The following is a 57671-nucleotide window of genomic DNA, read 5'->3' as shown; positions in this document are numbered from 1 at the left end:
GCCCATTCTGGTGATCGGACTACTAGCTAACAATGGCACTTTACTCAGAAGTGGAACACTCGCCATCCGGGGATACATTAATACTGTTAATAATGACATCCTGGAATTTACTGCTGCCGGAGCCAACCTAGAAGTAGCATTCAACCGCGCAGTCGGCAATATTGCCCTCCAGCAGCAAGTAGGGGCGGCAATGGAAAGATGCCGCTCAATCCCTGGTAACACGCAAGATTCAATCACCTGCTTGCAACAAGCAGAAGCAGAACTTAAAACCTCTGCGCCCGATCTATTTAAAGGAGAAGCCCCCGATAGCGGTAGTTGGGAATTTAACCCACTTCAGGCTTTATCTGATGCTAAAGACGCGCTCGAAAATCTCTCCCCTGGTCAAATCGCCGAAAAGATTGGTAATACTATCACCAGTACAATCGGTTCGATGATTACCGGATTTGTCGCAGTCATCCTCCTCGCCCTCAATAACGCTTACCAGTGGGGTATCGAATTTACGATGCTTTTAACTGCCCTACTTGGCCCGTTGGCAATAGGGGGTTCGCTACTCCCCTTTGGCGCAAAACCTATTTTCGCTTGGCTAACTGGATATTTCACCGTTGGAATGGCGAAACTCTGCTTCAACATGATTATTGGTTTATGCGGACAACTTATCGCTAATTCCGAACAAAATCAACCGATGATATTTCTGCTTTTTGTTGGGTTAGTTTCTCCTATCCTGGCATCTGCATTAGCCGCAGGTGGTGGAATAGCTGTTTGGACAGGATTAGGTAAAACAGTAGCATTTGGCTCTGAAATTGCAGCAGGAATCGCTACAGGTGGAGCAAGTACAACTGCTACGGTTGCTGTCAATGCCACCAAATTTGTTAGTTCCAAAATCAAAGTTAAAAAGTAATTAACAAATAAATATGCTTAAACCTAAGTCTAAATCTCAACCGGCTCGGCTTCTCAGTTATGGTCAATCTACCTCCACACCTATTGCAATGGCGATCGCGGTTACAGCAGGAGGAACTATCTTATCTACCCTATTGCAAATCATAAATATTGGCATGACTGCTAGTACAAATCATCATGTCAAAGGCATGACGATTGTTCAACTCCAAGATGGGTCTATTTCACCTGGTAAATTTGCCGCTCCTAATGAACGCGAAGCCGAAACTATCAAACGCTTTATCTCAGATAGCATGATTAAAATGTTCGGTTGGAACGGAATAATCGAAGCAACAGAGAATGGCGAAAATGTCACTAAACCTGATAGGGGAATAGATATTCAAACAACAAAAAATAGTAGAAAAAAAATTCCGACTAGAGCCTGGGAAGCTGCATTTGCACTATCTGAAAATCAAGATTTCCGGGCAAACTTTCTCAAGAAATTAGCAGAAATCGTTCCAAGTGGTGTATTTAACGGTGAAGTTCAAGTTTCGCTCGTCACCCGCCATATCTCTGAACCCAGAAAAATTAAGGATGGACAGTGGGAAGTTGATTATATCGCTACGCTCGTAAGCTTTAATAGAAACGAAAACCAAGGCAGAGGAATTGCATTTAACAAAACAATCACTGTCGAAGCTATTGATACTCCCAAATTACCAAATAAGCCAACTGAACTCGATAAGAAAATTTATTTAGTAAGAGAACCAGGTTTAGAAATTACTCAAATTATTGATTATAACCTCGGCAAGAAATAAAAATAATTAATCAAGCATAGAACTATGTTACAGCTAGAAAATGAGGCTTCCAATAAACACATATCTTCTGTAAATAGTCTTTTACCAATCGATAGTACAGAAGAAGATGAAGTTGAAAATTCACAATTTGAGGTGGTTGAAGAAGATGAAACTGAAGTAGAAGACCCCGCGTTAATCCAAACTAAACACGACTTTGTTACATCTCCCTGGTCAAGATTAGGAATTATTGGTGGTGCATTTGGTGCTGGGTTTCTAGTTATATTTGTTGTCCTCAACGGCATGATGAATGGGAGTGGTAAAAACGCAAAAAAACCAGAATTAACTACTACTCCAACTCCCACGGTTGCCGCATCTGAGAAAAAAGAAGGCGATGTTTATGCCAAGCTTGCTCTCGCCAAGCAACAGGAAGAACTGGATGCCCTAAATGGTAAAGCTAACACGGAAGACAAAGAGGAGAAAAAAGAAGCTACTGAAGAAGAACAAGCCAAAAACCAAGAGAAAACCCGTTCTATTCGACAACGAAGGGTAGTTGCTCAAGAAACTCCCCCTACTTCCAGAAGACGTGTATACCGGGAAGCAACATCCGAACCTGTTAGACCAACACGTAGAGTAGTCGCCTCACAGCCAATACCACCTCTGCGTCCTAGCGCTCCTCTGCCAAAATTTGCTAAACAATTAGTTGCTAGCAACCAGAGTGTCGCCAAAGACCCAATAGCTGAACTCGAACGCCTGCGTAACCTGGGTTCGGTTGGTCGAGTTGAGTATATGCTAGCCAGTACTACTGTCAGTGAACCTACAAACACAACAGTAGCAGAAGTTACAGCTAAAACTGAAGAAACATTACGCCCAGCAGAACAAAATAGCGATCGCTCCCGTCGTCGTCGTAGCCGACGCAGCGAGAATACCGAAACAGTTACCAATACTCCTAATCAAGTTGAAGAACTGCGCCCGCGTTGGCAACCTATAACCACAAATGATAGTACTCCTGAGTATGGCAATACTAGTGACAAAGATAACAATCAAGCCATGCCAGTGATTTATAGTTTCTCGGTGAAACAGCCACAAATTAGCTTAGAACTTGACAAAAAAAAGACCGTAGAATCCAGTTTTGCTAGTAATAAAGAAAACAACTCTACTCTGCAAGTTGAGCAAGTTGCAAATAACTACCTGCCAGAAGAAGCGCAGATACTCCAAGAAACACAACCGCAGTATCTAGTTGTCGGTTCGTTTGCAAGTGCAACCCTAGTAACTCCACTCGTTATGCCCCAAACCAGTAATAACAGTCGTTCCCAGGAGCAGACAAATACATTACGGTTTGTCGCCCGGTTGGACGAGCCGCTTTATAGCAATACTGGGGAAATAGCCATTCCCGCCGGAACACAGGTAACTATCGCTATGATTTCGGTTGATAGCACATCAGGTGTGCGTGCCGAAGTCGCGGCCATCCTCAAAGACGGCACAGAATATCCTCTATCACCTGGAACGATATCAGTTTTGGGAGAGGCGGGTTCACCCCTAATCGCCAGACCTTACGACGACAAGGGATCTGAAATTGCCAAATATGATGCCACATTAGGGACAATAGCTGGTCTTGCCAAGGTAGGGGAAATTATTAACCAGCCGGATGAAGAAGTCACAGAAGATTTGCCTTTAGGTGGGACAAGAACTCGCAGCCGCAATAACAACCGCAACTTGGGAGCTGCTTTCCTTGAAGGTGCTTTTGGCAAACTTGGCGAAACAATCAGCAAGCGTACAGAACGTGCTACTGACGAAATCAACCGCCGTCCCAATGTTTGGTATGTGCCTAAAGACACCAAAATCACAATCAAAGTCGATAGGTCAATCAAGCTGTGAAACTAAGAGATATAGCCGATTTTAGTTTAAGGATGCCAGAGGCGATCGCCTCTGGCACTGCGCTCCGCGCAATCGCCTTTGGTGGATGCCTCACCATCGCCACCATGCTTGCACCAAACCAACTTGTACTAGCAAATACTATCCGTCAAGTTGCAGCGTCCCAGGTGTCAGGGGAAAATGCCCAATTGCAGACAGTAAAGGTCTGGCCTGGACATGGGGTATCAATATCGTTCTACAACACCAGAGAAATCATCAAGAAAATCTGGCTGGATGACCCATCTAGGTTTGTTTTTGATGTAGACGGATGTCTTGAGGGCTTAGGTAAGTGTTCTGGAAGCAGTACGGGTGCAGGACTAATTCACATTCGCCGCATCGAGACAGTCAAAATCCCCGGTTTACCACCAGCTCCTTACGGGGCGCACATGACGGTGATTACCGAATCTGGCTCAACAAGGAAAAGCTATCACTTCCGAATTGTAGCGGGCAGTGGCACACCAGAGTACAGCCAAATTGAAATTATTGGCGATACTCCCAGCAAACCTGAAGAAGTAAAACCAAAGGTCAGTTACACCGCATTATCTGATAGCAGACATATCGCCAAAGGGATGCAAGTTGCTCTAAAAAACCAGTGGGTTACTACAGACAGCAAGCTCTGGAAGCGTCTGAACCAACTTGTGGAGTTGCGATCGCAAGGAGAAGAACTTGTCGTCGCCGCCAGCACTGCCGGAGTATCAATGCAATTGGTTGAAAAACTCATGCTACTGGGTGGAAAGCGCTTGTTAGAAATACCACCACAGCGTAATAACCCTTTCACAACAAATCCAGGTAAATCAAGTTTTAAATAAATAGTGATGTATACCGAAAATCTGGCCGCTAACAACCAAATTTTAGATACTACACCAGAGGTCACTGCGATTGTACCAGTGAGAGCTGCAAGCCAGGAAACTACTCACAACAAAACCAACCGAGGGCTTGAGTATCGGATGGAAAAATTTAATAAATTACGCTACCTAATGGTTGCAGGACTTATTGCTGGGCTTGCCCTACACGGATTAATCCGATATGGAGGTAGCTATAATATCGGCAGTCTCTTATTCGGCGAAAAAGCGGTAGCTCAAACAGTTCCATCGAAGTATTCAAATTTGAACACTTCGATAGATAAGACAAAACAAACCAAACAGCCACAGCCCGTTGCAACAAAATACGTCAATGGCGCACCTACTCCCGATTGGAGCAGTATCACGTTTAGAAACATGAAATTTGGCGGTGCTGGCAGCGTTGAATTCCCTAATATCAAAAACCCTGGTATGAAGGAAACACGCACCTGGAGTGCCGGACAAAGCCTTGCTGAAGTCATGGAACTGGGCGATTTTGAAGCAACCGAGTTCAAGATTGAAGATTTCACGCTTGGAGATATCGCTGACATCACGGGCGTTCAACTTAAAAATCTCAAACTGTCAGATTTTGAAACACTCAATTGGCAAACACTTGAAGACCTCGCCGAAGCAATTCCTAATTTAGAAGATTCAGAAGTCGGAGCCATCCCCCCGATTCAAGAACTAGTGACCAAAGTAACAGGCAGCACCGCAAGCTACCAAACTGTTAGTGAGGTGCTGGACAATTATCCCCAACTCGGAGAAGTGGAACTTGGTGAGTATGTCAAACTTGATAAATATAAACTCACCAGCATCCCTGGTATTGAGGATGCACAGCTAAAAGACTTTACTAACTGGCAAAACACAACAATTGGTAAGGTTCCGGGATTAGCTGATGTACCGTTCGATCGGTTCCCCAGTGTTCCCATCCCCGATGTTAGCTTTATCGGCAAAGTAGACCTACCCCTCGGTTCGCTTGAAAGCGGACGTTGGAAGTCAATAAGCGGTAGCTATCAAGCTGGGTTTAATGTCCCGTGCGAGAAAACCTGTGGTCACATCGAAGTTTCGGGAAGCGATATTGTGACTGGCGCACAATGGATGTCCGGCAAAGACCAAAACGTTAAAGGCGGATTCGGCATCTTGGGCAGTCTCAACGGTGGCAAAGAACCCACAGGTCGCCATCCTTTTGGGAAATCATTTAAACAAGTCATCTGGGACATTAACGAAGCGGACGGCAGTATCACCACCGCGATGTTCTTCCGTATCTGCAAACGGGGATGGGTTGACTTGGGTTGCTCGCCCTACTTCATTGGCCCAGTTCCCTTCTTCACCTACCGCGAGATAGACCCAATTATCCTTGGTACGCCCCTCACCGTACCTAAAAATTAACAAGTAAAAAGGCAATCATAAAAGAATTTATCCTCTTTAACTTTTGACTTGGAGAGGACACACCAGATAACTAATGAAGAAATATGCAACTTCACTTCACCGCATATTTCTTCGATTTCCTCATGCAATTAATACAGATTAATATGAATAATTATCTATTTGCAACTGCTAAAACTAAGACAGTTAGAGAAGTAAAAGCTGCTCATAAAAATAGCAATACTGACTTTAGTAAGTATACAGATAAGTTCATGTCAACTCAAGGTTTGGCACTGGCCGGGGGAATTGGCTTATTATTGCTTTTACAGCTTTTTAGTAATGGTAAAAAAGGCAAGCTTGCTACTAGCTATTGGGGTGGAGCAAAGGAAACCGCTCAAGCTAAGAAAAAAGCCCTCAAGCAAATCGTCGCTCCTAAGTGCGATAGTGCCAGTTTATATATTGGAGTACACAAATACAAGGGTCAAAAATTACCCAAGGGGGGTGGCGGAGTTCCAGTTTATGTACCCGATGTCCAACGCGGAACTGCTGTAATTGGCGCACCCGGTAGCGGTAAATCATTCTCGGCTATCAACCCGATGATTTACTCAGCAATTGACCAAGGCTTTGGTATAGTATTATACGATTTTAAGTATGCCAGTCAAGCCAAAATCGCCAGTTATGCCAAATCCAAGGGGTATGACGTACATATATTTGCACCGGGATTTCCCGAATCAGAGGTATGTAACCCAATCGATTTCTTGCGCGACAGTAGCGATGCTGAAACCGCACGGCAGTTAGCTACGGTAATTAACAAAAACTTCCGCCTGTTAGGTAATGCGTCTGAGGATGCTTTCTTTGGCCCCGCCGGCGACCAGTTGACCCAGGCTATTTTAATGCTAACTAAAGAGTTTGGCGATGCCTCCGGCGGGCATAGCCATCGCGCTGATATTATGACGGCTGCGGCAATACTTTCTAGCGAGAAGATGGTCGAACGCTTGATGGCAGCCGAACTAAACCCTTGGATTAGGATAGCTTTTGGTCAATTATTTAGCTCGGCTGGCTCAGAGAAAACTGTAGCGGGTATTGCTGGTAGTGCTTCATTGATGTTCACCCGGTTCATGGCAAGGGGTACATTGGGATGCTTTGTTGGTAAAACAACCTTGCCCCTGGAGGTAAAACGCAAACAGATGATTATCTTCGGGTTAGACCGCGAACGCCGCGATGCTGTCAGCCCCCTGATGACTAGTATTCTTCACATGGTAGTTTCCCGCAGTATTGCCAAAAAACGTAAGGAAGATGGCCCATTAGTAGTGTGTCTTGACGAGTTGCCAAGTATCTTTCTTCCAGATTTATTTAGATGGCTTAACGAATCTCGTTCCGAAGGATTCTGCGGTATCCTGGGTTGGCAAAATATGGGTCAGCTTGAAAAGATTTATGGTAAAGAAATCTCTAAAGCTATCCTTGGCGCGTGCGGTACAAAATTTGTTTTTAATCCTGGTGAAGAAGAATCAGCACGATTATTTTCTGCATATTTAGGTGAAGAGGAAATTAAATATAAACAAAAATCTCGCTCAACGGGAGGGGGTAAATCCAGCACATCTATCAGCGAACAAGAACGGACTCGCAAGCTATTCGAGCCAGCCCAATTCCTCAAATTACCACCTGGGAAATGTCTATTTATCAACCCGGCTTATAGTAATAAAAATGAGGGTTCAGTACCACTATTAAAAAATATCAAAATCCCTAAATATATCATTGGATTAGAACAAGAAAATGACGCTCGCTGGGATAAACTCATCAAAGAGCTTGCTAGAAAAAGTACCCAGAAAAAACCGACACAGGAAGATTTAGATTTACGAGTCAAGGAAGTAGATCGGAAGTTCCCTATACCACAAGCACCCGTACAAGCGGGCAATGCACCGTTACCTGTTGATGCGTACAAGAGCTTTTTCTAAAAACTTTAAGTTTGATGACCAACTGGTTATTATAAAGCACAGTCAGACTGTTTGAATTTATAGATTATTTCCACCATATTTAATATATGTTTGATCCTAGACACACTCAAATTAATGAATCATATTTAGGTACAGCCGATACTGCAATTCAAACAAGTCGAGAATTAAGTAAAAGCCTAATTAATGCACTTATTAAGATAACTAAAGTAATTCTCGAAAAACTCAAAGAAGCTCAAGAAGCAAGTAAAATTGCCGTTGAAGTTGGCAAAGATATCTACAATCTTGTACCTGATGAATCTACCCCTGGTGCATATAAATGGGAAAAGGTAGATTTAACCAGTCAAAGTATAAAAAGCAATCAAGAAACTAATATTGTGTTAATGCCCGATGTATTAGTAGAAGGTCAATACACAATAGAAACTGAACCTTTTACTGACTATCAAGCACAAATAATTGCTGCAAGATTAGTAGAAAATGTACCCAATTTAAATAATAATTATCAGCAAACAAGTGATAATACTCTGAAAATTACAGCTTATCTAGAGTCAGATGGTTCAGAAAAACAAATCGTTATCTACGAACAAAATAGCGAAGGTAAATGTACAACTAATCTCGTCACTGAAATACTTACTCCAGATGAAATAATAGATGTGGCAAGTGAACCATTAATTAAGCTGCTACCACCATCTGCTGACATTATTAACAATTATAAAGATACAAAAGATGATAATGAAAATTTAACTGCTATAGAAGACAATTCATCGTTAGATGATAGTCAATTTTCGACCAATAAGTTAATACAAGATGAAAACAGTTCGCCCATAAATCAAGAAATAAACTCATCTGTTGAAATAGAGGTAGATAACAGTCTTGAAGATGATGTGGTCAATAATCTTCAAGAAGAAATCGCACAGTCCGAAGAAACTATTCAAATTCGACGGATAGTTACTAGTAACCATCAATCTCAAAATCCAGCTGAAGAGGAGGTAAATAAAAATGTAACTCCCAATCAGTTTTTTATACAAGAGCCAGAGGAGCAAGCAACTAATAATCGAAAAAAATATGCACCTGAATTTACCTATCAAGAAGTAGCTAATTCTCAAGATGTAGAGCCAGCAGCGCAACAGTGGGCGCGTCAGGTTGAAGTACCTATTTATCAAATTAATAATAAACAAGCGCAGGAAGAACGTTACAACGGGGAAAATAAAGACATTGCTGAAACTGCGATCGCAATGTTAAAAAAATACGGCACTCTTGAACAAGATGGTTCACGTATTTACCGTAGCGATACATTTGTGATTCGCCAACAGGGAGACACCGTTAGCATTCATCGCCGCAGTGATGAATTATTTGGGTGGGAGAACTCTTTGATGGATTTTAAACTCAACAAAAAAGAAGAACCCAAAATCATGAAAAAGCCTACAGAGATGTTACCTGTTGAACGTCAGGAGTTTCTCATGGTGGCAGAATATTTAGGCGACAATGGCAAGCTACCTGACCTCAACAATGCCGATATCCGTGATGTAGCAAACAGCTTGGGAAGTCTTGCACCTGCCGGCACAATTAAAACGCTGGAAGTATTTAAACAAAATGAGATGTTACACACCCTGAATAATGTCCTCATCCAGGCTGATAAGGAAGAACTTACAGTAGGTGAATTTACCATCAAGCGATCGCGCAACCCCGAAAAAAATCGAGCCAGCTTGCAATTATTTAAAACTACCGAAGAAAAAGGTACTCATGAACTTGTCCGGTTTGACCTAACTAAAACCGAAGCCGGCATTACCAAAGAAGTCAGCAAGATGAATATCTCTGAGTACGATATCAACCAAATTAAGTTTATTGCCCAAAACGCCAGCAAACTCAACTTGGAACAAATCTTTGGTAACGAACAATCTACTCCCACCGCCGCATCTGCACCCAAAAAACAAGTAATACAAGCAGTTGGCGATTTGCCTGTCACAGTTCACCCCTACATCGCCAAGGAATGGGCAAATATGGTCAAGCATGGTGGCCCTGACTGGGGAGGGGCAATGAATCAAGGCAATGAAGAAATTCTACAACGGATAAATGAGAACAACGGCAAGTTACCAATTGCCGACCAGCGAGAGATGTACTTCAAGATTATGACCTATAAGGCAACTGAGGCACAAAAGCAGGGAGAAACAGTCGTCGATTTTGTTCCGCTTAAAGATATTATGAATGACTTACAAGCATGGCGAGGAGAAGAAATTCGGCAGCAATATACCCCTACTGAACACATACCCTCCCCTCAAAAGCAAACTGTCGCTGCTGCACCTAAAACCAAGTCAAGAGAAGTTGAACTTTGACATCCTCTCTCCGCTAACTCGCGGGTGTAGCGGGAGATTCCAAAGATTACTCTTTGGGTTTCCTCTTTCTGCGACTCGACTTACTTGGAGGGATTTCTCCACCCACGCAGAGGTCGATATCTCCAGAGGCTATTAACGTTCCCGTGTGCCCCACGGTACGGAGTCCTATCTCAAGTATGTTTCTTGCAGCATTATGGTCACGGTCTTGAATATGTCCACAGTGATGACAAACATGAGTTCTGGTGCTGAGAGATTTTTTCACCACCTCACCACAATTAGAACAATTTTGGCTAGTTCTATGAGGTGGCACAGCAACAGTGACCACACCAAACACTTTGCCAAAATACTCAACCCACTGCCTAAACTGAGTCCACGCTGCGTCACTAATCGATTTGGCAAGATGTCTGTTCCTTACCATATTTCGCACCTGCAAATCCTCATAGGCTACCAAGTCGCTAGACTGGACTACGCACCTTGCCAATTTCACGGCAAAGTCTTTACGCTGCCTACTTACTTTGAGGTGCTTTCTACTCAAGCGATTTCTCGCCTTAACTCTGTTCTTGGAACCCTTCTTGGTCTTAGACAATCTGCGTTGCAGGCGTTTCAAAGACTTCTCGCTTTTACGCAGGTGTCTAGGATTTTCAACCTGATTACCTTCACTATCAGTGTAGAAGTGATTAAGTCCCACATCCAAACCAATAGTTTTACCAGTTGGCTCTCGCTTTTCGATTCGTTCTTGGTCAATGCAAAACTGCGCGTAGTACCCATCGGCACGACGCACAACCCGCACCCGTTTGAACTGTTTCAACTGGTAGAAATGCAGGTCACGAGTTCCCCAAAGTTTGAAAGTTCCTGCATTAAAACCATCGCTAAAAGTGATGTATCTCCGGTCATCAGAGAGCTTCCACCCACAGGTTTTGTACTCAACAGAACCATGAGTCTGTTCTTTCTTAAAACGTGGATAACCTTTCTTCCCTGGTTTAGATTTCTTGCAATTGTCAAAAAATCGAACAATTGCAGACCACGCTCTTTCCGCACTGGCTTGTCTTGCCATAGAGTTGAGCTTGGCAACCCAAGGAAAGTTTACTTCGGCAGCAAGGACAGCACAGAATTTATTGAGGTCGTAACGCCCAATATCCTTATTGTCCATCCAGTATCTCAGGCAAGCATTACGAACAAAACGAGCAGTTCTAATCGCTTCGTCGAGCGATTGATACTGCTCGTTCAGTCCCTCAAGTTTTGCCTCAAATACCAGCATTTATGTTGCATATTCCAACATAAACAAATATACCATTTTGTCAAAAACTCAACTACCCTCTTCCTTGATTTCGCTTACGCTCTATTTTGGTCAGAAGGTGTCTCGTTTTTGATCCACAATTCATCTCACCGCCACAGTCGCAGGCTTGGCGGTGAGATGAATTGTGGAGTTTAGATAAATTACCCGTCACCAAGTTTGCAAAGTTGCATTGGCAATATAAAAACTTGGGTTTAGAAGTTCCGCAAATTGACATCAGTTGCAAATTTCAAATTCAACAAGCTTTTCATTTATTTAAATGATTAGTTCATTGTTTTAAATTACACAATTCAAGGAGAAATTACTACGTAAAGCTCACGCAGATACTCAATGTAGTATTTCAAGCGAAAAATCAAAAAGTGAGCTTAACCTCTGAATTAAAAAACAGAAATTCACCTATCAGGAGATGGTTTGACTCTAGACTAAACCAGACACTTATTAAAATGATTACTAACCATAACCAACTATTAGAAAATCAAGAAATTATCAGGCCAGTTGATGGTGTAGATTTTCCATTAGTAGGAAATGCGATCGCCAAAGCACTTGCTAAGTATCTAGGAAGCATCTATGAAGATAAAACATGGTTTACTAATTGTCTTGCTCAGGTTGGAGCCAAAGCCCTCAAAATAGAATATGCTTTTGATTACTGTATTACAAATTCAACTTCCCTTGAAGAAGAAGCTCTAAAGTGTATGCTGTTGGGTGCGTTAGAAAATTATGCACGCAGCCGTAACATACATGAGATTATTCAACCCTTTCTACAAGGAGAAAAAACCCTTCAACTTGAACCAGAATATTTCAAAAAATGGCTTCCTAGTATTCAAGATACATCTCAAATTATCGGTATTGTACCCCGTACTTGGCAAACTGTAGCTAATCAAGTAAGTGGGAATATTACCTGCAATGCTTCATACCCTTTAAGTCAATATCTTGGAGGTGCTGATTGCCAGATAATTGCTGGAAATACTCTCATCGATGTACGAACAACTGCCAAAAAGCGTCCCTTCTCTCTAGAAAATTTTTACCAACAAATTAGTTACGTCCTGCTTGATAGCAATGATACCTATAGTATCAATCAAATGGTCTGGTTTTACAGCCGTCAACAGTCGGTATTCTTCTATCCCACTAACAAAATATTCCGCGACTTGCGAGCAACAAGAGAAGAATTTAAGAAAATGATTCTTGATAACTATCACACAAATAGGCTAGCAGAACAAAATAAGTGTTTATATCTTCCCCAGTAAGGATAACAATATGATTCAAGACTTTCAACTTAATCCTAGCTTCAATATTTACTTTGATGGTATGGAGTATCATAGTTTTCTACAACGCACCTATAATGATAAAATACAGAAAACTAATAAATAAGTATTGGGAGGTGATAAATTTTGGCAGCAAAAACACCTAGTTTTATAACTGAAATTCCATTAAAAACAACCTCTAAAGACATGGCTATACTTGCTGCCAGATTAGAAGCAGGAAGACAGTTGTATAACGCTGTATTGTCTGAAGGTTTAACTAGATTAGAATTAGTTCGTAATTCTAATCTATATAATCAAGCTAAACTAGTTTCAAAAACTAACAAGAAAGAACGTGCTACAGCATTTCAAAAAGCGCGTGAAGCTTATAGATTTAGCGATTATTATTTACAATCTTTTGCCAATACAACAGCTATAGCTAGTGTTTGGATTAAATTAAATCTTGACGCTCAAACTATTCAAAAAATAGCAACCAGAGCGTTTAAAACTTTAGAAAGATTAATTTATGGAAAGGCTAAGAAAGCTAGATTTAAACAAAAAGGACAGTTTGCGTCTTTAGAAGGTAAAACTAACAAGCAAGGTATTCGCTGGACTGGTTATAGTGTTGAATGGTTAGGGTTAAAACTTTCGGGAATTATTGATAGTAATGACCCTGTATTATTACATGGTTTAAATTCTAGGATTAAATATGTTCGCTTAGTGCGTCGTATTATCAACCAAAAAACTTACTGGTACGCTCAGTTAGTTTGTGAAGGATTAGCTTATCAAAAGCCAAAAAATGTTATTGGTGATGGTATTGTTGGTGTTGATTTAGGTGTTTCAACTGTTGCAATAGTTGGAGATAATCAAACTATTTGGCAACCATTCGCTGAAGAATTAACTTCTAAGCAAAAGAAAATTAGAAGATTACAGCGAAAGATGGACAGACAAAGACGCGCCAACAATCCTGATAATTTTAATCCCAATGGCACTGTAAAAAAAGGTGTAAAACGCTGGCATACATCAAAACGATATCAAAAGACTGCTAACAAAAAACGTGAAATTGACCGCAAACAAGCAGGACACCGTAAGTCTTTGCACGGTCAATTAGTAAATCAAACATTAGCTTTAGGTAAAACAGTTAAAACTGAGAAAATTAATGTTAAGGCTTGGCAGCAAATTTACGGTAAGTCAATAGGTTTTAAAGCACCATCAAGTTTTCAATCAGAACTAGTACGCAAGGCTGAAAGTGCTGGCGGTACAGTTCTAAAGTTCTCTACTCGAAAAACTGCACTGTCTCAAACTTGTTTGTGTGGTAATAGGCAGAAAAAATCATTATCTCAACGTGTCCATGATTGCTCAGAATGTGGATTACGTATGCAACGAGATATTTTCTCTGCTTATTTGAGTAGGTACGTTGATCCAAAAACAGAAACTCTGTCAATCCCATCAGCTAGAAATGGTTGGTTAGGGATGGAACAATCCTTGCTAGACGGTTGGCGGAGCGGGTCAAATCAATCAGCGAGAACTGCGACTAGTTCAAAGTCACCTATCAATAATGGGTCAGAGTTGATGTCTAGTAATCCAATAGCGCGTGAGGAGTCGGAGCCAGTGAGGGCAAACGAAACTTGCGTAGCAAGTTGGAACCTCATGTCTTTAGGCATGGGGTAGTTCAGTATGGGAAGAATCGCCCACAACCTCAATCTGGTGATCAACAACTTGCTTGGATAAAGAAGGAACTGGAGCAAGAAAAACAGCTTGTTTTAAATATTTAACCCAGCAGTAATAACACCAAAATAATTTATGGAGACTACAAAGCGAGTAATTAATATAAGTGGAAAATTCGGTAGTTGGACTGTAATAGAAAAACAAGGAAAGCAAGTATTATGTAAGTGTGATTGTGGAACTCAAAAACTTGTCTACAGTCACACTCTCACCAATGGTCGCTCAACTAACTGCGGTTGTAAGAAAAGAAAAGAATCTATCCCAGTTGGGGTAAATTTTGGGAGACTAACAGTGATATCTGATATAGAAGTTAAGGGGAAAAGGGGTGAACTACTCCTCCTTACCTTATGCAGATGCGGAACCCAAAAATATGTTAGTAAAAATAGTTTAAAAAGAGGGCTAACGCAAAGTTGCGGATGTTTGCAACGGGACAGCCTCAAAACCGATAAAACTATCCACGGTCACTGCAAAAGCCACGAGTATAACTCCTGGTTACACATCAAGCGCATCTGCTATAACAAGAACCACCATCAGTACAAATATCATGGTGGGTGCGGAATTGAAGTTGATGCATCCTGGCGTGATAACTTTGCCCAATTTCTAAAAGATATGGGATTAGCACCCGAAGGAACAGTTATATCTCGTATCGATCAAGAGAGCGATTTTGCCCCCGGAAATTGTCTATGGATACCCAGAAAAGAACATTATCGTCAAATACATGTATTAAGAAGAAAAGAATTCTTTATTTCTCAAACTTTACCCAAACCAGTCGTTACCAATAGTGAGATTAATGTTTCACCAAACATTGTTCGAGCAATCATCAAAGATCATGCAAATGGTGAAGCCAACATGAATAAACTTGCTATACAATATAAAATTAGCACTCAAGACGCAATAAATATTATCCTTCACCACGTTTAACTATCAATTTATTTTTAATAAAAGTGCGCCATCAATTAAAAAAGCGCACTTTTTATTTTATAGCAAGTATTTAGTTTTAAAACAGACATCAAATTAGTAGATTAATTACCACAATTGTTACACACATCAGCAAGAGAAACATTGATTATAAGTGATTTAGGAAATAATCACTTATATCTAAAGTGTTGTACATGAATATAAAGTTTACTGCAATGAATAATATTTGCTATTTGAAACCAAGTATTCCTACAAATACGAAATCATTGTTCAGTAAACAAAGTACCTAAACTTTCTACCACAGACGAAGTTATCAATTAGCTGGACAAGCAAAGCCTCAAGTCAAAATTATAAAACTTGTACATGATAATACACAACGGCTCTTATATCTGGTTTCATGCAGGACAAACTGCTAGATGGGGAACTATAAATGCAATTAAAGCATTGCCATACCTAATGATTGCATACCAAATCGACGGACAATGGTACAGTGACCCATATTTTTCACAATCTAAAAACTTAGAATATAAACCAGTAATCCCTATAAGTTCAGCAATTATTCATGTACCAAAAATAACAGTTGAGTTACAACCAATTGTTCAATTATGTGCTGGATTTAGGAACAAAAGAATTCATAGTCTTTGGGTGGTTAATGCTCCCGAACAGGTATTGAAACATATATTAGAGTGCAGCCAATGGGACAGTATATCACTCAAGCAACTACTAGCAACTTTGCACGAATTAATTCTTTATGGCTATGAAGTCAAAATACTTCCCGCCAAAAAGGAAACCATATCCGCTATCGAATGGATGGAATAATAATGAATAATAGCAACCAACAACTCACACTTTACTATCCTTGTGCAATTCAGATTTTAGATCAGTTTGTACAGACAATATCAGTTGAGTTTTGGATACAGAATCCAATAAACGAAAAATGGAATTTGTTACCATGTAAAAATGGTGATAGCAGCATATCAGGTTACACATATGCGATAGCACCACGGATAATGGTTTATCCCAATGAAGAATATCCGTCAATAGAAGCATTTTTACAAGCGAAACAAGAGGAAGGTGTAGACTATCCCATTCGACATAAAAGAACTTATCTTACAGTTAAGGGTGCTGCATCTCACAAACTATTCTGGGCATGGACAAATCCTCAGACTAATAAAATTGAACGCATCCATTGGCATCCTTTAGCTATAAAAGTAAAGGCAAGTGAAGATGACCAAACTGACTACTCAAATATAACTCCAGTCAAGATTGTAAATGGAAAATTAATCACACTTGAAAAGGACAATTTACCATCAAATAGAGCAGCTTTTTCGGAGTTTATTGCAGACAGAGAAGAAAACCTCCGCCTTGCACTTGAAGCCCTAAAATCACCCAATCCTGATGCCGCACTCGAACTACTGGCCATCATGGAAGAAATATCCAAAGACTGCTTCTACGCCAGTTGGATTATGGGCAATGGATACAATTTAGAATCAATTCTTAAATCATGGGATGGCACTAGTAACGTCAGCTACGGTAGTGGGGAAATCACACATCAACAATTAGCACTAATGCGCGTTCTTTGTGAATTATCTCAAGGTTGGTGGTTTTGGGATGAAGATAACGATACTGGCGTAATTTTCCAAAGTTAAACTTACAGGGGAATCGCCTAATTATTTAGGCTGGGAGTCTTGCGATCGCTGTACACGATCGGGAATGCGCTTGCGATTAACAGTAGCGCATTTTTATACTCAATATACAGAAGAAGGCCGCCCTAGAAATGCCTGTTCGCTCTTTGCGCGTGGTTAGGTCTTTGGGGTGGACGATGGAAGTCTGTCCACTTCCATAGCTTGAATCAAGCCGTGTTCAAGGGTGAATCGATGACCCACGTGCTCATCGGCAAGAACAGCTCCAGCCAAGTCACGCACGACCTGATGTACATCGACCAAAATGTGCCCGCCCTCCTCCAAGTAAAAGGAAACCGGCTCAACGTGCGGATCGATCTCGCTCCATTGCTCCGTCCAGTAAGCGCGAACTTCTTCAGGCCCACGGACAAAACCGCCTTTGAACGCTCTCGGCCAAACCACGTCCGGAGTCATGAGGGCAAGGGCAGCGTCAATGTCTCGCGCGTTGAAGGCTGCATACGCTGCACGGAGCAGCTCGATTTCTGGTGCTCTTTGATCTGACATAAGCGGTATGGTGAAGCAGATGCAGTAAGGACTAATAATTTATTGTACAGAGTTCATCTGAAGCTTTTTTTATCGACATTATCATGCCTGATGTCAGGTTTATTTCGAGGATTTCCCGTTTTTAATTCTTCTATTGTAAGGAAGGTTGTTTTATACTCACATGCCGCACTTCAAAATGTATTATCTATATTTTCAATAAAAATTCCTAATAATGTTCAGGTTATACTTACAACTCCATATCGCAATTCCGAGTTGGAGAAAATTGATATTGCCTTTGTCTTGCAGACGCTATTTCAAAAGAGGTATCAAATTCCGTAACCTTTGTTCCAAGTTTTAATTCCTCGTATAAAGGCACACCATCACCGTCATTATCACTAAGAAGAATCTTGGTCATAATATGAGCCGGGACAACTTGCGCGAGGCGATTTAATACATTAGCAACAAACTCGTTAGATGCTTCGCAGCCATTAAGGAATCTAATCAAAGCATCAGCAGTAGCCTCAGTCATCTTAGCTGGATTTTTTACCCCCGCTTCCAGAATAAAGTCATCGTAAATAGCTTTCTCGCTATCAGTAAAATTTTCCTTGCAAGCTTGTTGGATAATTAATTCAGCCTGCTGTTGTTGATTTAAAATTGTCATAGTGGTTTTTAGATATTGTTAAAAGAGTAACAGATATGACACATTATGTTTGCGATTTATATGGCAATACAAACTGGAATCTTCCAATAGAAGAAGTCACTGCTAGAACATTCAATACAGAACAAGAAGCCGAACAATGGTTCAAAGATAAGTGTTCTGGTAACAGTATTGAATTTAGTGGCTTCCATGACACTGAACGCTACGTCACAAACTGGGTTTCCTGCGACGGTAAAGAAGTTGGTGAAATCACTAAACGTCCTAGTTCCAATGAATTCTAATTAGGAATTCAGAAGATTGTTTGTACCAGACAATTTTTTCGATCAAATTTAACTCCATATTAAATGACACTCATAGACGGACAATTAATACGAGAACACGTAAAGCAAGAATGTCAAAAATACAAATCCATTTTTCAAGCATCTCAAAAAGAAGTAGCAATCATCAGATTTGAGGCTTCAGAAAATGCCAGCAACGGACTAAGAGCTAGACATGAAGCAGCCAGAATCTCAGCAGAACAAAAAGTAGCAACGTTCAACGCTATTGGCATTACTCCCAATTATATTGTGCTTTCACCCAATATTGCAGTAGAGCAATTTGACAACATTATCCAATCCATTAATGAAAATAGTAAGGTGACTGCTGCTATTGTTCAATACCCAATTCCAGCTAAGTTTACAAGTTCAATTGGGCTATTAGAACCACAAAAAGATATAGATATCGTCCGCAGACAAAGCAACAATTTCTTTGAAAGTTGTGCTACTGCTGAAGGAATCGCCAGAATTGTTGAATCCTACGCACAAAGGGATTCCAATGTTGCAGTTGTCGGCGGAGGTGGCTTTGTAGGTAATGGTGTCATCAAATATTTAGAAGCAAGTAGAATCAGCTGTTTCTGTTTGGAAGACGGCGATGACTTGAGTAGAACTCAAGCAGCTGACATTGTGGTATCAGTCACCGGAAGACAAGGAATTTTCACTCCTTATGTACTCCCGTCTCATCGCTTGGTTGTCGATGGTGGCTTCACACCTACTGCTTCTGGTGCTGCTGGTGATGTAGATCGTAGTGCTTACAGAATCCCCCAAAACATTACGCCCGTCCCTGGAGGTGTTGGCCCGATAGAAATGGCAATTTTAGCAGAACGTTTGGTAAAAATGGATTTGGGCGTAGAACTTGGGAAATGGAACTACCAGCAATTACAGCAAGAACAAATGCAACGTGCTACTATAATAGCCCCCATAGCTAGAGTGTTCTTCGCACAACAAACAACTGCCTACCCTCAATCCATTCGCACAGAGAGAGAAAACCTATTTGTCTTGGAAGGCAGTAACTACCAGATCCGCTTCAATAGCACCACGCAAAGTTTAACTGTTGCCAGAACCAATGAAAAGCTAACGTTAATTCGGCTATCTCTTGCAAGTAATCAAATTGAAACCGCTAGAGGTATAACAAACGAGGACGTAACAAGATGGCAACAAATTCAAGCTGCGATCGATTCAACAACAACGCAATCAAATGATAGAGGTATGGAGCTTTGAAATTATCAATCATCACTGCAACATACAATAGACCTGTGCAGCTTGCATCTACTGCACTGCCAAGCATTCAAAGTCAAACTGACCGCAATTTTGAATGGATCGTTATCAATGATGGCACTAATCCTGATACTAGAGATATTATCACCAGCATTAGGGCAAAAGCTGATTTCCCTATCACTTACGTTGAAATGGAACACCCTGACCCTTGCAGTGGCTTTGGCTTGTGCTACGCCCGTAACCTGGGACTAGATGCAGCTGGTGGTGACATTGTTTCATACCTGGACGATGACAACAGCATTGCTCCTGAATTTGTTGCCTCAATGCGGCAGTACTTTAAACAACATTCCAATATCCGATATGGCATAGCAAGACAGCAGCGCCGCCGCGATGTCATCCGCAATGGTAGTGTGGTTCGCCAAGGAAAGCCTTTTGTTTCGCCTAGCAATTGCTGCTCCCTACAGCAGCTTCTATGGCAACAAGAGATATTCGACAGCAATGGTTTCGTCCACTATCGAAGCGATGCCCCTAGATGGAACCCCTTGTTTCAAGTATTCGCAGACTACGAGTATTTGCTGCAATCTGCCTGCATCTGGGGTGAAAGTGGCTTTGGTTTCAATGACAGCATTCTTGTTAACTATATCCAGTCTTCTACTGGTATTATTGGTAGTTCTAATTATGAGCAATGGGCAACTGAGCTATCGATAATTGTCACTAATCAAGCTAACTATTCCATACTTAAAGGCAGTATTGTTGAACGCTTAGAACAGCTTGTAAATAGTTATAGTACTAAAGCACAAATTTCATTAACGCCAAAAGCATTTGCGTTCTGACAATATAAAGCAGAGCATCAATAGTATAGCAATAACCAAAACCACTACTTTGGACTAACGCCTACCTGCTAAAACAGCAAGTAGGTATCTTTTTATGAACCAGCCTGAATGGTTAGAAGCAAACAAGCAGGTTTATTCTAAAGAACATGGTGTTATACATATCGCCGCCATCATTGAGAAAAACCTTTACTTTAAAAAGGGTAGTTTAAACCAAATTATTTTCGACTGGGAGCATGAAGTCAATAGCGGTAATTTATTACCTCTAAACCAAGCACCAACAGGTAAAAGCATTCTCTACCAAGAGATAGCTGCTATTCTTGACGGCTCAGGAAAATTACAAAGCTGTGAAGTAATTCCCGCTCAAAAAGCTAAACTTTATCCCATCCCAGATGATATTCACCCTCTAGTTAAACTGGCCCTAAGTAAGTCAGGAATCACCCAACTATACTCTCATCAAGTCGAGGCATGGCAAGCTTACAAAAAAGGAGAAGATATAATTCTCCAAACTCCTACCAGCAGTGGTAAAAGTATTTCTTTTCTCATTCCAGTCATTCATGAGTGTCTAAAGGGTAAATCAGCTTTAGTATTCTTTAACTTGAAAGCACTAGCATTTGACCAGGTAGAGAAAATACGTTCCTTTGTTAGCCACTTAGATGAAAATATTCGTCCCCAAATTCTCAATATTAATGGAGATATTCCTCCCCAAGAGCGCAAACAACTTTACAGCAATCAACCTTCAATTTTATGCGTGACTCCTGATGTATGGAACCACGAGCTAAACAACTACCAATTCGATTCCAACTGGGGATTTAGAGAAACAATCAGAAAACTTTCAATCATTGTCTGTGACGAAATGCACTTTTATCAAGGCATATTTGGTTCGCATTTTGCACTACTTAATCGGCGAACTCAACTCATGATAGAATCTGTCGGCAATGATATTTCAAAATTACAATACATCTTCGCTTCTGCAACAATTAGTAACAGCAGCGAAATTGCCCAGAAGATATCTAATCGAGAAGAACAAAGTAACCTTGCTATTATTGACCAAAGTGGGGCAAAACGCTCGGAGATTACTTTTATTAGTCTCAAACCACGGAACAATACATTTTACCAAACTGCCCAAGTCGCAGCTATGCTCGTAAGTAAAGGCATCGTCGGGATTTGTTTCTGCGATAGTAGGGAACTGGTTAAGGTTTTAACTAATGCCATACGTAAAGCTTTAATCGAGATGCAACTGCCCCATCTGGGAGAAACTATCTCAGCATTTTATGGGAGCATGAAGGCAAATCAGCGTAACAAAATTATTGCAGATATACAAAGCGGGAAGGTCAAGTTCATTATATCCACAAGTGCTTTGGAGGCGGGTTTAGATATTGGGTCTATTGATGCAACTATCGTACATAGTTACCCTGGCTCAATTCTTGCCTTTCGCCAAAGGGGAGGACGTGCAGGGAGGCAGGAAGCAGGACTATTGGTGTTTATTCCGTCGAAAAGGTCGATTATGGATTCTTACTACGCCAATTACCCAGAACGCCTTTTATCTGATCCTCCAGAAATTATCAACTTTAACCACAATTATGAAACAACTTTGGAGCAGCATATTCTCGCTTGTTGCAAAGAAAGTAAACCGACACAAGCTCAAATTGCCCAACATTTTGGTAGTTCTGGTAATGCGATCGCCCGACAGTTAATCGGTAATAATCAACTGATATTCAGCTACAATCAAAGACTGACAACTAATCGAAATCTCGGTTATGTCCACTCAAAAATTAAAGTCAGAGGCAACACTGACCAAAACATCAGTTATATCAATCAAGATAGCGCGGAAGAGTTTGAGGAAAGTTCGGCATCTTCTGCACTAAGAGAAGTTTACCCTGGTGCCATATATCTTGCTCAAGATTTTGATGGCAACCCCGTACAATATAAATCACAAGAGCTAAATTTAACCGAAGGAAAAGCAATTCTCAAGCCAATTGAAGCAACCAACTTATTTAGTCGTCCCGAAGGAAGCCTAAATTTCGAGGAAATCAAAATTGCAGGGGAAGCCAAAATTATCAATCTTTCCCAAGGGGCTACTAGATTTACACCTGTTTTAGCCAAAATCAAAGAAGAAGTTTACGGGTACAACTTGTACAGACTGGAACAAAAATGGACTTGCACTAATAACAGATGTCGCAATTTCAATTTAAACTTACCTGGACACTTACAAACTTGCTCTGCTTGTAAAACCCAACTGATTGAACGAGAATCTGTCGAACTTTTGGAGGAAAATAAATACGAAGAATCACTTGCTCTTAACTACAATACATTCTGCGTTAGGGTTGAAATTAACGCTGATGCAAGAAAATATTTTTCAGTTGTGGTCAAAAATCACAGAAAAGAGATACTTAATAAACAGAAATATATTACCAATGAGGAGAAACAACTATTTGAAAGCAATGAAACCCAAATTTGCGTTCATACTCTCGCTCATCACCTTATACTCAGTTTACCACTTGTCGAACATGGAGCAAACAGTCGAGATATAGATTTCATGTTAGTAGAAGTGCCGTCTAATACTAAGATAGTTGGCTATTTCTTTGATACTTGTGAACATGGTACAGGTATGTGCGATACCCTCATCAAATATTTAGAGACTGCCTTTATTAAAGCAAAGTTTCTAGTCGATAATTGTCCTTGTAAATACGGCTGCTCTTCTTTTACAACAATTCAACGCTGCCCTGATGATAACAAAGCACTGTTTAAATCAGTTGGGTTATCTCTACTAGAGGAAATAATCAATCCTACACAGACAAGAACTATTAATCAATAACTAAGATACTCCTATCCAGCTTGGGTAGGATTATCTTTTCAGTAATAAAACCACATACATCGCTTACGCGCAAGATTGATGAAAGTTTATGATAATAAGCGATGTACGTCGAACTATTAGCCGATTCAAGTCCGAACCCCAAACGGTTTCAAATTCTCCACGCACCAACATATCTACTTCTAGAAACAAATTTCCAAATAGGAGATTTTGTCGAGTCTAACAATATTGATTTTATTATAAATTATGCTGTTAATCTAGGGTATCAGGTGAAAATAACCCATCCTGAAATCCCACAATACAATGAATATCCTCTTCCCAAAATTAGTGATGAACTAGCTGATTTGATAATTAATTATCCATCAGACTTAAAACTGCGAACTAATGGGATGGTTTTTGAACAAAGGGCATATTTAATGTCTAAGGTTTACGATGAAGTGTGTCAAAACCTTGAATCAAAAGCTCTTTTAAGAGAAGCAGAGTATTGGCTGATAAATTACGCACGAGAAGTAATTGCCAAACAATGTCATTACTTACCAGATATCCTAATGAAATTAGATAATCCAACTGTGAGAGCAATGGCAATAGATACACTCATGCTCTGGCAACCAGATTGGAACAAGGCTATCTCTCAATATAGAGGAAGTAGATTTGAGGCTGGCAATAATGAATTTGAGGTTATCAGCTACTATCACAATCAAAAAAAGAAGGGTAGGGAGGGGATAATGGTACTGTGCAAGGTAACAAAAACTATGAATAACTATCTTGAATTTCCCACATTTCCTTGCAATGCAAACTGTACTCTTGGGACTTATCAAGTCGAAAATGCACTTAACAAAAGGTTAGCTTAAAACATAATCGCCATCTGAAATATTAATCATGGACGAGCAACAAATCAACTATTTAATAACAGGTATTTGTACGTTTCACTGGAATGCTGATTTTCATAAATTCTGTCAAGTTTGCAACTTTGACCCTAACGACACCTATTCAAAAGAGAAATGGCAGCAGTGGCAACAATTTGTATCCGGTATTAAAGCGTTTGACCAAAATACACTTGTTAAGCTAGTTGAAGCTGGCCATCAATTAGCATGACAGTCATAATCTCAAACCACTACGGTCACTAACGCACTCGTGCATGAATTATCGAAATAATTAGCCACATGAATTCATGCACGCCCAAATCCGTCATTTGGTATCTTCGCTTGACAACCTACCCGAAGAATGGCGAATCGTTCCTACCTTTGGTAAACGTCCTTTAGGGAAAGAATGGGAAAAAAACACTTACTCTCCCAAAGAACTACAAACTGAACTCATCCGCCGTCGGCTAAAAGTTTGGACAAATAACAGATTTATCACACCCACTGGTGTAGCTTTGGTATGCGGTTTTAATCATCCTCAAGGGTACTTAGTAGCTATTGACTGCGATGGGGAAACATCCTGGCGACACATCATCCAAATTAACGAACATTCTGAACCAGAAGAACTCAACCAGCTAACACCCGCCGAAACACGCGATACTCCTACGGAATCGTTACACAATCGCGCTCAAAAATATCTCCCTCCCACAATTGCATTTACCTCTGGGAGGAAATATCGCAGCCAACGCTTATACCTCATCCCAAATTCAAAAGCTTGCGATGTCAAATCTCGCAAAATCAAAACTGGGAAGGACGAACACCTGGAGTTTCGAGGCAAAAACCTAGCTTCAATTCTTCCCCCATCCTTTCACCCAGAAGGTAGAAATTACAGATGGCTTCCCGGCTGTAGTCCATCTGAACGCCAAATAGAAATAGCTCCCGATTGGGTAATTGCCCAAATGCTTGCCAAACAGGAGAAAACAAGAAAGTTTAACCTACCCAAAGAAAAATATAACCGCAGATATGGGGTAGACAGGTACGCTCATTTAATTCCGTCAATAGAAACCAATATTCAAACCGCACTTGTACTACTCGAAGTCATCCACCCTCGGTTTGCAGATGACTACCATTCGTGGATTCAAGTCGGGATGGCACTCAAGAGTGTTAGTCCCATTTTATTTAAAGCATGGGACACCTGGAGCCAACTTTCTCCTAAGTACAAACCAGGCGAATGCGCCTACAAATGGCAGTCTTTTAACAAGACAGGTATCACTATCCGCACCTTATTTAGATTAGCCAATCTCTCTTAATCATGAGTAATCAAACATCACCTGACGAGAATGTAACTGGCTTTGAAGATAACTATAGCAGTAAAGATTTCAATCCTGATATTCAGGACGATCTAAATTCAGAAGAAACATTAGATGAATCAGTAAATACTGAAGTTATAAGTCAAGATTCATCTAGCGGGATAACTTTTACCAAAACCGCCATAATAACAATTCAGTTAACACCAAATTCTGAAAAAGCAATTGTCTCAGTTGGAATTCAAGATGCACCTCCAATCATAAAGATAATTCCTCTAGCTGAGATTAAATCTCAGCCTATCATAAATAACTGGCTAAATGATTTAGAAAAATCTCTCCCGGAAATGCTAAATATCTGCAAACAAAGGATGGAAAAGCAGACTACAGAGCAGAATCGACAGGAACAATCAAAACAAGTACAAAAGCGTAACCTACCTGAAGATAAAGATAAAAAACCTACACCTAACAACCAACTGTCACTATTTTAATACCATGAAGTACATTGCTATTATCGAAGGACAAGAAATTCCTCTTGATGAGGCGATCGCCCAGGATGACAATACCCTCAAAACAGCGATTAGCGTCTACTTTCCAGAGTATGCTAATGCCGAAATTGAACGACAAACAACTGATGATACAGTTTCAATTCGTTTGGTGAAAAAAGCTGGTACTAAAGGAAGTCTATTTAGAGAATTGAACAACTGTTTTGAAGAAATAAATCCTGCACTAAAGTTAGGATGGCAGATAAAGCTTCTAGAGATAAACAGTCAAATTAGTCTCGAAAATTTAATTACCTTACAACCTGAGATAGATAAAGCTATCAAGCTCGGTCAATCTTGGGAAACCTATAGCGAAAAAGTTGCTCAAAACCTTAAACAGCAACCCGCTATTAGGAGTAAATATCCTGTACTGTAATCACAAATCTATAGCCGCTATAACTCGTAGCGGCTGATTCATTATGCTTGGCAATATCTACTCATTCAAAATACCCATTACTTGTATAACAGCAGTTAATTATCTAGAAAATCTTTCCGAACGAGTTAATATCTTGAGTCTGTATCAAAGATTATTTCCAGAAAAATGGTTAGAATCAACCATACCTATTAATAAACAATCACATCCATCAAGTGCTTACCTAGATAGAGAAATTGAATTTATTAACCTAGTGAATGAAAATTTATTCCCAATAGAATATATAGATGAAATCGAGTTTAATTCCGAACGTGATAGTATTCTAGTTTCACCACAAAGACTTGAATGGTGGAATGAAGATTTTGAGGAACTGGTATACTCGGAGAAGTTCCTACTTTCATTGATGGGGCAAGGGTACAATATCAGCCAATGGAAAATAAATTTTGGTTTTACTCCTGACTACATTGCTCCAGCAGAAGGAATTTATTTTGAGAAATTTGTAAAGTTGTGTCGTCGTTACAAAAGTCCCCTGCAATATTTAGATATAGCCATACGAATTATAGATTACTCAACTGAAAATATTTGGCTAGATATTACGTGTGAAACAAGCGATTGGCTGGAATGGACTTATGAGAATATCGTATTTCTCGCTCAAAAGTGGCAAGAAGCCGTCTCGATGATAGAGAAATCAAATGAGGTTAGCCATTTGTTAGAAACATCTCTTTCTGCTCGAAAAGCAGCAGTAAAAATTTGGAACCAAGCATCAAAAGCATGAATGTAGATACAAATATATTACCGATAATTAACTTAGAAAATGTCTCCCAAATCCTGCTTGCCAATATTCCCCAAGATGATTTACTAGGGCAGTTAATTATCCTCAAAGGACAGTTTATTCTAGTCGAACGCGAAGGCAAAGAGTCTAAATACAAATTCTTGTCTCCTGAAGCAGTAGAGAAAGCCTTCACAAGTAAAACTGCCGCATCTGGATGGCTTTCTAGCAACACGATTTGGTGGGGTAAAAATCCAGAGGGAGAGGCCATTATTCAGTTTTACTCTCCCCAAAAATATCAAATTCAAATTATAGGACAGGAACCTGAAGTAATTACTGTACCAATGCCTGCATTCTTATTTGCTGGATGCGGTAGTAGATATTACCTGTGGGCAGTTAAAGGGAGGGTATTTAAACCAGACGCACAACTGTACAAGCCTCCTCTACCTAACGTTTGGGACGACTCTAGTATTTGCTTTGGGGGAAATTCTCTCAGTATGTGCAGTGCTGCAATCATAAGCCAAGTCTGGGATCTGTTCTGGAAATCACCTTTTAACAAGGATTTGTCTCAAGGCAAGTCAAAAACTCATCCCGATAATATCTGCAATCAGCTAATCAAATTGCACGAATCTAAAGCTAAATCCTACCCTTCAAGTGACCTTGTTCCCGTTCATAGCTGGAAAGTCACAACCCCAGAAGACATTATCAATCATTTGTTTAGTTAACCATGAATCCTTTTATCGGTTATCACCTTGCTACAAGTAATAACTTTCCTCCCTACAGTCAAAAACTCCAGGAATACTGGCTGGCAGCAAATGGGCTTTTCTTGCGATCGCACCGCCGCGAGTTAGAGGTTTGCTTGCAACTAACTCAAACTCAAGTGGCTGGACTCCAACCCCTTGAACCCTACTTTCGTCTGAAAGTCCCAAAAGTCCCCAGTCAAGCGATCGCTGAGATTATCAATGCTGCTAGTATCAACCCCCAACAGGAAATCCTATTCTACTTGGGAGTGACAAATAACCAATGGTGGTGTCACACACCACTGCAAACCGCGTCCTCTACTCATGTCTTATCTTTAGAAAGCGCACTTGATAAAAGCTATACAGAAAGCTTGGTGGAAATGCACAGTCATGGAACTCTAGCTGCTTATCCTTCAAGTGCAGACAATCAAGAAGAAAAAGGCAAATTTCGAGTGTTCGCGATTATTGGCACGCTGAATACCATTCCCACAATTTATACTCGTATCGGGATATACAATCACTTTTTCGACATTAGCCCCAATCAAATATTTGAACTGCCGCCACAGGTAAAATGCTTGAATTAACTACTTACCAACAAGCTTTACCCGTCTTACCTCGCAATCATACTCGTATCAACTTCGTCTTAGTAGGAGTAGGAGGAACAGGCGGGTTTCTTGCAGAAGATTTATGTCGAATTCTTCTGCAACTCCAGCGCACTAGGAAAGAAATTAACTTTGCGATCGTTGATGGTGATACTGTCGAACTCAAAAATATCAGCCGCCAAAATTATCAACAAGCTGAAATTGGGCTACCAAAGGCAGAAACACTGGCTGCAAGATGCAGTGCCAAGTATGGAATAGAAATTACAGCCGTTTGCGACTGGTTTGAAGAAGACATGATTCGCACGGCCAGTTGGTGGAATACCCTAACGGTAATTATTGGCTGTGTAGATAACAGCACAGCCAGGAGCAAAATTCACTCTGTTCTCAAAATAAACAGTGCAAATGAGCCAGCATCGCTATTTTGGCTGGATTGTGGAAACAGCAACTACTCTGGACAAATAGTAATTGGAACGCACTCTAATTTTGATATAGTCCAAGCTTCCAATAACCCAGACAAACCTCAATTTTGGTTACATCTTCCCTCCCCGGTGCTGGTTCACCCAGAACTGCTAGTTCCTCAGCCAGAAGAACTTAGCGACAACAACCTTTCATGTGCAGAAATTCAAGCACGGAATTATCAATCACTATTCGTCAATAAAATGACAAGTGCGATCGCAGCCCAGTATTTACTAGAATTAACCCTCACTGGGGGGTTGAAAAAGTTCGCCAGTTATTTTGACCTCAAAGCAATGTCAACCCGAAGTTTATATACAAGCATCAACCAACTTAAAAAATACTATAATCCGCAGCTAAATTACCACAAATAGCTTACGCATATATATCCCAAAAACTAAATTTGGGATATATTTTCATGAATCGTTTTAATCACAAAACACTTGAACTAGTTGAACAGAATCCAGAATGTTTATCAACGATAAATTATCGTAATCTAACTGTCAAAAGTGAATCTGAAGTTGCTGGCGGTCAGTTTCACCTCATTATGCAACAAATTGGGTTAGGGCTACCAGTGGAAGCTTTATTGAAGGCATACCCCCAAATTAATAACTGGGTCGATAAGGTAAAACCTTTTCTAAATATTCCTGGCAACAAACAATGGAACGCCCAACTTCAATATTTATATCACGATATTCTTCTCTACAGCGAGTGCGACCTCATTATCTACGGTGAAAATCAAGTAGTTGGGTTTGACTGGACAATTCAAAAACCTCCGAAATTTGAAATTATTGAGAGCAAATGGCAAACTCAACTGAGGTTATTTCTCCTATACGAACAAACTGGAATACCATTGGAGCAAATTAGCCTGGTTTACTTGTTCGTTAATACTGATAGTATTTACCAGTTTACTTATTCTGAAGATAAACATTTGAATTTCAAAGCCCGACTAGAAGAAACACTCGCTCCTTTTGTAGAAGACGATAAAGAGAAAAAACTTTTAACCCAAAAAATGACTCCTCAAGAAGCACATGATAAATGGCTAGCAAAAGAAATATCAACTATGGAATATTTAGCAGCAATTCCTGAAGTTGAAATATGAATCCAACAGAATTAAATATCACGAAAATCGAACTCACTCCTAACAGTGGTTGGACGCTCAATATTCTCTCGTGTCGGGTAGCGACTATTACTGACCCCTTGGGAAATAGAAAAACCAGCTATTTCGGGTTCGATACCAAAGAACAAGCCGAAAAGTTTAGAGATTGGCTTGTCAGAAAAAACAAATGTAGTAGTGCAGTTATCCGTCACTCAGAACGATTAGCTACTGAATGGGAGGTAAAAGCTTGGAATGTACCAACCTCCCTAATTCTTGAATGCGCCGTCAAAGATTTAAAGGAATCAAGTAATGCAACTATCTCTACTAAATCTACCCTACAACGATGATAATTCACCCATAGCAGATATTTTTAATATTCCTAACTTAGAAAAAGCAGAATTCCTCCGTAATTTAGCTGCTTCCATGCAGTCAACAATCGACCAAAAGAAAAATCCTGCTATTGGAAATCAAAGGGCGACAAAGCGTCGTAAAACTATAGCTCAAGGGATCATCCAAGAAGGAATTGAACTTGAGATTATCCAGTCTTGGTTATTTGCGATCGCACAAATGTGGGAAGTAGGAAATATCCCACCAATACTACGCGGTATATCTCACAAATCGCAAGTAGAAGCCCTATTTAGAATTTTCCAAATGGGAGAAACAATTCAGAAAGTCCAAGAAAAATTGGCAGGCGAATATTACCGAGACTGGGTAAAGTCTTTGAGTCGCGCCGGATTACATACACCAAGCGAAATCATATCCGCAATAACAGAAATTCAACGGGTAGTAAAACCTGAAGCAATTGATACTACCAAGCAACTACTCAATAAGCTTGAGTTAGAAATCATTGGGATGAAAGATGGAGATTTCTTCCCTACTCCTAAACTAGTCTGTCAACGGCTTGTTCAACTGGCAGATATTAAACCAAATTGGCAAATTTTAGAGCCTAGTGCTGGTAGTGGAAATATTGCTGAGTATATCACTGATACCTATCCTAATGTTCAACTAGAGGTGGTTGAGATTAATTACGATTTACGACAAATTCTAGAACTCAAAGGATTTAATCTCGTAGGGAAAAATTTTCTGGAGTTTAACCCCAGTCATTTGTACAATGCCTGTATCATGAATCCTCCATTTTGTGAACTTGTCCAACATATCTACCAGGCTTGGAAGTTACTCGTACCGGGTGGTGTATTAGTTTCAGTTATACCTGAATCAGTTTTCTTCAATCGTAAGTACAAAACCTTCAAAGGCTGGCTACAAGCCAATAATAGCTATGTGGAAATGGTAGATAAAGATGCCTTCTTGAGTTCAAATAATCCTACAAACGTAGCTACCAGAATCATTAAACTCATTAAACCATAGTGTACTACAAGTGTATGGCATACTGCCAAATTGATCAAACTAAATATGTCACGTATATTTTCCCTATATGGGGACAATATATGAGATACAAAATCCTTACACAGCAAGAGTTAGAAGTAGCACTTAATAAGTGCAAGCTTGCTGGTTGGAAGGTCAGTAATATCACCAAACTTAGTAATAAAATGCTTGAAATTAAACCCCAACGAACAAGGAGATAAATATGGCAATTGAAACTATTGCTTCTTATAGATTTATTCCTGGTAAAGACAGTCAAATAACCAGTTATGGATCTCCTGAAGAACAAACAGTCGCAATTCATAATTCAAGCATGGCATCTGTGTCACTGACTTTCACAACTGAAAACACATCTGTTCTTAGACAAATTATCATCAGTCTTCAGCAAATATACCAGACACTTATAAATACTAAAAACTGAAATTATTCAGGGAGATACTTCCATTGACAGCTTTACAGACTTAAGGGGAAAGTGTGATGAAAAGTTCATCTAAATAACTAAGCATCAATCAATCTTTCAAGTCGTCTTAACAACAGACGACTTTTATTTTTTACAACGACTTTTTGCTTTACGCATTAAAGATTGATTTCAATTAATTAAAATTATGCCAAAAAGTCAAACAAAGCCTACTAATTCTGCTACTGAAGAAAGCACAGTATCCCAGTCTGAACCCCCTGAACAAACAGTTCAAAATAGTACAAAAATACAAAAGCGTAAATTAGCTATTTCTAAATTTGCAAATCCTGAGTACAATGCGCCGATTAGTAATATCTGCATCTGCCAAGTAATCAATCACATGGAAGCAGAAAAAGTCGGGTTGTTTATCAAAGATAAATACTTAGCAGCAATTAACTGGCAAGGACAAGAACCTACACACAAGCACACCTTCTCTAGTGGCACGCCAGAAATGGGAGTGTTGTTGCAATCGCCCAGGATGCACATTCTTGATGTTTCTCCCAGATATATTGAACAGCGCGATGACGGCAAAATTGTAGGAGTGTACGAATCACCTGATGGGTACGAAATGTACCAAGCACTTGGCAAAGATGCCGCAGTATTGAGAAGGTTCTACTTATTGCAGCTTGTTGATGAAAATAATCATAACCTGCACTCAGTACCAATTGTCTTATCAATTAAAGGCGTTGCATCATCAAAATTTGGCGAGGCTTATAAACAGTTCCAACGCGAACTAGAGGTTGCATTCGCCCGATTTACTGATACAACTGTTGCTGAAAAACGTGCAGAGTTTCATCGCCTCGGTGTATTTCAACCCACCTTTACGCCATCTCTTGAACCTAAAGAAGCAGTCAATCAAAGAGATAAATCTTGGGTAGCAGTTGTCACTTCCTATAAATCACCAAACCCCGATGGCAGCGATTTTCTCGAATTCTTCTCAGAAGGCAAAGAAATCGATATCCAAACAACAATGCAGGCAAACCCCGAATTCTCTCACCGCATCGGTAAAACATCAACTGTTGTAGCAGAACATAATCGCCTGGTAGGTGCGGCTGATATGCCAGTAGCAGCACTTCCTCCTAGTACAGCAGGTCAAGCTTATACAGCATACAGTACTGAGATGGAAGAACTGCCCTACTAAAAAAAACTATCTCATGTAACCGAAAAGGGTGCTATTTCTAGCACCCGTTAAAACATCATCTACTAAAAGCAAAATAACAAATGAAACTAAACATTGAACAATCTAAACTCGCAGAAATTCTAGAAACCGCTTATCTCGCAATTAGTCCTAAACCTACTGACCCAATTTTAGGAAATATCTTACTGATAGCAAATGAAGATGGGATGGTATCAGCAACAGGAACAAACCTTAACCTCACAATTCATACTACAACGACGGCTAATGTAGAAACTTCAGGTCAGGTAGCACTACCAGCCAAACTATTAACTGACACTATTAACAATGTCAGAGGAGAAATTACCTTAGAGGTAGAAAACCAAGCCTGCATAATTACTCACAATAGCGGTAAATGCCGTCTGATTGGTGGAAAACCTGACGAGTTTCCAACTCTTCCCAAGGGAGAAAATCCAATAGAAGTAAATTTAAGTGCCAAGAAACTCCAAGCTGCACTTGAAGGGACACTCTATTGCACCAATGGTGACGAAACAAAGTTAGTTTTAACTGGTGTCAACTTCAAAATTGATACCAATAAGTGGCAAGCTGCTAGTACAAATGGTCACAAATTAGCATTAGTCACAGGAACACTTGATAGCGAATATTCTGACCCAATTGACTTTACTGTTCCAGGTAAGTCACTTGGCGAGTTAAACAAAATTCTCTCTCAAAGTGCCGATACAAGCGTGTGCAATATTCTTCTATCAAATAAAACTATTGAGTTTAGTCTTCCTAATACAAAGGTCATTTCCCGACTTTTAGAGGGAGAATACCCCAAAATCAATAGTTTGATTCCCAGAACATTTGAGTATGAATTTACATTAGAACGCAAGGGATTTGAGAGCGCACTGAAGCGGGTAAGTTATCTAGCCGAACGCAAGCAAAAGGTTGTCAAAATTCTCTGGGAATTGGAAGCTACACAGGCAACACTATACACTGAAGCTACTGATATCGGGGATGCAGTTGACTCGGTACTGATGAAACCAGCAACTAGTCATTCAGAAAACATCAGTATTGGATTAAATATCGATTACCTTCTCGAAGGATTAAAGCACATCAGTACTGATGAAATCGTGGTGCGGTGTAACAAACCCACGCAACCAGTTATTATCTGCCCGATGGGAGGACTGCTCAATCAGCTGTATCTGGTAATGCCTGTAGAAATTAAGCAGGGGTTTGAAAATAAATCCACCCCAAGCAAAACGACAACAGCAGAGAAAACTCCTGAAGCATTAGAAACAACAGAAACTACTGTAGTAGCCGAACTAGAAGAAGCCATAAATAATACTCAGACTTCTCAAACGGAAAGCAATGGTGAAACCTCGGAAGTAGAGACATCAACAGCTGAGGCCAAAGCTAGTAACAAAAGTAAGCCAAGTTCGCGTACACGAGCCAAGAAAGAGGCTGCTTCTGTATAAAAGCAAACTCTCCTACCAGATAACTGGTAGGAGGAATTTAAAATAAATTATTGGAAAGAACTATGTACCAACCACTACATCTCAAATACCGTCCCCAGACTCTTAGTGAAGTTATTGGACAAGAACATATCGTTCGCACTCTCATAAATGCGATCGCACTCCAAAAGATTGCACCTGCTTACCTATTTAGTGGCCCTAAAGGTACGGGCAAAACCAGTACCGCCCGCATCATCGCTAAATCCCTCAACTGTCAATCAAGCAATGAGCCGACAACCAAGCCCTGTGGAGAATGCAATTCATGTAAGGGAATTACAGCATCTTCTTCTGTTGATGTAACCGAACTGGATGCAGCAAGCAATAGTGGGGTAGAACTGATCCGAGAGCTTATATCCACTACCCAATTTGCACCAGTGGAGAGTAGATTCAAAATATTCATTATTGATGAATGTCATGCCCTAAGTAGCCAATCGTGGCAAGCACTCCTCAAAACCATTGAAAGCCCTCCCCGTCATGTAGTATTTATCTTCTGCACAACCGAGTTACACAAAGTTCCAGAAACCATTGTCTCCCGTTGCCAAAAGTTTGATTTTAAGAGAGTTCCTGTCTCGCTAGTTGCAAGCTACCTGGAACAAATATCTCACCAGGAAAGTATCAAAATTGCGCCATCAGCAGTTACCGCCGTAGCTAAAGCAAACAAGGGACATCTGCGCGACTCACTCAAACTGTTAGATCAGCTAACTTTACTAGGTGAAGAGGAAATTACCTCTAACTGGGTTTGGGAACTATCAGGCACTATTCCCAAATACGATCTACTCACCGTCTGTGAAAATATCATCAAAGGAGAAATTACGGGCAATTTAGGCATTCTCCAAGATTGGATTGAATCTGGGAAACAGCCAGCTGCCATCCATACAAGTCTTGTCAACTTCCTCAAAGACTTACTTGTGTGCAAAACTAATCCCAATAGCAGACATCTTACACAGCTAGAAGAGGACACCTGGGAGGAATTAGTAAGTATCTCGCAGTTGTGGAATATTGACCAGATCCGAAATGCGATCGCAATCTTAATGGCACGCCAAAATCTGATGCGGGATGAAAACGCACATCTTTGGTTGGAAGCTACACTTATCGAGATAGTGCCAACCAACAAGGGTAGTCACCAATCACAACCCTGGAAAGATTGGAAAACTGCTCAAGATGCGATTAACTGGGGCAAGGAACAGTTACCTCACTTAACACAAGCGCAGTTACAAGAACACTGGCAAAAACTAACACCTATTAATGGTAAAAAAGCACCTGCTTGGGTAGAAGCTGTCCAAAAGCTGCAACAAAAACAACTACAGCAAGCTTAACTTTAAGGAGGGTTATTACTATAGTTATAACCCTCCATTTATAGTTTTCTAGTAACAGTTAAAATGCTCAAACTACTAAAGGGCTTAATATTTATTAAAATACTCTCATTTAGGCAACCTGCATCAATTCCATACATTTCTTTGAAAGTTCGTCTGCCACTGACACAGATTCTACATCAATACACATAAATCCGAGATGTTCAACCTTCTCCCTCATGCGTTTATTATATAATAAGGTACGGTCTAAAAATTTTTGAATTAGGTACTTTTTATCCTCACTTACATTATAAAAATTACTTTCACTAAAGATTCGATAAGAGAAGAGTTGGTCACTAGCCGTAAGCCAAATCGCTTTAACATCATTTTCGCTAACTAAATTCGCTACAAATTCAGGCCATAATGCAGAGCCTTCAAGGATAAGGCATTCCGTTGATAAATCAGACGCATGAGAATGAACGATAATCTCGACTTGCGGTAACACATTTTTCTCATAATGCGACAATACATCTACAAAAAGAGCGTCAACAGACAAAGTTCCATAATGTTCTGCTACGTGTTCTGGAATAGCATTTCTATTTGCACCCACCCAAGGATGTCCAGGATGTCGAGCGAGTTTGTCTGTAGAACGATAACTCCAACCAAGCTTCGCCGCCAAAGATTGGCCAAGGGTGGATTTGCCTACATGAGAGGAGCCACCAATTAAAATCACTCGTGTTTCATTGCTTAATTCATTCATAAGTACTGATTAACCATACTTATTTCTGTATTTATTTAATCAAATAACCAAATAAATTAACATTTACTACCACAGCAGCATACGCAATTAAGTTGATAGTTAAAAATTAATATCAACATGAATTAGGAAAATCTCTAATTAATGAGTTATAACCACAGAGATTATGTGAAAAAATCTAGAGGGATAATCTTTGTCGATGAAGACAAACTAAACATTTATTGGAAAGACCCCTCTCCAATAAAACCTTGGCAGCCCAAAATACAACTCAAGCCGTATCAGGAACTTTCACAAATATTTGTTGATATCGAAACAGCAGGAATCAACCCATTTGAAAGCCGTATTTATGCTATTGGTTGTATGGATTTATTGGGATATTCTACTATTTTCATGGATATCTCAGAAGCTAAAATATTAACCAAATTTATCAACCATCTCAGTAAAAGAAATCCAGATGTCATTTTCACATATAACGGGATGGCATTTGATATTCCATTTATTATTACTCGATGCAACTTGCACGGTATAAAACACCCATTTAAAGTTGCATCCAAATCTCGGACTATTCGTACCGCCCAAGTAAGGGGCGAGCCACTAAAAATTCAGGAGGTATTCATCCGAAATAGCCAACACGTAGACATTTATATCTGCGTTCTGAGGTGGGATTTCATAGCCAAAAAGCTAACTAACGGCAGATCGCTCAAAAAGGCTGTATTGGAAATGGGACTGCGCCAGAACACCAGGCTAGTTCTTCCCTATGAGGAAATCCTCAGTTGTTGGAAAGATGGCCCCAACAGTAAGGGATGGAAACGCCTGAAAGAGTATCTTATTTACGACCTTGAAGACACTCGGCTAATTGCGAATAGACTTGTACCCTCATACTATTACGAAGCACTAGTTGTACCGGAAATGAATCTCCAGCAGCTAACACTTGCTGGTAATGGTACTAAATGGGAGCGAATATTTGAGCATCATTATCCAGGTTATAAACCAAAACCCGATCGCAAGTACAAATTCCAAGGAGGGATGGCTTACTCTATCCCTGGACTGTATAGAAGGGTTGGATATGCAGATATTAGCTCAATGCACCCTTGGGCAATGCTAGACAAGGGTATTTGCTCAATTAAAGATACAGAACGTATTGGGCTAAGTATTCTGCAATATTTGGTGAATGAAAAATTTAGGTTGGAACAACTTGCATCTGCTGGAGATATTGCTGCTAAGGAAAAAAGAGAATCCGTCAAGGTTTTAGCTAACTCCGAGTTTGGATTCTTCGGCACCTCTGAACTCGCCTTCAATGATATGGAGGCTGCTGCATTAGTTACAGCCTACAGTCGAAAAGTACTCAAGCTAATGATTGAAATTATCACTCGGCACGGTGGTACCCCTGTGGAAGTTGACACCGATGGAGTGTTTTTCACCCATCCCAACCCAGAAGAGGTACGTAGTTTACTGCAATCTCAATTGCCTAAAGGGATAACTGTCAAGCTAGAGTTTATCGCTGACGCTATGTTTATCCCCGAACGGGGAACCAAAAATTACCTTTTATGGCTTCCAGACGGGAAAATCATCACTAAAGGTAACTGGCGCAACCGCGATCGCTCTCAACTGGAGAAAGAGTTTTCTATTGAGTATTTAACCCTGCTAATTCAAAATGTATCAGTAGCAGAAGATTATTATGCACACATCAAATCCCAGATTTTATCAAGGGAATATCCAAAAGAAAAACTTGCAATCACACGCAAGATTAAAGAGGGCGAAAAAGAAATTCTCAAACTAGGTAAACCTGGAGATGTAGTAAATTACTATTACGGAATTAGCGGCATAACCAATATCAGCAGTAATGAGAATTATTCACGTCAATACTATCTTCACCTTGTTGACAAAAGGCGAGAAGAAATTCTCAAAATAGCTGCTCCTGCAATGCTAGAAAGTAACAAACGTCAGTTATCTCTTTTCTAAATGAAGAAAGTTGAGATTTTAGGTAAATTTTGAAGGCACTAAATATAAAGGTTTTTCAAATTCATACATTCTGATTTGCCTGTAACTAATGAAAAATAAATCCTCTTCTCGCAAGCCCAGGCTTAATAAAAAGCAAAGGGCTTGGGTAAACTCATTCCTGTCGTCTCATCCTAATGCCAGAGTTAGAACTATCTACGAATTAGATGGCGATCGCGTAGTTCAAATTGAGTGGTGGGAAAACACAACCCCAGTAATATTAGACCCGAAAATTTACATCCAAGGAATTATCAGCTACAACATGTGGGTTAAACTAAGAAAGTCTGGCGATCCCAGGAAAACGGCTGAGTTCTCTTATCGCATTACCCCACCAGAAAAACGAAGCGCATCATGGCACTTAACAGGTCAACTCTCTCTAGAACTCCCTCAATGTTACGAAGTTGCAGAACCAAACAACCCAGTTATCATTAAACCAAAAAGGAGAAATACTAAAACCAAAAAAGTTAAAAAATTTCTTCAATATACTCTTCCTTTATCAGAGGTTAGTGTTCAACTTCATACTACAAATATAAAAGATGATGGTGTTACTCTATGTGGACAAGAAATATTACTAGAAAACACACCACACTTAAATTTAGATACTGGTAAAGACACTAAACTTCCCGAAGCTATAGTCAAAATTCTCTCAGAGAAATAAGCCAGCTTAAAGGAATGGGAAACAGCTATTACACTATACGAGGTAGCTGGTTCTAGTGGAGTAATAGAGTATCTTCAACAGTTAGATTCTTGGCGCAAATACTTGGGTAATAAACCAGTAGATAACCATATTGAAAAAGACTCAATTCAAAATTTCGTACAACCAGCACAAACTTAAGTAAGGTATTTACTGGTCACTACATAACAAATACCAATCAAGTAGAAAGAGTTAATACTAACTCTTCTTTTTTTAACCACTGCTGATAACTAACGCATGATAATTAGATGTTTATCTAATCTGCAATGCCAGTATACCTATACTACGGCGAAGATACCTATTCGCTCAATCAAAAAATAAACCGTTTGGTAAATCAAAATGTTCATACTGAATGGAAAGCTTTCAACTACATCAAGCTATCTGCAAATGAGAAAAATATTGCTGCCAAGGTTTTTACTGAGGTTATGACGTTACCCTTTGGAGAGGGTAATAAAATTGTTCATACAGAGAGCGATCATTTCATTGGAAGTTTATCAAATGAGGATAATAACCAAGGACTTGAAAATCAACTTTCTCGAATCCCTGCAAGTAACATTCTTTTAATTACTAGTAACAAAAAGCCAGATTCCCGCAGAACAGTAGTGAAAACTATCTTAAAATATGCTCAACAAGAAGAGTTTCCTCTCGTTCCTTGTTGGGATAAAAAGGGAATAGTTAGTTTGATAGGGAAGTATGCAGCTATCCATCAAGTTAACCTTACACCGGATGTGACCGATTATCTAGTTGAAGCAATTGGTAATAACACTGCACGAGCCGATAGCGAATTTGCTAAACTTGCTGTCTATGCAAGTGAAAAAATTATTTCTCTTGAGGAAATAAAACAATTAGTTAGTAATCACAATACTGACTATCAAAAGCTTACTATGGCTATGTTAAGAAATCATTCAAACTTGGCAATAGCGCAGGTGGATAAACTAGTAGATAGTAATGAACATCCACTCAAAATAGTAGCAACTCTTACGTCAATTTTTCGCACTTGGCTAATAACTAAAGCTGGCATAGAAGCTAAATTATCTGACATAAAGATTGCAGAAATAGCCGAACTGAAAAACCCTAAAAGATTGTATTACCTCAAAGATGAAATCAAGCTTGTAGGCATTCAAAAACTGAAAAACAGCCTTACCTTACTTTTACAACTCGAAACGGAACTCAAAAGCGGCACTAACAATTTAACTAGCCGAATTATTGAAATTTGCACGATATGAAAAACGATTTATTTACAGAAATCATCGGACAGCATACCGCCAAACTTCTACTAACTGAAGCAATCGAACGTAATCAAATTGCTCCCGCATACCTATTTAGCAGCGAAATTGAAGGAGTGGGCAAAGGAAAAACTGCTCTGGCATTCGCAAATGCAATACTCTCAAGAGGAAGCCGCTCCGCGATCGCAGGAGAATCTAAACATCTAGACATCTTACAAATCAAACCAACCTATACCGAAAACACCTCCCAGCAGAAAAGTGTCCCTGCTATCCGAGTAGAACAGGTGCGCGAGGTAATTGAATTTCTCTCAACTAGTGCAGTCGAGGGCAAGCAAAAGGTGGTGATTATCCACGAAGCAGATATGCTCAACCCTACTGCCGCTAACAAACTTCTCAAGACGCTGGAAGAACCTAAAACTGGAACGTTTATTCTGATATCATCCTATCCTCAAAAGCTATTACCCACTATCAAGAGTAGGTGTCAAATCATACCTTTCCAAAGGTTAACTGATGAGGAGGTTATTTCTGTCCTTAAAGACCAACAAATTGAGGTAACAGAAAAAATACTAGCTATCAGTTCTGGCAGTCCTGGTCAAGCGATCGCCAATATTAAAATGTTAGCTTCCATCTCTCAAGAAATCACAAAGGAACTGGAAGTGCCTCCTGACGATATCCTCAAGGCACTCAGTTTGAGTAACTCCATCTCAAGCTGGAATCACCAGACGCAGTTATGGTTGCTTACCTACCTGCAATACAACTGGTGGCAGAAATTAAAAAGCACTAAGCTACTAGCTAAATTCACCCATGCAAGACAGCAATTGCTGCATCACGTTACGCCCAGAAGCGTTTGGGATAGCCTACTTCTGCCATAGCAAAACACACTCATTATCAAAAAGCACTGCCAGCTAGAAGTATTTCTAACTGGCAGTATTAGTTTACACATAAATAATATGAACCAGCAGCACAGTTTATTCGATGTCGAAGAAACCATCCGCAACAGTAAAAACCAAAAAACCAGCGAAATATTAAACCCCAGCACTAGAAAGATACTTCAACTACTAACCAGCCAAGGGATTAACAAAGCTGTAACAGCCAGCCTACTCGATCTAGCAGGCGCAAATCGTGAAATTGTTCAGTACATCGCCGGGCCGATTGTCACTCAGCAGAACGGCTGGCAACAGTCAATTCCCACTTGGGTTTGGCGCGCGATCGCAGTTGATAGATTAGATGCAGCTTTACAAGAGATAGACAAGGGAGAAGTAGGTAAACTTGCCTGTAGCAGCGAAGTTGTTGCACTGATGATGCCAATTGCTTTTGAAGTGCCGCTATCATCCGAATGGACAGATGTTTACCTCTGGGCAAGTTATGATGCCCTTGTCAGACACAGGCCTTTCAAGAATTTCAACTACGAAAACCTCTGGGAGAAGATTGGTACAACTCCGGTTTCGTATAACAAAATTCGCTCTGATTATCAAACCCTGGCTACTGATATTCGTTCTCGTGTAGTCAAACACGCAGCGAAAGAGGGATGGGGTAAGAAGTCTTCAAATAACAACAAGCACCCTGTTACAGCAACTTCAACTGAGAGTAATACTAAGATGGAGCAATTGTCATTGTTTTAATAACTAATTGTTAGTACTTTTTTCAACATTCCTCCCAAATTCCTTCCTCTCTTTGTCCGTGAGAGGAGGGAGTTCTTGCTTATAATAAAAATTGCCTAATTTCTGACATTGATTGACATAAATTCGTCTTGCTGATTCACTTGCCCCCAAGTCCTGACGCAAAAGTAATTTAAATGATTTTTCACGCTCCTTCAATTCTTTTGCTGCTACAAGAATTTCTGGTGATATGGCAGGATTTTCATAAGTAGAATAAAGTTCCTCACTTGATGAATAAACGCTTAGTCTATTGCCAGCAGGTTGAGTTAAAAGACGCTGAGTATTATACGAACGCCATAGACCTAACTTTTCGCGCTGTAGTGACTCAATTTCAACCTCACCAACTCGGTCTGGAGTACTGCGACGCACGTAGAGAAAACAAGCCTTATCAGCCGCTACAGTCAAACTTACTTTTACACCATTACCATCAAAATAAAACGAGTCAATTAAGTCGTTCTCTGCACTAACTTCTCCAAGCTTCTCTTTATTTGATAAATCAGGTAACAATTCTGAATTTAACGACGGCGTAGCATTATTAACATTAGCTGAAGATAATGAAGGCGTAGGTGAAGGATTCGATTCTATAGCTGAAACTTTATTTTCTTTTTCTGGAGATGAACATCCAACCAGTAAGAATAATAATCCTATAAATAAATATTTTTTCATAAATATAAATTTGTCTTTATTAACCAACAGCAGAATATTAATTATTGTTTTCCATTCAAACGACCTGTTTGATAAAACTCAAGAAGGTTAGGGAAAGCTTTTTGTAGCAACCAGTTCCGCCCAATTTCTGATTCGGGAATATTTGAAGCAGCCATGTAATAACCACTTCTGTAAGCAGCTACACCTAAACAAGCTTGTAGGCTGGATATAGCCCGTGAAGAAGCCGGAATAGCCATCAAATCTTCCAAATGACTAGGATGATAATTTTGCCCTACCAGCAAAAAATAAACTAAAGTATGAACCAACTGGGATAAAACAACTGTTCGGTCTTGCCAACGTTCTAAACGGGTCTTGATACGGAAGTAATCAGGTAAATCAGCTGCTTGAGATTCATCAAGGAATAAATCGCTTTGGCTTTCGATAAAACTGGAATCCAGACCTATAAACTGTTTAAGAAAAACAAGCGTTTTGCCCCAACGTTCGTGTTCCTTAGTTTCAGGAGAGAATGCACCTTCTGAATATTGTGAGCCATACTTTTCTTGAAGCTGTGCAACCGCCTCTTGATTGATATCACCTTGCCAGTCAGATTCAACAAAAAACTCTTTTAAAATATCTTGCAAGTAGATGGATGAAAACTCACTAATATTTGGCGCTTCATCATCAAAATCATTTTCATAAGTATCAATAATAAATTTCTTCAACTCGATTTTTAGCTCTTGTTTTCTATTAACTGGCAGTAATGATTTAGCATCTTCTAATGATAAAGGAAAATCTAAATAAGGATGTCCTTTGGCTAAGTAAGAATCACTCAAATCTGCCAAACTTTCAAGCGCAAGACTCCGGGCAAAATACTCATCTTGTGGGTGTACACAAATCCCGTCTAATTCTTTATCCACCAACATCATAGTAATTGCCAGTAGAGCAAACCATGAAGCATCGTGCAAACAAGTTGGTAAATCAGCAATTAAATCTACTAACTTCAGTTCTAGAATTTCTCTCCAAACGCCTATCCTAGCGGTATTGGAAACATCACAAAAATGCTCAACCTCTTCTCCAACATATGTTTCTCCTAACCACATAAGATTTTCTACTTGCAAAGGTGAAGAGTAGTCAGGAGTTAGCTGATTTTGGCTGTCTTCATCGAACTGTATCCACATCAAAGCCAAGAGCATCAGCTTACAAATACTTACTCGCTTTAGGAGAAGATATTCAAGCATAAGTCATTACTTATAATTTTTAGATACATACCACGACATTTGCGATCCCACCATAGCACAGGATAATTAGCCATTCCTTGGTAAAAACCGCAATGTTATGAGAAACAGGGATAAAAAATAACTCATAAGTATGAAGCAAAAGATGAGTTTTAAATAAAACAAGTTGTCAAAATGATAAATCCTAAAAGAACTAATGCTGACGCAGCAATAAAAGAAATATATCAATTCTCGCGTTATGAACTATATCAACAAAGTCATGCTAGTTGGCAGATGTGGACAAGAACCCGACCTGAAATTTTTCGAGTCGGGAGCAGTTAAAGCTTCAATCTCTATTGCAGTCAGACCACCCTACAGAAGTGAACAAGCCCTTTGGTTTGATTTAGTCGCTTGGGGAAATCAAGCAGAAGTGATTGGAAATTACGTTCGTAAAGGGACTCAGATTGCAATTACTGGTGAGTTTGGATTTGATCGTTGGGCTGATAAAAATTCTGGCACTATGCGGCAAAAACCTGTAATCACAATCAACGCCATCGAATTATTAGGTTCACCCCGTAAGGAAGAATCTACATCTACTTCTGTACCAAACGAAACACAGGCTGTAGCTAACGCAAATTTCTAGAAAATTACAAATCGCCTATGCAGTATAAATCATAGGCGATCAACCATCTAATCAATCTACAAACCAAACGACCATGATTCATAATACTGCAACTATTAATCTTAAATCAGTGAACACAACCCACGACAAAGAAGGTTCCTTGATTGCTTTTGGGATTGCTGAATTCTACTATCGTTCCAAGGAAGGAGTCGTTACTGACGAGATACCATTCCGTTCCAAGGGCGCACCTGCTGTCCTCATCAACGAACAGGGGGAAGGCGTACATGGTACAGCAGAAGGATATCTTGATTTAGTGGTAGATAATAGGGGTGAGTACAAAGAAAAGATTGCCACATTCGTAATTAGAAACTTTATCTCAGCACAACCGATTAACGAACTCACCCAAGTTAGCAAAAACTCTCACTCGCTTGAGACTCCCGATTTTGCCAAGGAACTACTCGAAGATAACGTTACTTCGACAAATGAAGACCTAGACGAAGAACCTCCATTTTAGAACCAACTAACTGAATAATGCTAGTCCAGACAGGTTTACTGGTTTGAACTAGCGTTATTTTTTTCAAAAATACAAAATAAAAATCCACTGTTTGGTAGAATCGCTGACATGGGTTCACAAAATCGCTTCATTAATATATGTCATCAACCAAAATAATTGCCACTTTCAATCAGTCAGGTGGTGCAGCTAAGACGACTATTACACACAATCTTGGATACCACCTTGCTAAAAAACACCGTGTACTGCTTGTGGATATGGACCCACAAGCATCACTAACAGCTTTTATGGGATTAGGGGAAGTCAAGCTGCAAACGGAACAAACTATCTATGGTGCGATCGCTGAAGAAACTCCCCTGTATATATGGGAAAAACCTATTCACGGGATGCACCTTGTACCAACAAATATCCAATTGGCAGGTACGGAGCAAAAAATTTTTCATGACTTGACCATCGACAACCGCCAACGGCTCAAGTTTGTGCTATCAAATGTACTTGACCAGTATGATTATATTTTGATTGATTGCCCGCCTTCTCTAGGAATCCTAAGCATTATGAGCTTAGTCGCTGCTTCACACGTTATTATTCCTGTTGAAACGCAATATAAGTGCTATCTTGGCACCAACCAACTACTAGAAACAATTGCCCGACTCAAAAAAGGAGGACACCAGAAATTACAAATTGCCTGTATAATTCCAACCAAATACGATAATCGTAATCTTCAAGACACAGGAATACTGGAAGAAATTAAACAACAGGTTGAAGGACGGATACACGTTACTGCCCCTATTCCTAAATCAACAGCTTTTCCTGACGCAACCCAAGCACATCTACCACTTGCACTCCACAAGAAAAACCACCCCGCAGTTAGCATACTCGAAGAAATTACAAAATATATTACTCAACTGTCAGTAACTCAGGGACAAAGCCACTGAGCTTGTAAGAGAAATCAAGCAAGCTGTACTGACCAGTCTAAGTCTTAACTGACTACGTTTTTTGAGTCACGACACCAGAGAATGCGAAGCTAGTTTTCCGCTCTGTCATTTGCAATTAAACAGTTTTAAAGTCACTGAAACAGTGTTGCAAGTGTAAAAAGCTCTTAAAACATTGACGAAGCTAACATTACCCGCAAGGAGGGACTAATGTCCAAAGTATTTGTTTTAGATACCGAAAAAAGACCCTTAGACCCAATTCATGCAGCGCAAGCTAGACAGTTATTACGAAACAAAAAAGCAGCAGTATTTCGGCGTTTTCCTTTCACAATTATTCTGAAAGAATCTAGAGCAGATGCATCTGTATCTGACTTGAGAATTAAGCTAGACCCTGGAGCTAAAATAACGGGAATAGCATTAGTCAATGATTCCACAGGTGAAGTAGTTTTTGCTGCTGATTTAAAGCATAGAGGCTTCGCTATCAGAGATGCTTTGATTTCCAGAAGGCAACTAAGACGTACTAGGAGGAATCGCAAAACACGATACAGAAAACCCAGATTTCTCAACAGAACTAGACCAGAAGGATGGTTAGCTCCTAGCCTTATGAGTCGGGTTCACAATGTTGAAACATGGGTAAACAGATTACGCAAATTCGCACCAATCACAGCGATTAGTACCGAATTAGTCAAGTTTGATATGCAATTAATGCGTAATCCTGAAATCGAAGGTAAGGAATATCAACAAGGTACGTTAGCTGGATATGAAACCAGAGAATTTCTTCTAGAAAAATGGAACAGACAATGCGCCTATTGTGGTATCAAAGATATACCTTTACAGATTGAACACATTCACTCACGCTCAAAGGGAGGTTCTAATTCAATCACAAACCTTACATTAAGTTGCGAAAAATGTAACGTCAAAAAAGGGACTAAGGATATTAAGGATTTCCTCAAAAAAGACCCTACTAAGTTACAGAAAATCTTGGCACAAGCTAAGAAACCATTAGCTGACGCAGCAGCAGTTAATGCTACTAGATACAAGCTTTTAGAGGTTTTGAAATCAACTGACTTACCCGTTGAGTGTGGTTCTGGTGGATTAACAAAGTTCAACAGAACTAGGCAGCAATTAATCAAGACTCATTGGTTAGACGCTGCTTGTGTTGGTCAATCAACTCCAATATTAATTATCAAAGGTATCAAACCGTTGTTAATTACCGCTAATGGGCACGGAACAAGGCAGATGTGTAGAACTGACAAATTTGGATTTCCTAATAGATATGTTCCCAAACTGAAATTTATCAAAGGTTTTCAGACAGGTGATATTGTTAAAGCTGTTGTCACCAATGGAAAAAAAATTGGTGAATACATTGGACGTGTAGCTGTACGTTCTACAGGTAGCTTTAATATCTCTGCTCAGAGAGGATTGATTCAAGGAATAAACTATAAGTTCTGTAAATCAATTCACAAAAAAGATGGTTACAGTTATTCAAGTTAAAAAGACCTCAGCGAATAAATTCGCTCCTGTCGCTTCCCTCTCAGGGCTAAAGCCTCTGAGTTTCCCGCTTACCGAGGATTTTGTATGAGCCAAAAACGCGAACTAGAAAAACTTACTGGACTGGATAATTTATTTGGAGATGAAGAAGAACAATCTTTATCTGATTCCACTTTACCTTTATCTCAAATCATCCTTCCGCCAAGTCAGCCCCGTCGCTATTTTGACCCTGTAAAACTCAAATCGCTCGCTGACAGTATCAAGGAAGTAGGGTTACTAGAACCTATTGTCGTTAGAAAGCTTCAGGAAGACAAGTACGAGTTGGTCGCTGGTGAACGCCGTCTCAAAGCTTGTGAAATAGCAAAACTTGAGGAAATACCCGCAGTCATTATTGAGTGCGACGAAAAAAAAGCTCGTAAGCTCCGCTTAGTTGAAAACCTCCAAAGGGAAGACCTCAATGCTTACGAGGAAACTATCGGAATTCTCGAATTACTAGCCGAAGAACTCGATGTTGACCAAGAGACAGTGGTCAAACTGCTCTATGACATGAATAACGAAAGCAAAGGTAATTCTAACCATAACGTTATGGTTAGTGATGAAGGACGAATCATACAAGATGTATTCTTGAGGTTAGGAAAAATTACTTGGCAGTCATTTGTAGCCAATCGTCTTCCTTTACTCAAACTCCATTTAGATATCCAAACCGCACTGCAAAAAGGTGAAATTGAATATACAAAAGCTAAGGAAATCAACCGGATAAAAAATGATGATGAAAGACAGAAAGTTTTAAATAAAGCGATCGCAGAAGGTTTATCACTATCTGAAATTAGGGTTCTAGTAGGAAATATTCTTCAGCAACAGTCAGAAAGTAAGCCATCATCTCATAACCAAGAGCAAAAAGAAAAAGCTGATAAAATATACAAAGCACTTAGAAAAAGTAAAATTTGGAATGATGAGAAAAAGCTAAAAAAAATTAATAAGCTTTTTGCTCAAATTGAAGCACTTCTAGAAGAAGACAACAAAGATGATCCTTCTTTACAGCAAGGTAGTCTAGTCTCGGACAACTCTCTGTAAAAGGTACTGGATCGCTAGAAGCCAACTCATAGATTAAGTAATCATTAGATGAGTATAGAACCCATTTGAGATATTGGGAGGGAGGGTAAAATAAACAATAAATGCCGTATTCCAGCAGCTTAACGGATAAAGAGTGGCAAATAATTGAACCACTGTTGCCCCAGAAAAAGCAAACTAAACCGCCAACGTGGACAAAGCGACAAATATTAGATGGTATCTTTTATCAACTAAAAAATGGGTGTAATTTACCTAGAAAGTGCGATTCGTTCATCCGAAATGGACTCGTTCCATGGATAGCTTCAGTAGGGAACCCAACATAGGTTGGGCGCACTCTTAAAGACCCTGCTGATGACAACTTAATAGACGTATAGGTGAGAGCAAGTATCCTAGAAAACTCAAGTCCTATCCTCCAGACGCAGGAGTGCAAGCACTTCCCCCAGGTTTGCGACTAGCCATCAGCACCTGAAGCGGGGACGAAAAGTGAAAGTAGCCTAAATCCAGTGACACTTAGCAAGTCCTTATGGATAGCCAAAGCGAAGACGTGTTAAACTACCTTTAGTAATAACCAGCGAAATAAAGCTATTACACTGGGAGTCCCAAAACGGGCAAAGACTAAGGGAATCAACGATGTTCTCTCTCAGTTGATATGCGTTTCCCGAATATAGCTGGAGAGCATCATCCTAAAGGGACAAACCAATGGCTATTAGGAACGAAGTAACCCACCTGATTACTCTCAATCTAGGTCGATAGATTGAGCAGTCAGCTAAGACGAAACCTCTAGGAGACTAGGTAACAGATGGGAGAGATTGAGTCAGAAGTGAATGCTGTACCTAACAGTAAAGATATGCTGACGGACTCACGGTGAAATAGAAGGTAGGGGTACAAGTAGTAATGAAGAAGACTAAAGCCCAACAATCAGATAAAGATTGGCTGAGGATAGTATGGACACCTGATGATATACCTAACCTAGCAAGCAGGTTGGCTGGAATTAGAAAAGCACAAATGCCAATGCAGTAAGTGCTTGAGAATTCAGTTAACGTGTTAAAGTCGAGCATTAGTTTTCTGGCTAAGTTGTTGGTTTAATATAGATGTTTGGCTTGAAAATCTTGTAGAGGCAGGAAGCTAGAGTAGCTAGTTCTGCACTTAGATATGTCCCAAACTGGCATTTCTTGATAACAATGGCTACAACGCCAGTAAATACCATCATTACTTATATGACGGAGTAAACAATATGAACAGCAAGGGCAACTATGGTGACTCCATAAAGAGTTCCAGGTATATGTAGTTGTATTTCTTTGGCTGTTATCAGTTAGATTAAGAGTCAGTAATTGACTCGAATTAGTGGATAAAACTAGCATTTTTTATCTTCTTTATTATTTGTTTGTGATTTTATGTTTGTGATCCTAGAAAGAAAAACAAGCATTTATAGTTATCATCAAAACTAAGAAAACTCAATTTTAAAAGCTATTACTCAGCGTTCGCGTAATCCAAATAGGAAATAATTAATTCCCGAAAAGTACTTGAAAGTATTGCTATGTCTAGCTTTGATATTTTAAACCAGGGTATAAGTCTCTTGCATACCAACTTTCACAAAACATATTGCCAGAAATCTAGATTTGTCGAGAGCGATCGCAGTATTGATTGTCCAAAGTCTAGATATCCCAATGCTTAATGCGTTTCATTCATGTATGACAAAGCTTTTAGCCATTTAGCTTAATTCTTTATTTTCCTGAATCGATTGCGCGAACGGTGAGCTATTACTTAAATTAGTTATTAATCAGTCTTAGACTTTTGTATTGAGACAACATCTATAACTTAGTACCTGGTACTTGGCACAAGCAAGACATCTATCATTTTGCCCAATACTAAACCAAATCCAGCTATCACTGTTAAAATTACTAATGCATTTAGTTTGTTTAAACCAGTAAGACGCATTTCTAATTCTGCTAAAACAGTAGTAGCTAGCGGGGTGATAATGAAAATTCCTAGAATAGGGCTATTTACTGCTAAAGCAAATAGTATTACACTCACAATTAAAGAGATAATAAAGATTCCCAACGAGCCTGGAAGAAAAAAACTCAACGCACGCTCAAACAGAGAACTATTTTTCCGTCCGCCAAAGAAAGCCACAGTTGCTATAAAACTTCCTACAAGCCAAATAATATGATAAGCAGATAGATACCAACCGAAGAAAGCGTAAGCAACACAAAGTAGTAATAAAGATAAGCTAGTAATTTTCTTTGAAAAATCTATATTCATCACATTTTTTTGTTAACATAACTTAGAAAAAACGCTCAGAACCACGCTGTATTATCGCCCGATATTTACATCCGATTGTTGGGCAACAACTTTAACTAGTAGTTCATCGCATGAGTTCTGAGTTGTTAATGGTGGTCAGATACCAGGCTTCTTGGAGAAGTCCGGGATATTGTAGCTCATCAAAATTAATGGGACAGACTGCTAGCTATTGTTAAACCTAGCTGACAGCCAATGCAGTTAGCAGTGTCAGAGCAACAAACACAATAGCTACTGCCCCCTGGAAGATGTATCGCTGTTGCTGTTCTGGTGAGGGATACTCTGCCAAGGACATACCAGGCTGAATTGCGTAGTTATTGATTATTCCCTCATCATCTATTGTATAGCCAGTTGCGAGGGGTAAATTCAGTAATTGACTGCCTTCTCTGTGTGTACGCGCTTGAACTTCAGCGGGGATCAGTTCACTGCCATCACTAGGAAGATGTGCGATGGCGTTCCGCCCAGCATAGCTGATCGCTTTGTTCGGTTTCTTTCCTGCTTTTAACTCTCCTTCTTTATTGAAATGCATTTCCCATGGTTCGCAGATGTACACCTCAGCTTCCATAAAGAAGCTGTCAGCAGTCATACAATCATCAAGTTTGAGGGTCTTCCCTTCTTTATCGGTGTAGCGCATGGGCGTGACCTCGTGTTTAAGTTATATGTAATTATTATAACAAATTATTTACAAAATTGGAATACTCGTGATAGTATTGCTTGCCTTGTTTTACTCATAACATTTTTGCCTTTGTAAAAGTTCCAAACACTATGTTGCAACTAAATATGGGGTCTTGTCTATCAACCCTTAATTCATGTTGCACCCAAGGTTCAACAAATAGTATTGCTAATAATTGAGCTTGATAAAAACAAAGAAACCCCTGAAATACGGGGTTTCAGAGGGTTATGCAGGTGTAAATGAGTTGCTCGCTACCTAAATAGCCTCTTTCTAATAGAATATTTATCAACTCTACTCCTCTAGACCCACCCAGATACTGCCTTCTTCCACGCGGATTGGTAAAATTGTCAGAGCCTTTTGTTTGGAAACCATAGCTAGAACTCGTCCCACCCCAGGCGGCCAGGGACTCCAGTCTTTGACATCTCCACTTTGGAGGTCGAAGGCACTATGATGCCAAGGACAAACGATTGCATTGTCTTCCGTTACTTTGCCACCTTGCAGAGGCAGCCTCATGTGAGGACAGGCATTATCTATCGCATAGATCTGCTCTTTGTGATGCAGGAGTAAGATCGTGTAGTTACCCACTTTCAGCACATAACGCGCATCTTGGGGGAGCGCATCTTGAGCAAGCACCTTTACCCAATTCATAAAAACCTCCAGCATTTAAGTCTAATCATCATGGTTATAGAGAACCAAATTGAGGAACTTGTCGGGTCTACATCCCAAAACACCCCAAACGTGTTCTACTGGATAAAGCCCATGTTAAGTAGTTCCTGGGGAGTTGCCAGCACGTCAATTGCCACAAAGAAAATTTTGCCTTGCGGATTGAGCAAGAACCGCCATGCTAGATTTATGCCAACACTGTCACCAAACCAGGGAGTTTGCACTTTACCCGTCACTTTAATCTGGGTGAATTCTCCTTGTGTTGCTTCAGATACCCCTCGCTCTGGTATGAGCTTGAGTCCGTAGCATTCTTCGCGCATATAGGCCAGGATGTTCTCCTGACCCACAATCGGTTCTTGGAAAGGGGGTTGCAGGGCACCATCTTCAGCAAATAAAGCTACAGCCCCTTGGAATTCAAAGGCGTTCATATTCTCCACATAGCTTAGGACTGTCAAATTGTTGATGCCCTCAATGCTGACCTTAGCTCTGGGTGCGATATCTTTAGGAGGAACCACAGGTTCTTTGACTTTTTGGGTGCTAACCGTTGGGGCATACCCCATATTGATGACAATATTTTGTAATACGGTGAGTTGCTGACCCCCTTCAAGTTGACGGATAGCTTGGAGGACATCTGATGCCTGTGCAGACAGTTCATAACTTTCTGGAATGGGAGCAACTATTCCTTGTTTCATCCACTCGCCTAACTGATACCAGAAGCCCAACTTAACATTTGTGCCGAAAGATGAATATGTACGGCAGATGGGAGTATCACTATGGTTAACCAGATCGCACATAACTTGTGTTTGCTCTCTAGCAGGCATCTGCTTGATTTGAGTCAGGGTTTTTTCTGCGAAGACCATATTGGCTGCTCCCATAGCAGCAGGAGTGATTGTAACTCCCATCTCGGTATAGGCAAACCAAAGTAAAGCCAACTGATCCTCAGCACTGAGCTGATTGAATGATTCAACCGTAGCTGGAATTGCATTAGCAACTTGAGTTTCAGGAAAAATAGAGCGTGCAGACTCGATAGTAAACGACATTTTTCAAAATCTCCAGAACGAAATTACATTAGTTGATAGTGTTTTAAAAATGGTGATGCTAACTTAAAACTGATGCTTCTAACTGCATTTCAAGACTTAAATCACTATGTTTAGGATCGTGGACTAAAATCTGTTGGGCGATGGCATATGAAGACTCTTGGCAAATAGCTAAACAGGCAAGCACAGCCAGGAATTCATCAATATCCAGAGGTTTGGTAAACCATAGGTCAAGCCAGCAGACAAAGCACCTTGAAGTATTTTTTCAATAACATAAGCTGTTACAGCAATGGTTAACACCACTTGCCCTCGCTCTTGTACTTTGCTTTTTACTTGTTTAATCAGGGTATAGCCATCTCCCTTTGGTAAACCAATGTCACTAACTAGGATATAAGGTTGCCATTGCTCAAATATTTCCAGAGCTTGCGGGACTGAAAACGCTTGTTTTACCTCAACATCATAGAGTTGCAACAGCAGCATCATCAAATTACAGAAATCGACATTATCGTCTACGATAAGTACTTACAGCCCTTGGAGGGATGAAAGATTATTAAGAAATCTATTACTTGGATACATAGCTACTCCAATTGAGATTTCATGTGCAACGACTGCTAAAAGCCCCCAGTAATTCCCTAAAGTAGTGAACTGTTAGAGAGCGAAAATATAGCATCCTTTCTTCTACAGTATGACAAGTTTCTGTTTGATTTCTGGGGTTATTTGTTTAACTTCAAGATGAAAAGTAAAAAAAAATTAGAAATGAGTTATTTCAAGATTCTTTGATTAAAAAATATCCAGACAGTTATAGGTCAATGAGTATTAAATATCACTATCCTGTAAGTTAAATTGGGAGTGGACCATTTTTCAATCAATACCTGGAAACGTTTTACTATAAAGATAGTTTATCCTTGTAATTCCCCGACTTTTCTATCCAGTTTTATAACTTGTCGTCAATGATTTGCTTTTGGTTTTTGAGCAAAATGTTGAATTAAGAGAAAGCAATATTATGGAAAGCTAGGAAGACTACCTAGTAATTAGCAATAATAAGCGACATACACCAAAACAAGTAAAAAGTTTAGTTATTTGCCATTAATTGTTTATATACTTGCTTTTTCAAGCTAGGGGGATCTAAATGAATATTAAGATAAGATAATTAGTCATTTAACCCCTTGAATTGCATCTGGTTCAGCAATAACAGTAAAATCAATCTCACTAAGCTAAGGTTGAGTGGTTTGAGTCAACAATCCTCAAACCCCATCTCCAAAATTTAGGTAAGATTATCACTCATCTGGGTTGTGACTTGCGATACGGAACGGCTTGTTGCTAGACATTCCTCTCCAAATAATTGTTATTGTCTGCTTATTGGAGATTAGTAATTAGGTAGTCGAAATAAGTGCCAACTTCGCTTGCATCTTCTCCAGATAACATCGAGGCGGTGATGTTCTTCATAGCACGGATACTTTCGACAACGGCATCAATGGGAGTGCCGAGAGACCTGTACATTTGTCGAACACCAATAATCCCGATCTCTTGAATTGGCGTAGTATCTCCAGCTGCTACACTGTAAGTAATCAACCGCAGGTAGTAATCCATATCCCGCAGACAAGTGGCAGTCATATTTTCGCCATAGGCATTTCCACCTGGAGCAACAAGGCGGGGAAACCTCTGAAACAGTTGCTTTCCAGCTTGCTTAACAATACGATCGCGGCTTTGAGTTAAACCTTCCACAAGTTGTAGACGGCGCTGACTACCCTTAACAAATATCTTGATCTGGTCTAGTTCTCCGGGAGTGAGATAGCGAACATCTGCATCTGCATTTAGAATCATCTTGGTAATAATAGTCATTTACAAACTCCTGAAAGATTAAAATTAGGTCTGGCATATTGAGGAATGCTGCAATAAACAGCATTCCTTCACCTCAAGCATTACAAGCCACTGTTTCATTTCTAGGTTTATTTGATTAACTACGACCTAAAAAATAATCTGTAGCATCTAACGATGAGCAGTGCCTATAATCTAAAGGCACTGCTCACGAATAACAGATTTATTGTCAAGCGTTAGCTAAAGAAATAATTGGCAGATTCTAACAGATCGTTGTGAGTTCTTCCATCAGGCATTTTTGCCCCCCTCAGATTCGCCCTACTGAGATTGGCTCCTTTAAGTCCAGCCCAGTTTAAATTAGCACCGCTTAAATCTGAGCCACTCAAGTCTGCGTTACTCAAATGTGCGCCACTTAAATCTATTCCACTTAAATTAGCTTGAGGTAGGCTTATTCCTCTCCAGTCTGCCTGTCTAAAATTTTTTTCGCCGGCTGCATATCGTTTTAAAACTTCATTGGCATCCATATTGGTTGCCTCACAATGTGTAGCGTTATCGCTGTTTATATCTTTATTGTAGCTTAGGATCTGCGATCATAACATCACCAGCTTACTCATTTGTTCTGTAATGTTTTTTGCGACACAACTATCTGATTTGCTTCCTCAACTGCGGCATTCAGTGCTTGATAGGCTGTTTCATAACCACCAAACAAGCATGAGTCAAAGTCGGCAATAGGGTATGGGTTGCGCTCTAATACATTATCGATAGCGATCGCGTAAGAATACTTCTTTTGATCTAAAGGGTGGGAATGTACGGCCACATACCACTGTATAGTAATTCCACCCTCAGATTTATCCCATCTTTTTCTAGGATTGGTTTATACATTGTTGCCTGAACTCCTGATAGCTTTAGCTGATAATCACTAAAGTACTTTAGTTATGTGGGAAAAGCATAGCGTCTGTGTGGGAGAATCGCTATCAAATTGGCCAGCAAACACATACTTCCTAGCCCCAATAAAATGTATGTCGGAGCCATGACTACTCCGATCATGAACCAAGCAAATACGTGCAGTATCATCAATAGAGCCAAGATACTAGCAATGAAAGCAGTTTGCCAGATATGAATAGTCGGATGATGCAACTGTGTAAAAATTATTGTTGATGCGGTCGCAACTAAATTGGCTGGAATTAAAAAGGCACAAATTGGAATACAGTAAGTGCTTGAGAATTCAATTACAGTGTTAAAGTCGAGCATTAATTTACCACGATTGATTTAGATTCAAGTTGCAATCGCCTATTACCGCGATCCACCAGTGCTGCCATTCCGTGTTCTGAAGCACGTAACTCCTTGTCAGAGATTTCTGGCTCCTTGGTATAGACTGAACTCAGCAAGATATTCAAAACTCCACTTTCTTCAGCCTGACGGACGGCGCGATGCGTAATTAGTTCGCCCACATTGAGAATTACTTTGTCTTCTGGGTCAAGAATGACACGGGTAACTGGACGACCCAATGCTTGTTCAATCCGTTGCTTCTTGATTGCCCGTGTGCTGCGTCCTTGTAGATTTTCAGACTGCTTTTTCAAGGCTCGCCAAAAAGTGTTGAGGTTCTCTTGAGCAATATTTGCACTGTCGCGCAGTTGAACTTTGGTTTCTAACCATGTGTCATTAGCACTAGAACGAACTGCGGTTGCCAGATCTAGACCGACAGCATTTAGTAATTCTGCTTCTTTGCCGTAAGTCTGGACACGATCAAGGACGGATTCAGTCACAATCTGCCCAGATGCCGCAATAATTAAGCCGTCTTCAGCACGCACTGTTTGCAATACTCTGCGCCCTTTTGCTTGCTGGATAGCCACGTGTGCAGCCAGCCCATCAACTGAGTGACGCAGATTAGCGACGCTACTGTGAGTTGCGCGCCCAATTCGATTGTTAGTAGATTCTGCTGCTGCTTGCAGATTGCGGCTGATGTTTGCAGTCAGGCTGCCACCTGTGGCTAGATAGAGTTGATCAAGGATACCCAGGCGATCGGCCGCTTCTGCATCGACTAGGGTGACTTCCTGCCCTTGTAGTAGCAATACATTCCCGTCTGGAGTCAGCACATCCTGCTCAACGTGCTTGCCAATCACATATACCTTTTGCTCCGCAGGGTCAACCAGATTATTTGTCAGCGAAGCAGTCGCATCTCGATTCAGGTCTTGCAGTTTACTGCTAGTGGCATCAGTTGCGATCTGCAATTGCTCACCTGCATTCTGGCTTGCTTCCTCTAGCCTGCGGTTCACGTTCTCTACCGAGCTTTGCAGTTGCTCATTCACGGTTTGAACTGCTGTTTGCAGTCTGCGGTTAGCAGTCTCCGCCGAGTTTTGGAATTTATCGTCAGTTGCGTTAACGGCTCCTCGGATACCACCGACCTGTTCTGCCATCATTTGAGCCGTTTCTGGAGGCACAAAAGCAACATCATCACCAATTTTCAGCGTTTCGGGAGCAGGCACGAACGATCGCCCAGAGTAAGCATCGGCAAACATACCCCCTGAAACTTCGTATCCTTCCACCAGTCCACTATGCTCATCAAAGAACAAATCAACCAGTCCGCCAAGGTTGAGTCCCTCAGTGGTCAGAATTCTCGTG

60 protein-coding genes (1 of these 60 running past the window's edge) are annotated in these 57671 nt (G+C 40.1%); 44 read left to right on the top strand and 16 right to left on the bottom strand.

The genetic code is table 11. The annotated features are described in order from the left end of the window. The 7 genes from H6G75_RS23850 to H6G75_RS23820 all read left to right on the top strand — a co-directional run. Nucleotides 1-898 carry the 3' portion of a hypothetical protein gene (locus H6G75_RS23850; protein WP_010993862.1) on the top strand. The gene continues 254 nt to the left of window position 1, outside the view, so only the last 898 of its 1152 coding nucleotides appear in the window; its start codon lies off the left edge, out of view; it ends in the stop codon at nucleotides 896-898. A 13-nt stretch (nucleotides 899-911) separates the two neighbouring features. Further along, nucleotides 912-1688 carry a hypothetical protein gene (locus tag H6G75_RS23845; RefSeq protein ID WP_190982424.1) on the top strand — a complete coding sequence of 259 codons (777 nt, stop codon included), beginning with the start codon at nucleotides 912-914 and terminating at the stop codon, nucleotides 1686-1688. A 24-nt stretch (nucleotides 1689-1712) separates the two neighbouring features. Continuing rightward, complete coding sequence (locus tag H6G75_RS23840) at nucleotides 1713-3542, top strand: TrbI/VirB10 family protein (protein WP_190982423.1); 1830 nt, start codon at nucleotides 1713-1715, stop codon at nucleotides 3540-3542. Then, nucleotides 3539-4387: a hypothetical protein gene (locus tag H6G75_RS23835; RefSeq protein WP_190982422.1), complete on the top strand. Its 849-nt coding sequence runs from the start codon at nucleotides 3539-3541 to the stop codon at nucleotides 4385-4387. Before H6G75_RS23840 ends, H6G75_RS23835 begins: the two co-directional genes overlap by 4 nt. A gap of 6 nt (nucleotides 4388-4393) precedes the next feature. Next, nucleotides 4394-5806 (top strand): hypothetical protein, encoded by a 1413-nt coding sequence (locus tag H6G75_RS23830; protein ID WP_190982421.1) that lies wholly within the window; start codon nucleotides 4394-4396, stop codon nucleotides 5804-5806. Between the two features lie 143 nt (nucleotides 5807-5949). Then, nucleotides 5950-7737: a type IV secretory system conjugative DNA transfer family protein gene (locus tag H6G75_RS23825; RefSeq protein WP_190982420.1), complete on the top strand. Its 1788-nt coding sequence runs from the start codon at nucleotides 5950-5952 to the stop codon at nucleotides 7735-7737. Between the two features lie 86 nt (nucleotides 7738-7823). After that, nucleotides 7824-10067, top strand: coding sequence for a hypothetical protein (locus H6G75_RS23820; RefSeq protein WP_190982419.1), 2244 nt, complete (start codon nucleotides 7824-7826; stop codon nucleotides 10065-10067). 46 nt (nucleotides 10068-10113) lie between these two features. On the opposite strand, the gene H6G75_RS23815 is transcribed toward H6G75_RS23820, so the two are convergent. Beyond that, nucleotides 10114-11325: an RNA-guided endonuclease TnpB family protein gene (locus tag H6G75_RS23815; protein WP_190982418.1), complete on the bottom strand. Its 1212-nt coding sequence runs from the start codon at nucleotides 11323-11325 to the stop codon at nucleotides 10114-10116. Between the two features lie 479 nt (nucleotides 11326-11804). Here H6G75_RS23815 and H6G75_RS23810 point away from each other — a divergent pair, with 479 nt between their 5' ends. From H6G75_RS23810 to H6G75_RS23790, 5 genes are all read left to right on the top strand, one after another. Then, the gene (locus H6G75_RS23810) at nucleotides 11805-12605 is read left to right on the top strand and encodes a hypothetical protein (RefSeq protein ID WP_190982417.1); all 801 of its coding nucleotides are present in this window, start codon (nucleotides 11805-11807) and stop codon (nucleotides 12603-12605) included. A 204-nt stretch (nucleotides 12606-12809) separates the two neighbouring features. Continuing rightward, entirely contained in the window at nucleotides 12810-14270 is a 1461-nt protein-coding gene (locus H6G75_RS23805; RefSeq protein ID WP_228014319.1) for an RNA-guided endonuclease TnpB family protein, read from the top strand. A 132-nt stretch (nucleotides 14271-14402) separates the two neighbouring features. Then, nucleotides 14403-15245 (top strand): hypothetical protein, encoded by an 843-nt coding sequence (locus H6G75_RS23800; protein WP_190982416.1) that lies wholly within the window; start codon nucleotides 14403-14405, stop codon nucleotides 15243-15245. 360 nt (nucleotides 15246-15605) lie between these two features. After that, nucleotides 15606-16061 carry a hypothetical protein gene (locus H6G75_RS23795; RefSeq protein WP_190982415.1) on the top strand — a complete coding sequence of 152 codons (456 nt, stop codon included), beginning with the start codon at nucleotides 15606-15608 and terminating at the stop codon, nucleotides 16059-16061. A 2-nt stretch (nucleotides 16062-16063) separates the two neighbouring features. Beyond that, nucleotides 16064-16891, top strand: coding sequence for a hypothetical protein (locus tag H6G75_RS23790; protein WP_242051626.1), 828 nt, complete (start codon nucleotides 16064-16066; stop codon nucleotides 16889-16891). Nucleotides 16892-17044: 153 nt separating this feature from the next. On the opposite strand, the gene H6G75_RS23785 is transcribed toward H6G75_RS23790, so the two are convergent. After that, on the bottom strand, nucleotides 17045-17428 hold the full coding sequence (locus H6G75_RS23785) for a nuclear transport factor 2 family protein (protein ID WP_190982413.1): 384 nt from the start codon (nucleotides 17426-17428) through the stop codon (nucleotides 17045-17047). A gap of 226 nt (nucleotides 17429-17654) precedes the next feature. Then, on the bottom strand, nucleotides 17655-18068 hold the full coding sequence (locus H6G75_RS23780) for a hypothetical protein (protein ID WP_190982412.1): 414 nt from the start codon (nucleotides 18066-18068) through the stop codon (nucleotides 17655-17657). Between the two features lie 35 nt (nucleotides 18069-18103). Here H6G75_RS23780 and H6G75_RS23775 point away from each other — a divergent pair, with 35 nt between their 5' ends. The 20 genes from H6G75_RS23775 (at nucleotide 18104) to dnaX (ending at nucleotide 35765) form a co-directional block, all read left to right on the top strand. Beyond that, nucleotides 18104-18346, top strand: coding sequence for a hypothetical protein (locus H6G75_RS23775; RefSeq protein WP_045873833.1), 243 nt, complete (start codon nucleotides 18104-18106; stop codon nucleotides 18344-18346). A gap of 63 nt (nucleotides 18347-18409) precedes the next feature. Continuing rightward, complete coding sequence (locus H6G75_RS23770) at nucleotides 18410-19600, top strand: bifunctional 5,10-methylenetetrahydrofolate dehydrogenase/5,10-methenyltetrahydrofolate cyclohydrolase (protein ID WP_190982411.1); 1191 nt, start codon at nucleotides 18410-18412, stop codon at nucleotides 19598-19600. Further along, nucleotides 19597-20430: a glycosyltransferase family A protein gene (locus tag H6G75_RS23765; RefSeq protein ID WP_190982410.1), complete on the top strand. Its 834-nt coding sequence runs from the start codon at nucleotides 19597-19599 to the stop codon at nucleotides 20428-20430. Before H6G75_RS23770 ends, H6G75_RS23765 begins: the two co-directional genes overlap by 4 nt. A 94-nt stretch (nucleotides 20431-20524) precedes the next feature. Then, nucleotides 20525-23245 carry a DEAD/DEAH box helicase gene (locus H6G75_RS23760; RefSeq protein ID WP_190982409.1) on the top strand — a complete coding sequence of 907 codons (2721 nt, stop codon included), beginning with the start codon at nucleotides 20525-20527 and terminating at the stop codon, nucleotides 23243-23245. Nucleotides 23246-23346: 101 nt separating this feature from the next. After that, nucleotides 23347-24093, top strand: coding sequence for a hypothetical protein (locus tag H6G75_RS23755; protein ID WP_190982408.1), 747 nt, complete (start codon nucleotides 23347-23349; stop codon nucleotides 24091-24093). A 28-nt stretch (nucleotides 24094-24121) separates the two neighbouring features. Then, nucleotides 24122-24337 (top strand): hypothetical protein, encoded by a 216-nt coding sequence (locus H6G75_RS23750; RefSeq protein WP_190982407.1) that lies wholly within the window; start codon nucleotides 24122-24124, stop codon nucleotides 24335-24337. 76 nt (nucleotides 24338-24413) lie between these two features. Beyond that, nucleotides 24414-25412, top strand: a complete 999-nt coding sequence (locus H6G75_RS23745) for a bifunctional DNA primase/polymerase (protein WP_190982406.1) — start codon at nucleotides 24414-24416, stop codon at nucleotides 25410-25412. Nucleotides 25413-25414: 2 nt separating this feature from the next. After that, complete coding sequence (locus H6G75_RS23740; RefSeq protein WP_190982405.1) at nucleotides 25415-25897, top strand: hypothetical protein; 483 nt, start codon at nucleotides 25415-25417, stop codon at nucleotides 25895-25897. A gap of 4 nt (nucleotides 25898-25901) precedes the next feature. Then, entirely contained in the window at nucleotides 25902-26324 is a 423-nt protein-coding gene (locus H6G75_RS23735) for a hypothetical protein (protein ID WP_073600871.1), read from the top strand. Nucleotides 26325-26367: 43 nt separating this feature from the next. Then, a complete protein-coding gene (locus tag H6G75_RS23730; RefSeq protein WP_190982404.1) occupies nucleotides 26368-27096 on the top strand; it encodes a hypothetical protein in 729 nt (242 codons plus the stop codon). Then, the gene (locus tag H6G75_RS23725) at nucleotides 27093-27815 is read left to right on the top strand and encodes a prokaryotic E2 ligase family D protein (protein WP_190982403.1); all 723 of its coding nucleotides are present in this window, start codon (nucleotides 27093-27095) and stop codon (nucleotides 27813-27815) included. Before H6G75_RS23730 ends, H6G75_RS23725 begins: the two co-directional genes overlap by 4 nt. Nucleotides 27816-27817: 2 nt before the next feature. Beyond that, complete coding sequence (locus H6G75_RS23720; protein ID WP_190982402.1) at nucleotides 27818-28414, top strand: Mov34/MPN/PAD-1 family protein; 597 nt, start codon at nucleotides 27818-27820, stop codon at nucleotides 28412-28414. Beyond that, nucleotides 28402-29259 (top strand): ThiF family adenylyltransferase, encoded by an 858-nt coding sequence (locus H6G75_RS23715; RefSeq protein WP_190982401.1) that lies wholly within the window; start codon nucleotides 28402-28404, stop codon nucleotides 29257-29259. The genes H6G75_RS23720 and H6G75_RS23715 overlap by 13 nt, the downstream gene beginning before the upstream one ends. Nucleotides 29260-29303: 44 nt before the next feature. After that, nucleotides 29304-29987 carry a hypothetical protein gene (locus H6G75_RS23710; RefSeq protein WP_190982400.1) on the top strand — a complete coding sequence of 228 codons (684 nt, stop codon included), beginning with the start codon at nucleotides 29304-29306 and terminating at the stop codon, nucleotides 29985-29987. After that, nucleotides 29984-30331, top strand: a complete 348-nt coding sequence (locus H6G75_RS23705) for a hypothetical protein (protein ID WP_073600877.1) — start codon at nucleotides 29984-29986, stop codon at nucleotides 30329-30331. The genes H6G75_RS23710 and H6G75_RS23705 overlap by 4 nt, the downstream gene beginning before the upstream one ends. Further along, nucleotides 30294-31349 carry an SAM-dependent DNA methyltransferase gene (locus H6G75_RS23700; protein ID WP_242051625.1) on the top strand — a complete coding sequence of 352 codons (1056 nt, stop codon included), beginning with the start codon at nucleotides 30294-30296 and terminating at the stop codon, nucleotides 31347-31349. The genes H6G75_RS23705 and H6G75_RS23700 overlap by 38 nt, the downstream gene beginning before the upstream one ends. A gap of 220 nt (nucleotides 31350-31569) precedes the next feature. Further along, entirely contained in the window at nucleotides 31570-31785 is a 216-nt protein-coding gene (locus tag H6G75_RS23695; RefSeq protein WP_190982399.1) for a hypothetical protein, read from the top strand. A gap of 184 nt (nucleotides 31786-31969) precedes the next feature. Beyond that, the gene (locus H6G75_RS23690; protein ID WP_190592078.1) at nucleotides 31970-32962 is read left to right on the top strand and encodes a DUF5895 domain-containing protein; all 993 of its coding nucleotides are present in this window, start codon (nucleotides 31970-31972) and stop codon (nucleotides 32960-32962) included. Nucleotides 32963-33042: 80 nt separating this feature from the next. Next, entirely contained in the window at nucleotides 33043-34413 is a 1371-nt protein-coding gene (gene dnaN, locus H6G75_RS23685; protein ID WP_190982398.1) for a DNA polymerase III subunit beta, read from the top strand. A gap of 62 nt (nucleotides 34414-34475) precedes the next feature. Continuing rightward, nucleotides 34476-35765, top strand: a complete 1290-nt coding sequence (gene dnaX, locus H6G75_RS23680) for a DNA polymerase III subunit gamma/tau (RefSeq protein WP_190982397.1) — start codon at nucleotides 34476-34478, stop codon at nucleotides 35763-35765. A gap of 109 nt (nucleotides 35766-35874) precedes the next feature. On the opposite strand, the gene H6G75_RS23675 is transcribed toward dnaX, so the two are convergent. Then, nucleotides 35875-36501, bottom strand: a complete 627-nt coding sequence (locus H6G75_RS23675; RefSeq protein ID WP_190982396.1) for a 2-phosphoglycerate kinase — start codon at nucleotides 36499-36501, stop codon at nucleotides 35875-35877. Between the two features lie 141 nt (nucleotides 36502-36642). Between H6G75_RS23675 and H6G75_RS23670 the strand changes: the two genes are divergently transcribed. The 5 genes from H6G75_RS23670 to H6G75_RS23650 all read left to right on the top strand — a co-directional run bounded on the left by H6G75_RS23670 (nucleotide 36643) and on the right by H6G75_RS23650 (nucleotide 42038). Beyond that, nucleotides 36643-38460, top strand: a complete 1818-nt coding sequence (locus H6G75_RS23670; protein ID WP_190982395.1) for a 3'-5' exonuclease — start codon at nucleotides 36643-36645, stop codon at nucleotides 38458-38460. Between the two features lie 88 nt (nucleotides 38461-38548). Then, a complete protein-coding gene (locus H6G75_RS23665; protein ID WP_242051624.1) occupies nucleotides 38549-39154 on the top strand; it encodes a hypothetical protein in 606 nt (201 codons plus the stop codon). 302 nt (nucleotides 39155-39456) lie between these two features. Next, entirely contained in the window at nucleotides 39457-40416 is a 960-nt protein-coding gene (holA, locus tag H6G75_RS23660; RefSeq protein WP_190982394.1) for a DNA polymerase III subunit delta, read from the top strand. Further along, entirely contained in the window at nucleotides 40413-41288 is an 876-nt protein-coding gene (locus H6G75_RS23655; RefSeq protein ID WP_190982393.1) for a DNA polymerase III subunit delta', read from the top strand. Before holA ends, H6G75_RS23655 begins: the two co-directional genes overlap by 4 nt. A 78-nt stretch (nucleotides 41289-41366) precedes the next feature. Continuing rightward, nucleotides 41367-42038: a hypothetical protein gene (locus tag H6G75_RS23650; RefSeq protein WP_190982392.1), complete on the top strand. Its 672-nt coding sequence runs from the start codon at nucleotides 41367-41369 to the stop codon at nucleotides 42036-42038. 3 nt (nucleotides 42039-42041) lie between these two features. Here H6G75_RS23650 and H6G75_RS23645 read toward each other — a convergent pair whose 3' ends face one another. Further along, nucleotides 42042-42740 carry a hypothetical protein gene (locus H6G75_RS23645; RefSeq protein WP_190982391.1) on the bottom strand — a complete coding sequence of 233 codons (699 nt, stop codon included), beginning with the start codon at nucleotides 42738-42740 and terminating at the stop codon, nucleotides 42042-42044. A gap of 41 nt (nucleotides 42741-42781) precedes the next feature. Continuing rightward, complete coding sequence (locus H6G75_RS23640; RefSeq protein ID WP_190982390.1) at nucleotides 42782-43957, bottom strand: hypothetical protein; 1176 nt, start codon at nucleotides 43955-43957, stop codon at nucleotides 42782-42784. Between the two features lie 235 nt (nucleotides 43958-44192). Here H6G75_RS23640 and ssb point away from each other — a divergent pair, with 235 nt between their 5' ends. The 7 genes from ssb to H6G75_RS33600 all read left to right on the top strand — a co-directional run bounded on the left by ssb (nucleotide 44193) and on the right by H6G75_RS33600 (nucleotide 49580). Next, nucleotides 44193-44576, top strand: coding sequence for a single-stranded DNA-binding protein (gene ssb / locus H6G75_RS23635; protein ID WP_096644728.1), 384 nt, complete (start codon nucleotides 44193-44195; stop codon nucleotides 44574-44576). A 73-nt stretch (nucleotides 44577-44649) separates the two neighbouring features. Then, nucleotides 44650-45069, top strand: a complete 420-nt coding sequence (locus H6G75_RS23630) for a hypothetical protein (RefSeq protein WP_096644727.1) — start codon at nucleotides 44650-44652, stop codon at nucleotides 45067-45069. 137 nt (nucleotides 45070-45206) lie between these two features. Continuing rightward, nucleotides 45207-46001 carry a ParA family protein gene (locus H6G75_RS23625; RefSeq protein ID WP_011316781.1) on the top strand — a complete coding sequence of 265 codons (795 nt, stop codon included), beginning with the start codon at nucleotides 45207-45209 and terminating at the stop codon, nucleotides 45999-46001. A 207-nt stretch (nucleotides 46002-46208) separates the two neighbouring features. Beyond that, complete coding sequence (gene iscB, locus H6G75_RS23620; protein ID WP_190982389.1) at nucleotides 46209-47492, top strand: RNA-guided endonuclease IscB; 1284 nt, start codon at nucleotides 46209-46211, stop codon at nucleotides 47490-47492. Between the two features lie 84 nt (nucleotides 47493-47576). Further along, nucleotides 47577-48563, top strand: coding sequence for a ParB/RepB/Spo0J family partition protein (locus tag H6G75_RS23615; protein ID WP_190982388.1), 987 nt, complete (start codon nucleotides 47577-47579; stop codon nucleotides 48561-48563). Nucleotides 48564-48664: 101 nt separating this feature from the next. Then, nucleotides 48665-48883 (top strand): transposase, encoded by a 219-nt coding sequence (locus H6G75_RS23610; protein ID WP_199337999.1) that lies wholly within the window; start codon nucleotides 48665-48667, stop codon nucleotides 48881-48883. Between the two features lie 571 nt (nucleotides 48884-49454). Further along, nucleotides 49455-49580, top strand: coding sequence for a hypothetical protein (locus tag H6G75_RS33600; RefSeq protein ID WP_277884105.1), 126 nt, complete (start codon nucleotides 49455-49457; stop codon nucleotides 49578-49580). Nucleotides 49581-50378: 798 nt separating this feature from the next. Here the strand turns inward: H6G75_RS33600 and H6G75_RS23605 are convergent. The 10 genes from H6G75_RS23605 to H6G75_RS23565 all read right to left on the bottom strand — a co-directional run. After that, nucleotides 50379-50822 (bottom strand): hypothetical protein, encoded by a 444-nt coding sequence (locus H6G75_RS23605; protein WP_190982387.1) that lies wholly within the window; start codon nucleotides 50820-50822, stop codon nucleotides 50379-50381. A gap of 217 nt (nucleotides 50823-51039) precedes the next feature. Beyond that, nucleotides 51040-51492 carry a photosystem II assembly protein Psb34 gene (gene psb34 / locus H6G75_RS23600; RefSeq protein WP_190982386.1) on the bottom strand — a complete coding sequence of 151 codons (453 nt, stop codon included), beginning with the start codon at nucleotides 51490-51492 and terminating at the stop codon, nucleotides 51040-51042. Between the two features lie 330 nt (nucleotides 51493-51822). After that, nucleotides 51823-52179 carry a Rieske (2Fe-2S) protein gene (locus H6G75_RS23595; protein ID WP_190982435.1) on the bottom strand — a complete coding sequence of 119 codons (357 nt, stop codon included), beginning with the start codon at nucleotides 52177-52179 and terminating at the stop codon, nucleotides 51823-51825. A 95-nt stretch (nucleotides 52180-52274) separates the two neighbouring features. Beyond that, on the bottom strand, nucleotides 52275-53234 hold the full coding sequence (locus tag H6G75_RS23590; RefSeq protein ID WP_190982385.1) for an orange carotenoid-binding protein: 960 nt from the start codon (nucleotides 53232-53234) through the stop codon (nucleotides 52275-52277). A gap of 168 nt (nucleotides 53235-53402) precedes the next feature. Continuing rightward, nucleotides 53403-53714 carry a response regulator gene (locus H6G75_RS33150; protein ID WP_242051623.1) on the bottom strand — a complete coding sequence of 104 codons (312 nt, stop codon included), beginning with the start codon at nucleotides 53712-53714 and terminating at the stop codon, nucleotides 53403-53405. An 873-nt stretch (nucleotides 53715-54587) separates the two neighbouring features. Continuing rightward, nucleotides 54588-55073, bottom strand: a complete 486-nt coding sequence (locus H6G75_RS23580) for an allophycocyanin (RefSeq protein ID WP_190982384.1) — start codon at nucleotides 55071-55073, stop codon at nucleotides 54588-54590. 212 nt (nucleotides 55074-55285) lie between these two features. Next, nucleotides 55286-55573: a pentapeptide repeat-containing protein gene (locus H6G75_RS23575; RefSeq protein ID WP_190982383.1), complete on the bottom strand. Its 288-nt coding sequence runs from the start codon at nucleotides 55571-55573 to the stop codon at nucleotides 55286-55288. An 86-nt stretch (nucleotides 55574-55659) separates the two neighbouring features. Further along, complete coding sequence (locus tag H6G75_RS23570) at nucleotides 55660-55866, bottom strand: hypothetical protein (RefSeq protein ID WP_242051622.1); 207 nt, start codon at nucleotides 55864-55866, stop codon at nucleotides 55660-55662. Nucleotides 55867-55982: 116 nt separating this feature from the next. Beyond that, nucleotides 55983-56300 (bottom strand): hypothetical protein, encoded by a 318-nt coding sequence (locus H6G75_RS33145; protein ID WP_242051621.1) that lies wholly within the window; start codon nucleotides 56298-56300, stop codon nucleotides 55983-55985. Continuing rightward, nucleotides 56300-57671: PRC-barrel domain-containing protein (locus H6G75_RS23565; protein ID WP_190982382.1), on the bottom strand; the 1372-nt coding region annotated here is incomplete at its 5' end. The genes H6G75_RS23565 and H6G75_RS33145, both read right to left, overlap by 1 nt.

Source organism: Nostoc sp. FACHB-280 (assembly GCF_014697615.1).
GTDB lineage: Bacteria > Cyanobacteriota > Cyanobacteriia > Cyanobacteriales > Nostocaceae > Nostoc_B.
This window is presented reverse-complemented; position numbering and strand designations above follow the sequence as displayed.

Bases quoted from the DNA above. Each gene is read 5' to 3' on its own strand.
- psb34 (WP_190982386.1), bottom strand. From the start codon at position 51,492: ATGCGCTACACCGATAAAGAAGGGAAGACCCTCAAACTTGATGATTGT.
- H6G75_RS23690 (WP_190592078.1), top strand. From the start codon at position 31,970: ATGCCAAAAAGTCAAACAAAGCCTACTAATTCTGCTACTGAAGAAAGC.
- H6G75_RS23720 (WP_190982402.1), top strand. From the start codon at position 27,818: ATGAATCCTTTTATCGGTTATCACCTTGCTACAAGTAATAACTTTCCT.
- H6G75_RS23785 (WP_190982413.1), bottom strand. From the start codon at position 17,428: ATGTCAGATCAAAGAGCACCAGAAATCGAGCTGCTCCGTGCAGCGTAT.
- H6G75_RS33150 (WP_242051623.1), bottom strand. From the start codon at position 53,714: ATGATGCTGCTGTTGCAACTCTATGATGTTGAGGTAAAACAAGCGTTT.
- H6G75_RS23790 (WP_242051626.1), top strand. From the start codon at position 16,064: ATGAATAATAGCAACCAACAACTCACACTTTACTATCCTTGTGCAATT.
- H6G75_RS23610 (WP_199337999.1), top strand. From the start codon at position 48,665: ATGCCGTATTCCAGCAGCTTAACGGATAAAGAGTGGCAAATAATTGAA.
- H6G75_RS23715 (WP_190982401.1), top strand. From the start codon at position 28,402: ATGCTTGAATTAACTACTTACCAACAAGCTTTACCCGTCTTACCTCGC.
- H6G75_RS23595 (WP_190982435.1), bottom strand. From the start codon at position 52,179: ATGAATTGGGTAAAGGTGCTTGCTCAAGATGCGCTCCCCCAAGATGCG.
- H6G75_RS23725 (WP_190982403.1), top strand. From the start codon at position 27,093: ATGAATGTAGATACAAATATATTACCGATAATTAACTTAGAAAATGTC.
- H6G75_RS23795 (WP_190982415.1), top strand. From the start codon at position 15,606: ATGATAATACACAACGGCTCTTATATCTGGTTTCATGCAGGACAAACT.
- H6G75_RS23675 (WP_190982396.1), bottom strand. From the start codon at position 36,501: ATGAATGAATTAAGCAATGAAACACGAGTGATTTTAATTGGTGGCTCC.
- H6G75_RS23655 (WP_190982393.1), top strand. From the start codon at position 40,413: ATGAAAAACGATTTATTTACAGAAATCATCGGACAGCATACCGCCAAA.
- H6G75_RS23830 (WP_190982421.1), top strand. From the start codon at position 4,394: ATGTATACCGAAAATCTGGCCGCTAACAACCAAATTTTAGATACTACA.
- H6G75_RS23755 (WP_190982408.1), top strand. From the start codon at position 23,347: ATGTACGTCGAACTATTAGCCGATTCAAGTCCGAACCCCAAACGGTTT.
- H6G75_RS23695 (WP_190982399.1), top strand. From the start codon at position 31,570: ATGGCAATTGAAACTATTGCTTCTTATAGATTTATTCCTGGTAAAGAC.
- H6G75_RS23710 (WP_190982400.1), top strand. From the start codon at position 29,304: ATGAATCGTTTTAATCACAAAACACTTGAACTAGTTGAACAGAATCCA.
- H6G75_RS23625 (WP_011316781.1), top strand. From the start codon at position 45,207: ATGTCATCAACCAAAATAATTGCCACTTTCAATCAGTCAGGTGGTGCA.
- H6G75_RS23670 (WP_190982395.1), top strand. From the start codon at position 36,643: ATGAGTTATAACCACAGAGATTATGTGAAAAAATCTAGAGGGATAATC.
- H6G75_RS23760 (WP_190982409.1), top strand. From the start codon at position 20,525: ATGAACCAGCCTGAATGGTTAGAAGCAAACAAGCAGGTTTATTCTAAA.
- H6G75_RS23575 (WP_190982383.1), bottom strand. From the start codon at position 55,573: ATGGATGCCAATGAAGTTTTAAAACGATATGCAGCCGGCGAAAAAAAT.
- H6G75_RS33600 (WP_277884105.1), top strand. From the start codon at position 49,455: ATGAAGAAGACTAAAGCCCAACAATCAGATAAAGATTGGCTGAGGATA.
- H6G75_RS23730 (WP_190982404.1), top strand. From the start codon at position 26,368: ATGCTTGGCAATATCTACTCATTCAAAATACCCATTACTTGTATAACA.
- H6G75_RS33145 (WP_242051621.1), bottom strand. From the start codon at position 56,300: ATGCTCGACTTTAACACTGTAATTGAATTCTCAAGCACTTACTGTATT.
- H6G75_RS23810 (WP_190982417.1), top strand. From the start codon at position 11,805: ATGATTACTAACCATAACCAACTATTAGAAAATCAAGAAATTATCAGG.
- H6G75_RS23630 (WP_096644727.1), top strand. From the start codon at position 44,650: ATGATTCATAATACTGCAACTATTAATCTTAAATCAGTGAACACAACC.
- ssb (WP_096644728.1), top strand. From the start codon at position 44,193: ATGAACTATATCAACAAAGTCATGCTAGTTGGCAGATGTGGACAAGAA.
- H6G75_RS23645 (WP_190982391.1), bottom strand. From the start codon at position 42,740: ATGAAAAAATATTTATTTATAGGATTATTATTCTTACTGGTTGGATGT.
- H6G75_RS23805 (WP_228014319.1), top strand. From the start codon at position 12,810: ATGGCTATACTTGCTGCCAGATTAGAAGCAGGAAGACAGTTGTATAAC.
- dnaX (WP_190982397.1), top strand. From the start codon at position 34,476: ATGTACCAACCACTACATCTCAAATACCGTCCCCAGACTCTTAGTGAA.
- H6G75_RS23780 (WP_190982412.1), bottom strand. From the start codon at position 18,068: ATGACAATTTTAAATCAACAACAGCAGGCTGAATTAATTATCCAACAA.
- H6G75_RS23705 (WP_073600877.1), top strand. From the start codon at position 29,984: ATGAATCCAACAGAATTAAATATCACGAAAATCGAACTCACTCCTAAC.
- H6G75_RS23845 (WP_190982424.1), top strand. From the start codon at position 912: ATGCTTAAACCTAAGTCTAAATCTCAACCGGCTCGGCTTCTCAGTTAT.
- H6G75_RS23815 (WP_190982418.1), bottom strand. From the start codon at position 11,325: ATGCTGGTATTTGAGGCAAAACTTGAGGGACTGAACGAGCAGTATCAA.
- H6G75_RS23820 (WP_190982419.1), top strand. From the start codon at position 7,824: ATGTTTGATCCTAGACACACTCAAATTAATGAATCATATTTAGGTACA.
- H6G75_RS23580 (WP_190982384.1), bottom strand. From the start codon at position 55,073: ATGACTATTATTACCAAGATGATTCTAAATGCAGATGCAGATGTTCGC.
- H6G75_RS23735 (WP_073600871.1), top strand. From the start codon at position 25,902: ATGAAGTACATTGCTATTATCGAAGGACAAGAAATTCCTCTTGATGAG.
- H6G75_RS23605 (WP_190982387.1), bottom strand. From the start codon at position 50,822: ATGAATATAGATTTTTCAAAGAAAATTACTAGCTTATCTTTATTACTA.
- iscB (WP_190982389.1), top strand. From the start codon at position 46,209: ATGTCCAAAGTATTTGTTTTAGATACCGAAAAAAGACCCTTAGACCCA.
- H6G75_RS23750 (WP_190982407.1), top strand. From the start codon at position 24,122: ATGGACGAGCAACAAATCAACTATTTAATAACAGGTATTTGTACGTTT.
- H6G75_RS23700 (WP_242051625.1), top strand. From the start codon at position 30,294: ATGCAACTATCTCTACTAAATCTACCCTACAACGATGATAATTCACCC.
- H6G75_RS23770 (WP_190982411.1), top strand. From the start codon at position 18,410: ATGACACTCATAGACGGACAATTAATACGAGAACACGTAAAGCAAGAA.
- H6G75_RS23825 (WP_190982420.1), top strand. From the start codon at position 5,950: ATGAATAATTATCTATTTGCAACTGCTAAAACTAAGACAGTTAGAGAA.
- H6G75_RS23650 (WP_190982392.1), top strand. From the start codon at position 41,367: ATGAACCAGCAGCACAGTTTATTCGATGTCGAAGAAACCATCCGCAAC.
- H6G75_RS23740 (WP_190982405.1), top strand. From the start codon at position 25,415: ATGAGTAATCAAACATCACCTGACGAGAATGTAACTGGCTTTGAAGAT.
- dnaN (WP_190982398.1), top strand. From the start codon at position 33,043: ATGAAACTAAACATTGAACAATCTAAACTCGCAGAAATTCTAGAAACC.
- H6G75_RS23775 (WP_045873833.1), top strand. From the start codon at position 18,104: ATGACACATTATGTTTGCGATTTATATGGCAATACAAACTGGAATCTT.
- H6G75_RS23615 (WP_190982388.1), top strand. From the start codon at position 47,577: ATGAGCCAAAAACGCGAACTAGAAAAACTTACTGGACTGGATAATTTA.
- holA (WP_190982394.1), top strand. From the start codon at position 39,457: ATGCCAGTATACCTATACTACGGCGAAGATACCTATTCGCTCAATCAA.
- H6G75_RS23640 (WP_190982390.1), bottom strand. From the start codon at position 43,957: ATGCTTGAATATCTTCTCCTAAAGCGAGTAAGTATTTGTAAGCTGATG.
- H6G75_RS23590 (WP_190982385.1), bottom strand. From the start codon at position 53,234: ATGTCGTTTACTATCGAGTCTGCACGCTCTATTTTTCCTGAAACTCAA.
- H6G75_RS23665 (WP_242051624.1), top strand. From the start codon at position 38,549: ATGAAAAATAAATCCTCTTCTCGCAAGCCCAGGCTTAATAAAAAGCAA.
- H6G75_RS23800 (WP_190982416.1), top strand. From the start codon at position 14,403: ATGGAGACTACAAAGCGAGTAATTAATATAAGTGGAAAATTCGGTAGT.
- H6G75_RS23840 (WP_190982423.1), top strand. From the start codon at position 1,713: ATGTTACAGCTAGAAAATGAGGCTTCCAATAAACACATATCTTCTGTA.
- H6G75_RS23745 (WP_190982406.1), top strand. From the start codon at position 24,414: ATGCACGCCCAAATCCGTCATTTGGTATCTTCGCTTGACAACCTACCC.